The 57671-nt window shown below is 49.5% G+C and carries 48 protein-coding genes and 1 tRNA gene (1 of these 49 running past the window's edge); 19 read left to right on the top strand and 30 right to left on the bottom strand.

Features of this window, described 5'->3' with window-relative positions:
• Positions 1 to 1241: the 3' portion of a TrkH family potassium uptake protein gene (locus OUY18_RS03440; protein ID WP_268057316.1), read on the top strand. 145 nt of this gene lie to the left of the window's left edge; the window shows 1241 of its 1386 coding nt (coding positions 146-1386); its start codon lies beyond the left edge, outside the window; its stop codon occupies positions 1239 to 1241.
• A 54-nt stretch (positions 1242 to 1295) separates the two neighbouring features.
• Here the strand turns inward: OUY18_RS03440 and OUY18_RS03435 are convergent, their stop codons facing one another.
• The 8 genes from OUY18_RS03435 to OUY18_RS03400 form a co-directional block, all read right to left on the bottom strand.
• Entirely contained in the window at positions 1296 to 1961 is a 666-nt protein-coding gene (locus tag OUY18_RS03435) for a potassium channel family protein (protein WP_268057315.1), read from the bottom strand.
• Between the two features lie 16 nt (positions 1962 to 1977).
• Entirely contained in the window at positions 1978 to 2601 is a 624-nt protein-coding gene (locus OUY18_RS03430; RefSeq protein ID WP_268057314.1) for a potassium channel family protein, read from the bottom strand.
• A gap of 259 nt (positions 2602 to 2860) precedes the next feature.
• Complete coding sequence (locus OUY18_RS03425; protein ID WP_268057313.1) at positions 2861 to 4117, bottom strand: hypothetical protein; 1257 nt, start codon at positions 4115 to 4117, stop codon at positions 2861 to 2863.
• A 116-nt stretch (positions 4118 to 4233) separates the two neighbouring features.
• Positions 4234 to 4878, bottom strand: a complete 645-nt coding sequence (locus OUY18_RS03420) for a DUF6518 family protein (RefSeq protein WP_268057312.1) — start codon at positions 4876 to 4878, stop codon at positions 4234 to 4236.
• Positions 4879 to 5118: 240 nt separating this feature from the next.
• A complete protein-coding gene (locus tag OUY18_RS03415) occupies positions 5119 to 5442 on the bottom strand; it encodes a hypothetical protein (RefSeq protein ID WP_268057311.1) in 324 nt (107 codons plus the stop codon).
• Between the two features lie 403 nt (positions 5443 to 5845).
• A tRNA-Arg gene (locus OUY18_RS03410) sits at positions 5846 to 5922 on the bottom strand.
• 85 nt (positions 5923 to 6007) lie between these two features.
• Positions 6008 to 6289, bottom strand: coding sequence for a kinase to dihydroxyacetone kinase (locus OUY18_RS03405; protein WP_268057310.1), 282 nt, complete (start codon positions 6287 to 6289; stop codon positions 6008 to 6010).
• Between the two features lie 25 nt (positions 6290 to 6314).
• Positions 6315 to 6725: a DUF3842 family protein gene (locus OUY18_RS03400; protein WP_268057309.1), complete on the bottom strand. Its 411-nt coding sequence runs from the start codon at positions 6723 to 6725 to the stop codon at positions 6315 to 6317.
• Positions 6726 to 6863: 138 nt separating this feature from the next.
• Between OUY18_RS03400 and OUY18_RS03395 the strand changes: the two genes are divergently transcribed.
• The 5 genes from OUY18_RS03395 to uraA all read left to right on the top strand — a co-directional run bounded on the left by OUY18_RS03395 (position 6864) and on the right by uraA (position 11205).
• Positions 6864 to 7061, top strand: coding sequence for a hypothetical protein (locus OUY18_RS03395; RefSeq protein WP_268057308.1), 198 nt, complete (start codon positions 6864 to 6866; stop codon positions 7059 to 7061).
• Positions 7052 to 7810: an ATP-dependent sacrificial sulfur transferase LarE gene (larE, locus tag OUY18_RS03390; RefSeq protein WP_268057307.1), complete on the top strand. Its 759-nt coding sequence runs from the start codon at positions 7052 to 7054 to the stop codon at positions 7808 to 7810. Before OUY18_RS03395 ends, larE begins: the two co-directional genes overlap by 10 nt.
• 1 nt (position 7811) lies before the next feature.
• Positions 7812 to 8570: a nickel pincer cofactor biosynthesis protein LarB gene (gene larB / locus OUY18_RS03385; RefSeq protein WP_268057306.1), complete on the top strand. Its 759-nt coding sequence runs from the start codon at positions 7812 to 7814 to the stop codon at positions 8568 to 8570.
• Positions 8567 to 9778, top strand: coding sequence for a nickel pincer cofactor biosynthesis protein LarC (gene larC / locus OUY18_RS03380; protein WP_268057305.1), 1212 nt, complete (start codon positions 8567 to 8569; stop codon positions 9776 to 9778). Before larB ends, larC begins: the two co-directional genes overlap by 4 nt.
• A gap of 155 nt (positions 9779 to 9933) precedes the next feature.
• A complete protein-coding gene (uraA, locus tag OUY18_RS03375; RefSeq protein ID WP_268057304.1) occupies positions 9934 to 11205 on the top strand; it encodes a uracil permease in 1272 nt (423 codons plus the stop codon).
• 131 nt (positions 11206 to 11336) lie between these two features.
• On the opposite strand, the gene OUY18_RS03370 is transcribed toward uraA, so the two are convergent.
• The 11 genes from OUY18_RS03370 to OUY18_RS03320 form a co-directional block, all read right to left on the bottom strand.
• Complete coding sequence (locus OUY18_RS03370; protein WP_268057303.1) at positions 11337 to 12752, bottom strand: MATE family efflux transporter; 1416 nt, start codon at positions 12750 to 12752, stop codon at positions 11337 to 11339.
• Positions 12739 to 13374, bottom strand: coding sequence for a TetR/AcrR family transcriptional regulator (locus OUY18_RS03365; RefSeq protein WP_268057302.1), 636 nt, complete (start codon positions 13372 to 13374; stop codon positions 12739 to 12741). The genes OUY18_RS03370 and OUY18_RS03365 overlap by 14 nt, the downstream gene beginning before the upstream one ends.
• A gap of 231 nt (positions 13375 to 13605) precedes the next feature.
• Entirely contained in the window at positions 13606 to 15822 is a 2217-nt protein-coding gene (locus tag OUY18_RS03360) for an alpha-galactosidase (RefSeq protein ID WP_268057301.1), read from the bottom strand.
• A 157-nt stretch (positions 15823 to 15979) separates the two neighbouring features.
• The gene (locus OUY18_RS03355) at positions 15980 to 17737 is read right to left on the bottom strand and encodes a glycoside hydrolase family 35 protein (protein WP_268057300.1); all 1758 of its coding nucleotides are present in this window, start codon (positions 17735 to 17737) and stop codon (positions 15980 to 15982) included.
• A 45-nt stretch (positions 17738 to 17782) separates the two neighbouring features.
• The gene (locus OUY18_RS03350) at positions 17783 to 18619 is read right to left on the bottom strand and encodes a carbohydrate ABC transporter permease (RefSeq protein ID WP_268057299.1); all 837 of its coding nucleotides are present in this window, start codon (positions 18617 to 18619) and stop codon (positions 17783 to 17785) included.
• Entirely contained in the window at positions 18616 to 19515 is a 900-nt protein-coding gene (locus tag OUY18_RS03345; RefSeq protein ID WP_268057563.1) for a carbohydrate ABC transporter permease, read from the bottom strand. The genes OUY18_RS03350 and OUY18_RS03345 overlap by 4 nt, the downstream gene beginning before the upstream one ends.
• A 112-nt stretch (positions 19516 to 19627) precedes the next feature.
• On the bottom strand, positions 19628 to 20965 hold the full coding sequence (locus tag OUY18_RS03340; RefSeq protein ID WP_268057298.1) for an ABC transporter substrate-binding protein: 1338 nt from the start codon (positions 20963 to 20965) through the stop codon (positions 19628 to 19630).
• Between the two features lie 170 nt (positions 20966 to 21135).
• Positions 21136 to 22947 carry a sensor histidine kinase gene (locus OUY18_RS03335; RefSeq protein ID WP_268057297.1) on the bottom strand — a complete coding sequence of 604 codons (1812 nt, stop codon included), beginning with the start codon at positions 22945 to 22947 and terminating at the stop codon, positions 21136 to 21138.
• A gap of 6 nt (positions 22948 to 22953) precedes the next feature.
• Positions 22954 to 24507 carry a response regulator transcription factor gene (locus OUY18_RS03330; RefSeq protein WP_268057296.1) on the bottom strand — a complete coding sequence of 518 codons (1554 nt, stop codon included), beginning with the start codon at positions 24505 to 24507 and terminating at the stop codon, positions 22954 to 22956.
• Positions 24508 to 24853: 346 nt separating this feature from the next.
• Complete coding sequence (locus OUY18_RS03325; RefSeq protein WP_268057295.1) at positions 24854 to 26332, bottom strand: response regulator; 1479 nt, start codon at positions 26330 to 26332, stop codon at positions 24854 to 24856.
• Positions 26333 to 26485: 153 nt separating this feature from the next.
• Positions 26486 to 28231: a cache domain-containing sensor histidine kinase gene (locus tag OUY18_RS03320; RefSeq protein WP_268057294.1), complete on the bottom strand. Its 1746-nt coding sequence runs from the start codon at positions 28229 to 28231 to the stop codon at positions 26486 to 26488.
• 189 nt (positions 28232 to 28420) lie between these two features.
• Between OUY18_RS03320 and OUY18_RS03315 the strand changes: the two genes are divergently transcribed.
• The 6 genes from OUY18_RS03315 (at position 28421) to OUY18_RS03290 (ending at position 39824) form a co-directional block, all read left to right on the top strand.
• Complete coding sequence (locus tag OUY18_RS03315) at positions 28421 to 29710, top strand: ABC transporter substrate-binding protein (RefSeq protein ID WP_268057293.1); 1290 nt, start codon at positions 28421 to 28423, stop codon at positions 29708 to 29710.
• Positions 29711 to 29824: 114 nt separating this feature from the next.
• Entirely contained in the window at positions 29825 to 30703 is an 879-nt protein-coding gene (locus tag OUY18_RS03310; RefSeq protein ID WP_268057292.1) for a carbohydrate ABC transporter permease, read from the top strand.
• Complete coding sequence (locus OUY18_RS03305; RefSeq protein ID WP_268057290.1) at positions 30703 to 31521, top strand: carbohydrate ABC transporter permease; 819 nt, start codon at positions 30703 to 30705, stop codon at positions 31519 to 31521. Before OUY18_RS03310 ends, OUY18_RS03305 begins: the two co-directional genes overlap by 1 nt.
• A gap of 47 nt (positions 31522 to 31568) precedes the next feature.
• On the top strand, positions 31569 to 33746 hold the full coding sequence (locus OUY18_RS03300; RefSeq protein WP_268057289.1) for an alpha-galactosidase: 2178 nt from the start codon (positions 31569 to 31571) through the stop codon (positions 33744 to 33746).
• 1 nt (position 33747) lies between these two features.
• Positions 33748 to 34170, top strand: a complete 423-nt coding sequence (locus OUY18_RS03295; RefSeq protein WP_268057288.1) for an ureidoglycolate lyase — start codon at positions 33748 to 33750, stop codon at positions 34168 to 34170.
• A 371-nt stretch (positions 34171 to 34541) separates the two neighbouring features.
• On the top strand, positions 34542 to 39824 hold the full coding sequence (locus OUY18_RS03290; RefSeq protein ID WP_268057287.1) for a hypothetical protein: 5283 nt from the start codon (positions 34542 to 34544) through the stop codon (positions 39822 to 39824).
• A gap of 215 nt (positions 39825 to 40039) precedes the next feature.
• Here OUY18_RS03290 and OUY18_RS03285 read toward each other — a convergent pair whose 3' ends face one another.
• Together OUY18_RS03285 and rlmD are read right to left on the bottom strand one after the other, a co-directional pair.
• Entirely contained in the window at positions 40040 to 40654 is a 615-nt protein-coding gene (locus OUY18_RS03285; protein ID WP_268057286.1) for a DUF6518 family protein, read from the bottom strand.
• Between the two features lie 240 nt (positions 40655 to 40894).
• Entirely contained in the window at positions 40895 to 42271 is a 1377-nt protein-coding gene (rlmD, locus tag OUY18_RS03280; protein WP_268057285.1) for a 23S rRNA (uracil(1939)-C(5))-methyltransferase RlmD, read from the bottom strand.
• Positions 42272 to 42712: 441 nt separating this feature from the next.
• Here rlmD and OUY18_RS03275 point away from each other — a divergent pair, with 441 nt between their 5' ends.
• The 6 genes from OUY18_RS03275 to OUY18_RS03250 all read left to right on the top strand — a co-directional run bounded on the left by OUY18_RS03275 (position 42713) and on the right by OUY18_RS03250 (position 50399).
• Entirely contained in the window at positions 42713 to 44095 is a 1383-nt protein-coding gene (locus OUY18_RS03275; RefSeq protein WP_268057284.1) for a TrpB-like pyridoxal phosphate-dependent enzyme, read from the top strand.
• A gap of 387 nt (positions 44096 to 44482) precedes the next feature.
• Entirely contained in the window at positions 44483 to 45553 is a 1071-nt protein-coding gene (locus tag OUY18_RS03270; protein ID WP_268057283.1) for a hypothetical protein, read from the top strand.
• Between the two features lie 59 nt (positions 45554 to 45612).
• Complete coding sequence (locus OUY18_RS03265; protein WP_268057282.1) at positions 45613 to 46281, top strand: UDP-N-acetylglucosamine pyrophosphorylase; 669 nt, start codon at positions 45613 to 45615, stop codon at positions 46279 to 46281.
• 87 nt (positions 46282 to 46368) lie between these two features.
• Positions 46369 to 47226 carry a pyridoxamine kinase gene (locus OUY18_RS03260; RefSeq protein WP_268057281.1) on the top strand — a complete coding sequence of 286 codons (858 nt, stop codon included), beginning with the start codon at positions 46369 to 46371 and terminating at the stop codon, positions 47224 to 47226.
• Between the two features lie 117 nt (positions 47227 to 47343).
• On the top strand, positions 47344 to 49017 hold the full coding sequence (locus tag OUY18_RS03255; RefSeq protein WP_268057279.1) for an FtsW/RodA/SpoVE family cell cycle protein: 1674 nt from the start codon (positions 47344 to 47346) through the stop codon (positions 49015 to 49017).
• A complete protein-coding gene (locus OUY18_RS03250) occupies positions 49017 to 50399 on the top strand; it encodes a penicillin-binding transpeptidase domain-containing protein (protein ID WP_268057278.1) in 1383 nt (460 codons plus the stop codon). The genes OUY18_RS03255 and OUY18_RS03250 overlap by 1 nt, the downstream gene beginning before the upstream one ends.
• Before the next feature lie 84 nt (positions 50400 to 50483).
• On the opposite strand, the gene OUY18_RS03245 is transcribed toward OUY18_RS03250, so the two are convergent.
• The 4 genes from OUY18_RS03245 to OUY18_RS03230 all read right to left on the bottom strand — a co-directional run bounded on the left by OUY18_RS03245 (position 50484) and on the right by OUY18_RS03230 (position 53786).
• The gene (locus OUY18_RS03245) at positions 50484 to 51308 is read right to left on the bottom strand and encodes an FUSC family protein (protein WP_268057277.1); all 825 of its coding nucleotides are present in this window, start codon (positions 51306 to 51308) and stop codon (positions 50484 to 50486) included.
• A 3-nt stretch (positions 51309 to 51311) separates the two neighbouring features.
• Positions 51312 to 51986, bottom strand: coding sequence for an HAD family hydrolase (locus OUY18_RS03240; RefSeq protein ID WP_268057276.1), 675 nt, complete (start codon positions 51984 to 51986; stop codon positions 51312 to 51314).
• A gap of 387 nt (positions 51987 to 52373) precedes the next feature.
• Complete coding sequence (locus OUY18_RS03235; protein WP_268057275.1) at positions 52374 to 52811, bottom strand: hypothetical protein; 438 nt, start codon at positions 52809 to 52811, stop codon at positions 52374 to 52376.
• A 240-nt stretch (positions 52812 to 53051) separates the two neighbouring features.
• Positions 53052 to 53786, bottom strand: coding sequence for a M23 family metallopeptidase (locus OUY18_RS03230; RefSeq protein WP_268057274.1), 735 nt, complete (start codon positions 53784 to 53786; stop codon positions 53052 to 53054).
• A gap of 337 nt (positions 53787 to 54123) precedes the next feature.
• Between OUY18_RS03230 and lexA the strand changes: the two genes are divergently transcribed.
• The gene (gene lexA, locus OUY18_RS03225) at positions 54124 to 54711 is read left to right on the top strand and encodes a transcriptional repressor LexA (protein WP_268057273.1); all 588 of its coding nucleotides are present in this window, start codon (positions 54124 to 54126) and stop codon (positions 54709 to 54711) included.
• 54 nt (positions 54712 to 54765) lie between these two features.
• Here lexA and OUY18_RS03220 read toward each other — a convergent pair whose 3' ends face one another.
• The 5 genes from OUY18_RS03220 to OUY18_RS03200 form a co-directional block, all read right to left on the bottom strand.
• Positions 54766 to 55221 (bottom strand): GNAT family N-acetyltransferase, encoded by a 456-nt coding sequence (locus tag OUY18_RS03220; RefSeq protein WP_268057272.1) that lies wholly within the window; start codon positions 55219 to 55221, stop codon positions 54766 to 54768.
• Positions 55222 to 55295: 74 nt separating this feature from the next.
• Positions 55296 to 55877, bottom strand: a complete 582-nt coding sequence (locus OUY18_RS03215; protein ID WP_268057271.1) for a cyclase family protein — start codon at positions 55875 to 55877, stop codon at positions 55296 to 55298.
• Positions 55878 to 55891: 14 nt separating this feature from the next.
• Complete coding sequence (locus OUY18_RS03210; RefSeq protein WP_268057270.1) at positions 55892 to 56581, bottom strand: 5'-methylthioadenosine/adenosylhomocysteine nucleosidase; 690 nt, start codon at positions 56579 to 56581, stop codon at positions 55892 to 55894.
• A gap of 92 nt (positions 56582 to 56673) precedes the next feature.
• A complete protein-coding gene (locus tag OUY18_RS03205; protein ID WP_268057269.1) occupies positions 56674 to 57291 on the bottom strand; it encodes an HAD family hydrolase in 618 nt (205 codons plus the stop codon).
• 9 nt (positions 57292 to 57300) lie between these two features.
• Positions 57301 to 57671, bottom strand: a 371-nt coding sequence (locus tag OUY18_RS03200; RefSeq protein ID WP_268057268.1) for a hypothetical protein, incomplete at its 5' end; no start/stop codon positions are given.

Below are 57671 nucleotides of genomic sequence, written 5' to 3'. Positions count from 1 at the left end.
GATTTGTGGACGCGCTGTTTACAGCGACCTCGGCAACCTGTGTTACGGGGCTGGTCGCTTTCGACACCTGGACCCACTGGAATGTATTGGGCCAGGTGATCATCATCCTGCTGATCCAGATCGGCGGACTGGGCGTTATTACGTTCTCCACCGGGTTCTCGCTTTTGCTGCGCCGGAAACTCGGCCTGCGCGATCTGCAGCTTGCGACGGAGAACACGAGCGGAGATACCATAAACATCGTCCATCTGATAAAAATTATTCTGACCTTTACTTTCCTTTGCGAATCAGCCGGAGCGGTACTGATGATGTTGCGCTTTGTACCGCAGTTCGGGCTGAAAGGAATATGGATCGCTGCATTCACCTCGATTTCGGCCTTCTGCAACGCGGGATTTGATATTCTGGGGTTCGTAATGAAGGACGGCAACCTGATTCCCTACGTGAGCGACCCGCTCATTTGCCTGACGGTGGAATCGCTGATCGTAATCGGCGGAATCGGATTCATCGTGGTGGGGGATATTTATTACTCCCAGATTTTGAAACGGATACATAAAGAAAAACCGGAACATTTGAATTTCCATTCCACCATCGCTTTAGGCATGACGGCAATCCTGATCATTGTGGGCACCGTGCTGTTTTTCCTGTGCGAAAGCGACAACACCCTGAAAGGCATGGACTTCGGCACAAAGCTGAACGCCTCTCTGTTCCAGTCGATCAGCCCGCGTACCGCCGGATTCTGCACCGTCGATATCGCGAAAGAGCACGACTTTACAAAAATGATTACCGTAATCCTGATGTTTATCGGCGCTTCTCCCGCGGGAACCGGCGGCGGCATTAAAACCACCACCTTTGTGGTTCTGGTGGCGGCCGTTGTCAGCGTAATGAAGGGCAATGAAGACGCAACGATTTTAAAAAGAAGGCTGGACAAGTCTACGGTTTACCGTTCCCTCTCCATCGTTTTCAGCGCGGCGCTGCTCGTTCTGATTACCACCGGGATTATTCTGTCCGCCGATCCGGATGTCAGCGGTGTTGACGCTCTGTTTGAGGCAACCTCCGGTTTCGGCACGGTGGGGCTTTCCGCGGGCGTTACGCAGACGCTTAGCTGGATTTCCAAGCTCGCCGTTACGTTTACAATGTATGTCGGCCGCGTCGGCCCCGTTTCGCTCGGCTTGGCGCTGACGCTGCAAAAGGGACACCATTCCACCGGTTCCATCCTCCCAGAAGGCAAAGTGATTGTCGGTTAACAGTAAAAAGGCATAAGAAATCCCACCGTTTTCACGGTGGGATTTCTTTCTATACTATTCGATATTGGTTCCAAGAATCTTCATGATTTCCCTCTGGCTGTCGCCCATGCAGACAGCGACGATTTCGTCTCCGGCCCGGATTTTCGTTAAGCCGTTCGGAATCATCATGTCGTCGCCGCGCACGATGGAAACGATCAGCGACCCCTCCGGCAGCGTGATATCCTTCAGCGCCGTGCCGTTCAGCGCCGTATTTTCGGCGAGCGTAATGGCGCAGATACTGGCTTTTCCCTTATTCAGGGTTGCCAGCAGATGCATCCCGGACGCGCCCACTTCCTGCTCAATCAGATTGGTAATAATTTCGGTACTGCTCACAACGATGCCCGTCCCCAAAGTCCGGAGCGCATCCAGATTCCGCGGGTCGTTCGCCCTTGCGATGACCTTTTTCGCTTTAAATTCGATTCTGGCAAGCTGGGAAGCCACCAGATTATCCTGATCACTGCCCGTCACCGCGATAAAGCAGTCCGCGTTTCTGGTTTCGGCCGCGTCCAGAACCTCAATTTCGGTACCGTCGCCGCAGATGACCTCCGCGTCCAGTTCGTTTGCAAGGCGTACACATTTTGCCTTGTCCTTTTCAACCAGTTTAACCGTATATTTTCTTTCCAGCATACTGCCGGCTATCTGATGGCCAAGCTTTCCGCCGCCGACAATTACAATTTTCATCATTTCTCACCCTAATTCAGTCCACTACCTTGGCGAAGATCACCTGATCGCCCTCGGCAAGCGGCATTTTCCTTCCCAAATGGTAAAGCTCCATTTCGCCGTCCCCGTGCAGCACGCCGAAGACGGTTTCTCCCTTGTCCATCGGCACGGATTCCACAGAAGCGCCCTCGTGCGCTTTGTCTACGGCGCGGCAGTGGAAAGTGACCGTTGCCGTTTCAAACGAAAGGTTCTGGGGGCTTAACGGCTGCGTCAGCGCGGTAAACATCGCGTCGCCGGCCAGTTTCGTCGGGCAGACGGTTTTCAGGCCGAACCGTTTGAAGACATTTTCGCGCGCCGGGTCGGAAATGCGCGCAACGACATTTTTCACGCCGAAAAACTCGCGGACAATCTGCGATACGGTAATATTCAGATTGTCATCCGGCGTGGCAACCGCCACCGCGTCGCAATTTTTTACCCCCGCGTTTTGCAGAACCTGCATGTCCATCGGCATGCCGGTTACCGTCATACCGCTGAAATCTTCGCTTAAATTTCGGAATGCGTCCGGATTGGCATCCACTACGGCAACGTCGTGCCCGTGTTCATCCAAAATCTCCGCCAGGCGTGTGCCCAGCCTTCCGCATCCCACAACTAGAACATTCACAATATCGCTCCTTTTGTCGTATAGGAAATGGTTTTTATAATCAGAAATTATACTACTAGTGCGGAATAATGTCCATGGAATTTAGAAACATTTACGATAATACGGTCAAATCCCCGGGGAATACCGTGAATGCCTCCGGTTTCCATTGAAAGAAAAGAAAAGCGCCGTCTCCCTTCGGAGGGTTTCATCCTCCGAGGGAGACAGCGCCTGTAATCTATGTGAACGGCTACCCTGCCATAATTCATGTGCGGTTCTTTGCTTACGCAGACTCGGCTTCGCAGCGAAGGCTTTCCAGAATTCTTGCCCAGATCTTTTTTGTGTCTTCAAACTGTTGATAATGCATTTGAACGTTCGAGTCATACCGGTCTAATTCTTTCCGGATTTTCAAAAAGTCGTCTCTTCCGAAATACGCGCTGACCTTCGGGAGCGTTTCGGAAAGGGTGGAACGCATCTGCGCAATTTTCTTTTCGTACTCTTCCCTCTGTGTAATATACAGTAAGAGAGGCTTATAACGGATCCAGCCGACACAGCAGTTGTAGAACCGGTTGATTACCTTTTCGGATTCCGGAAGAATCGGCTTTAATTTGATCGGCAGTACACCGTCCATTAAGTGGTTATAGGTTGAAAATCCGTCGTGGAAGGTATAGCAGGGGATTCGCAGAACCTTGCGGTCCGTAAGGCATGTACTTAAAAACGTGTCCTCCCCCCGCGCGCCGGGCGGATTATAAAACGGGTGAACCTTCTCCGGGCTGGTCAGATTGATGCACAGGTTACTGCCGGAAATAAACTTCGTATGGTTGGCTTCCGGTACTTCTTCGGCCCTTTCCCCCGTTATAATGCCGGGGTCGGCATAGGTGATTCCCCCGTTTTTCATCAGGGAATGGATGGTGTCCCAGTTGATAATATCATTGCTCAGCGCCTCAATGAATTCTTTAAAGTCTTCTTCCTTCAGCGTATCATTAAAGGCAATCTGCGGAATGGGCGATATATAGCCGCAGTGATATCCATTGGTAACATCCGCGTTTTTTATATATTTCAAATGTGTTTTCAGCACATGCTGGCCGCCCCATACCGCGGCGGAACGCGTATTCGTCACTGCAATAGGGTACTCGTCGTCATCCAGGAAAAGAAGATAGTCCATTCCTTTTTTGAGCGCGGTATAAAGCACCGCATTGCGTTTTGCGGCATACCCGCTGCCGAAAATGAGACGCGCTTCCTTTTCGTTCATTACGTTCCTGCGAACCATTTCATCGGTTTCATTTTTAATAAATTCGGCGTCAGCGAAATAAATTTCGCTGACTAAGTCCTTTAAATCGCTCCGGATATTTGTAAAATCCGCCTTTTTTGCGTTGGCAAAATGCAGGTCATATGCAACAATCGGATGGATTTCGATGCTTTTGTTTTGGGGCAAACCATATTCTTCGCACCAGTTATAAATATAGGTTTTCAGCACTTTCTGAAAATGCTTCCGCCCCGTCGCAAAGCCAACACCTATTTTGATTTTTTTTGTATTCAAACAAAGACTCCTCTCTGCATTCACGCATTATTCTATACATTCATTATAACATATTCCGCCGATTATTGCAAAAAATCAGCAAATACAGGTGCCCGATGAATTTCGAATATAGTAATCTACAGCCATCCCCAAAACAAATGAAAAGGCGAAACGAGAAGAAACATTAGTATTCCTAAGATAACCACTTTCGCTATTTGTTTCGGGGATTGATATAAGACGAATATTGTGCCTGTCCATAAAATGAATTCTAAGATATTTCTAATATCAAAATACCAAAAGCCAAAAACAAAAGCCTGTCTGCTCATAAACATAAAAATGGAAGCCGAGATAACAATTGAAATGATCCCGTTTCCTTTTGCGTACCAACATAGAAATGCCATAAGCGGAGAAATGCAGGTCAATACAATCCATATCATCATGTAGGATTTCGGAAAAAATCCGGCTACAAACACCGTATACAGGTAATAGCTGCCCACCATCCCGGAAAAAAATAAAAAAACATTAGCGGCAGCCCTAAAAGGAGCTTTGCTGCATACAGAAATCAGCACAGCCAAGAAAATCCAAATCCCCATCCGTGAAAAGAAATTCCCTAAGTCAAGATTTTCAAGCAGCGGAGGCAAGAAATTACTGGCGGTCTCATCAAGCATCTTTGAAATCGTTCCCAATAAAATTCCCGCAAGCAGAATAAAAAATGAATAGAGTCGTTTTTTCGATATGGGTATGGATACCGGCTTCCGAATTCTATTAAGAAAGTCTAACATGGGTACCTCATATAATCTCGTATAATATAAATAATCTGTATCTAACTATATCATAAGGAATGTAAAAACAAAAGAATTAAGCTACGAGGGTTCAAGCTTTTTTAGAAAAAAGCGCTGCTCCCGGCTTGCACCGGGGGGTTCTCACCCTCCGGGCACAGAACAGCGCATAAATATGTATATCATTGCTTTATTAGAGAATACAAGCACCCGGATGAATTCCCGTTACGGCTTTTAATGGACTTATTTTGAATCAAGCTCGATCCATTTTCCATATCTCAAAATAAGTCGATTCAACTGCACAACAATGAAATCGAGTAAAACGAAAACGACAAGCGACACAAAGAACGTACTTCCTAAAAAGGGTATATGGACAAAGGACGCCACATGATAAGCAAAAACGAAAGCAATGAAATGGATAAAGATAAACAAAACCTTCCAAGGGGTGCTGAGCCGTATTCGACGGCCACAGGTATCGCAAGATAAACTACGAAAAAATGGCTGCGGCATTCTTGCCATATAACCCACAATATATCTGTGCTTACATGGTGCCTTTCCATCGCCCATTTCAAGTCCTCCCTTTAAATAATCTGTACCTAACATATCATAAGGCATGCAAAAACACAAGAATGAATCTGCGAAGGTTCCATCCTTTTTAAAAAAGCGCTGCTCCCAACCTGCACCGGGGGGGTTCTCACCCTCCGGGCATGGAACAGCGCTTAGAACATGTTAAAAGTTCGTCTGCCAAAGACGCGTGCAAAAAGAAAACGCACTCCACAAATGTGAAGTGCGCGTCCTGTGCGCGGCGACTCGCCGCTGGCCCGCCCGGAGGGATTCGAAGGTGGTGCAATCTCAGCCCGCGTTCCGCGAGTCCCTTCGGTAAATATCAGGAAGAAAGAAAAAAGCGCTGCTTCCAACCTGCACCGGGGGGTTCTCACCCTCCGAGCACGGAACAGCGCTTAAAATATTATGGCCCGCCCGGAGGGATTCGAACCCCCGGCCTTCAGAATCGGAATCTGCTGCGATATCCAGCTTCGCCACGGGCGGGTATTTAGCTTTACTATTATAGCACAATTCAGAGGGAAGTCAACACACCAATGACAGGGTACCCGGGACTTTGCGTTCCCGCACCCTATTTTCCAAAAGCTTCGCTTTGTTTTTGCATGTTTTCAATAACCACATCATAGATCGTGCCAAACTGTGAAAGGTATTTCATGACTTCCCACGGTTCATTGGTGTGAAAATGTATCCGGACAAGTTCCTCGTCACCCACAACCAGCAGGCTGTCGCCGGACGGAGCATGCTCCAAATGCTCCCGAATCGCATCAACCGGGATATTTTCGCCCTCGACCAGCATTTGCGTATCAAAAACAAATTCGATCTTTTCCGTGATTTCACACTCCTCGGATTCCAAAAAAAATTTGCCGGAAACCCATCCGTCACTGGCTGGTCAGTTTCTTCACCGTTTCAACCGCCTGCTCGATATACTTCGCCATGGGCTTGTCCTCCGCTCCGGCGATGTGCACACGGCAGGTGGAAACCGGAATCAGCACCTTCTGCGCCGCGCTTCCGGAAACGGCGCACGCCATCTTCGGGGATATTTCGCCCAGCATGCCGTTGGCCAGCAGGATTCCGATCGGCCCCGCGATGATATCGGCGTTGGAACAATTGAAAATCACCGCGTTTTCCCCGGTTGCTCCGGCGTCCGCGCCCGCTTTCAGCATTGCCGAGGTGGCAAGGGAATTGGTTCCGACCGCGATCACTTTGGCGCCGGGAATTTCTGTTTTCAGCTTCTCCACCAGACTTCGGCCCATTCCGCCGCCCTGGCCGTCGATTACAACCACTTTCACTATTGTATTCCTCCAAAATATACCGCATAAAAATTCCTTATTATCATAGCATCAAAAGGGTTGTTCGTCAACGGAAGCCCCGTGCCGCTCCAATTGACAAACCTCCTGTTCAAAGGTAAAATATTGAGATAGAAACGCATGGCAGAAGCCATGCATACCGCCAGAAGGCTCATGAACGTAAACCATCCGGTTCTGAACACCGGACAGGCTGTGGTAAATCGGGAAAACATTGCCGCGCAGAGAAACGGCAATGTGCTATGCGCCGCGGTTTGCCGACCGTCTGCATGGCTCACGTTCCGTGGGCCTTTTCGTTTTAAGGAGTTAAAATGGATCTGAAAACCTTCTTTTCACAAAATCCACGCGCCGCCCTCGCTTTTTCCGGCGGAGTGGATTCCTCCTATCTGCTGTACGCGGCCAAACATTACGGCTGTGCTGTTCACGCGTATTTCATTCATTCCGCTTTTCAGCCGCAGTTTGAACTGGACGACGCGCGGCGGCTGGCCGAGGAACTCGGCGTTCCGCTTACCGTTGCGGAAGTCGACGTGCTGAAAAGCCCGCAGGTTGCCGCCAACGACCCGCTTCGCTGTTATTACTGCAAAACAGCCCTGTTTACACAGCTTCTGGAACTTGCAAAAAAGGATGGCTGTCCCCTCTTGATGGACGGTACGAACGCTTCCGACCTTGCGGACGACCGGCCCGGGATGCGCGCGTTAAAGGAACTGGGCGTCCGCTCGCCCCTGCGCGAATGCGGCCTGACCAAGCCGGAAATCCGGCGGCTTTCCAAAGAGGCCGGGCTGTTTACGTATGACAAACCGGCTTACGCCTGTCTGGCGACGCGGATTCCCACCGGAACAAAGATTACTTCCGAACGGCTCGATCAGGTTGCGAAGGGCGAAGCGATCCTGTTTTCCATGGGGTTCACCGATTTCCGGGTACGCTATTTCCACAACGCCGCGAAAATCCAGCTTCCCGAAAGCCAGTTTCCCATGGCGCTTTTGAAGAAGGAAGAACTTACGCGGGAACTTTCCCGCTGGTTCGACGGCGTACTGCTGGACTTAACCCCCCGAGGCGGAAAGGAAGGGTAAAATGGATACGAAAAAAACGCTGGCGCTGCTTCAGGAGGTAAAGGACGGTACCCTTACCCCCGAAGAAGCGGTTTTAAAGCTCCGGATGAGTCCCTACGAGGATTTGGGCTACGCGAAGGTCGACCTGCACCGCGAACTGCGGCAGGGCGTGCCCGAGGTTATTTACGGAAGCGGGAAAACGCCGGAGCAGATTATCGGCATTGCTTCCGTTATGCGGGAAAACGGCTCGGAAAACATCCTGATTACCCGTCTTTCCCCCGAAGCCGCGAAAAAGGTGGAAAAGGAAATCCCGCTGGATTACGACGAGGTATCCCGAATCGGGATTGCGGGGCGCAGGGCGGAAGTTACTTCTTCCGGCACCATCGTCGTTGCCGCCGCCGGAACCAGCGACCTTCCCGTGGCAGAGGAAGCCGCCCGCACCGCAGAAGCGCTGGGAAACAGGGTCACCCGCCTGTACGACGTAGGCGTAGCCGGGCTTCATCGCCTGCTTTCCAATCTGGATATCATTCTGGAAGCGCGCGTCATCGTCGCCGTTGCGGGCATGGAAGGCGCGCTCGCCAGTGTGATCGGCGGCCTTGCGGACTGCCCCGTGATTGCCGTGCCGACCAGTGTTGGCTACGGGGCGAATTTCGGCGGTCTGTCCGCCCTGCTTTCCATGCTGAACTCCTGCGCGAGCGGCGTCAGCGTGGTGAATATCGACAACGGCTTCGGCGCGGGATTCCTCGCCAGCAGGATCAACCATATGGGGGATAAGAAATGAAAAAACTGTATCTTGAATGCAATATGGGCGCCGCCGGAGATATGCTGACAGCCGCTCTTCTCGAGCTTTACCCCGACCGGGAAGGCTTTTTAAAGCAGATGAACTCCCTCGGGCTGCCGGGCGTTGCGGTTCGCTGCATTCCCGCTGTGAAGTGCGGCATTTCCGGCAGTCATATGGTTGTCTCAGTAAACGGGCAGGAGGAAACCGAAGCGCCGGAACATTCCCACCATGAGAAAATGGCCGGCCACAACTATGAAAGTATAAAATCCCTGATTGCACGGCTTCCGGTTCCGGAGGAAGTCCGGGAAAACGCATCCGCGGTCTATCAGAAAATCGGGGAAGCGGAATCCCGTGTGCACGGCGTTCCGGTGGAACAAATTCATTTCCATGAAATCGGTACTTTGGACGCCGTCGCCGACGTTGTCGGCTGCTGTCTGCTGTTCCATCTGCTGGGCGCGGAGGAAATCACGGCGTCCCCGGTTCATGTAGGAAGCGGTTTTGTCCGCTGTGCGCACGGCCTGCTGCCCGTTCCGGCGCCCGCCACAGCGCGGCTTTTGACGGGCATACCCATTTACGGCGGCGATATCCGCGGCGAGCTCTGCACGCCTACCGGCGCGGCGCTTCTGCGGCATTTTGTCTCCCGTTTCGGCCCGATGCCGCCGATGCGGGTGGATAAAATCGGCTGCGGCATGGGAACGAAGGACTTCGAGGCGGCAAACTGCGTGCGCGCCTTCTGGTCGGAATCCGATGCATATTCGGACGAAATCGCGGAGCTTCGCTGCAACCTTGACGACATGACGCCGGAGGCGATCGGTTTTGCCATGAACCGGCTGCTGGAAAGCGGCGCGCTGGACGTTTTTGCAGCGCCGGTTCAGATGAAAAAAAGCCGCCCTTCGGTTCTTCTGACCTGCCTGTGCAGACCGCAATTGCAGGAGCAGCTTACGCGGCTGATGCTTCTGCACACCACAACGCTGGGCATACGGGCATCGGCCTGTTCCCGCACGATTTTAAAATCCTCCTTCCAGACGGTTCAGACGGCGTACGGCTCCATCCGTATCAAGGTCAGCCGGGGCGGCGGCATTACAAAATACAAACCGGAATATGAGGATGTAAAAGGAGCCGCCGAAGCGCATGGCGAAGCCTTCGACACGGTTTATAAAAAGGCTGTAGCCGAAGCGGAGAAAGAATCCGCCCTCTGGCCGTATTAATGTTTCTGCATTAAAACTGCATTTTCATTTATTTTCCCTCACATCTTGACATCTTTTGTTATAAAACGTATAATTAGATAGTTTGGCTTAAATTAATCATCGGTAAAGGTACCAATTGATTAACGGATTCCAAAAGAAAAGATTGAGGTGTCACCATGCAGAGAGAAATTATCCAAGTAGAAGAGAAAGTCCCTATCCTGAAGAGCATTCCGCTCAGTCTCCAACACATGTTTGCCATGTTCGGCGCGTCTGTGATCGTTCCGCTGACATTCCACATGAACCCTGCGATCGTACTGCTGATGAACGGTATCGGTACATTAATTTTTATTCTCATTACAAAAGGCAAAGCCCCTGCCTATTTAGGCTCCAGCTTTGCTTTTATTGCGCCTGTTTTACTGATCATCGGCAATAAATCCATGAATTATCAATACGCCCTGGGCGGCTTTATCGCGGCGGGCGCCGTCTTCTGTATCGTTGCCCTCATCATTCGCTTCTTCGGTATCAAATGGATCGATGTGGTGCTGCCCCCCGCCGCGATGGGCGCTGTTGTTGCACTGATCGGGCTGGAGCTTGCGGGTACTGCTGCTCAAAGCGGCGGCATTGTGGTTTCGGACACATACAAAAGTATCGATCCAAAATTCGTCGCCGTTTTCCTCGTTACTTTACTGGTTGCTGTGTTCGGCTCCGTACTGTTCCGTAAATTCTTCGCAGTTATTCCCTTACTGATCGCCATCGTTACCGGATACGTGCTGGCCTGCATTCTTCATTTGGTGGATTTCACGCCGGTTCAGCAGGCTCCCTGGTTTGCAATACCGAATTTTTCAGCACCGATTTTTGATTGGGATGCAATCCGTATTATCCTGCCGGCCTCCCTTGTGGTTATTTCCGAACATATCGGGCATCAGCTCGTAACAAGCAAGATTGTCGGGAGGGACCTCGTTAAAGACCCCGGGCTGCACAGAACACTGCTGGCCGACGGTATTTCTACGATGCTTTCCGGTTTCTGCGGTTCTGTTCCCACTACGACCTATGGAGAAAACATCGGCGTTATGGCAATTACCAGAGTGTACAGCGTACAGGTAATCGGGGGCGCTGCCATCCTGTCGATTATTATCGCTTTCATTGGAAAGCTGACCGCGTTAATTCAAACCATCCCCGGCCCCGTAATCGGCGGCGTAAGCTTCCTGCTTTACGGCATGATTGCAGCCTCCGGTATCCGGCTGCTGGTTGAAGCGAAAGTGGATTACAGCCGTTCCCGCAACCTGGCGTTAACTTCCGTTGTATTTATCACCGGCCTGAGCGGCGTCTCTGTCCCCCTTGGATCCGTCCCGCTTAGAGGCATGGCCCTTGCAACCATCGTAGGAATGATCCTGAGCCTGCTCTTCTATCTGATCGATTATTTCCACCTTGCCAACGATTACGAATAAATTCTTTGCTGTCCCTTTTATTTAAGATTCATATGCGATAAAATGCCCACGGAATGTTGGTTTTCGAACATTCCGCGGGCATTCTTTTTGCGACTGAATGGTATCTTTCATTTCTTTGCAGTTTACGGCAGTTAATTTGATTCCCGGCACCCTTTCATATTGGTATCCCCTGTTTGCACCCCCATGTTCCGGGAGGCGATACGCTTCATCGGTTTGATTAAGAAGAGGCATACAAGGATGGTCAGCACATCGGCAGCGGGTTGGGAGAGGTAGATGCCGGTTACGCCGAGAACACCCGGCAGCGTCAAAATAAAGGGGACATAAAACAGTCCCTGACGGATGAGCGACAGGAACAGCCCCATGCGCGATGAGCCGATTGTCTGGAAGGTGATGGTCATCATGTAGCAGAGGCCGAAAGCCGGGTATAGGGCTACCTGTGAGATCAGCAGCCACTTGCCGAACTCCACCACAGCCGGGTTACGGTTGAACAGCAGGATCAGCGGCTGCGCCAGTAGGATATATACGGCTGCCACCGCCACGGTCAGCAGCAGTGAACCATGCAGGGCGAAGCGGGTCGAATGGTGGAAGCGTTCTTCGTTCTTCGCGCCAAAGGCATAGGATGCCACCGGCTGATACCCCTGCATAAAGCCCATGACAACATAGCATCCGATAAGGATAAGCCGCTGCACCACACCGTAGGCTGCGATAATGAGGTCGGAATCCGGCAGCGGCTTTGCTGCGATGTTCGTCAGCGATGTAGCAACCGCAAGACAGATCTGGATGACTGCCGTTGGAATTCCGATCGACACCACATCCCACACCAGCTTGCCGGAAAGCTTAAAGTATTTCGGCTGAACCTTAATAATGGAATGCCCGCCCAGATAAAACCATAGCAGGATAACGAAGGTAACAAACTGCGAAACGGTAGTGGCGAGGGAAGCGCCTTCCACGCCCATATTAAAGCCCCACGAGAACATAAACACCGGGTCGAGCACCACGTTCAGCGCCGCACCGACGATAACGGCAATGGAAGATATCCGGACCGAGGACTCCGCACGCGCTGCACAGTTGAGGCTTTGGGCCGGAAGATTAAACAGCGCGGCGATAAACATCCAGAAAGCGTAGTCTTTCGCCTGCGGCAGTACCGCGTCGGAAGCGCCAAAGGCCCGCAAGATAGGGTCCATAAAGATGATGCCTAAAATGCACAGACCGGCACCGATCACCATCGACAGCCCAACGATGGTCGTAACGGTGCGGTTCGCGCCGTCCTTATCGTTCGCCCCAAGCTGCCGCCCCGCCAATACCGCGGCACCTGCGGCAAATATGTTTTCCACCGAGACCATAATGAGCAGCAGAGGCAGCGTCACGCCGACCGCCGCGAGAGCCGTATCGCTGTGCAGCATGCCGATATACGCTGTGTCTACGATGTTGTAGACCGCCTTTGCCAACAGCGCCAGTGTCGCCGGTATGGCAAGAGTGATGATTGCTTTCGACGGTTCGACCGTGGACAGCAGGGATTCTTTCGATGCACTTTTATCTGTTTTCATCTCTATCACCTAATACACCGTACAGCAGAATACCGAGCTGCCGGTGACACCTTTCTTCATGTTTACGGAGTGCCTGTTCGGGAGAATACGCTCCGGCCAGCGCCGCCTTGAAACACAGATTGAAATAGTCCATGTACATTCTGAAATCCTCAACCACGGCGGACACCGTAACGCCCTTGCGCAGCGTAGTGCTTTCCAGAAGGCCGGTCAATACGGAGATGTTCAGCTCATCAAACGCCTTGCGTGCTTCCGTGATATCGCCGAGCAGACTGTCGTGCGGGTTTAGCGCCGCATCGGTGAAGATGCCCAGATACAGCGGATTTTCCGCGAAGAACCGAAGCCTTGCGTCAAAATATCCGCGCAGGCGCTGTTCCACGGAACCCGCCATCCCTTTTATGGCATCCGTTATATACGAGGTCAGCTTTTCAAAGCATTCCTGTACACAAAACAGATAAATCTCATCTTTGTCCTTGAAATAGTGATAGATGATTCCTTTTGAAATATCGTTTTTTGTACAGACCGTATTCAACGAGGCTCCATCATAGCCCTTGGCGGAAAATTCCCGCAGCGAAGCCTCGAGAATTCGCTGCCTTGACTGCGCGTTTTTTTCCTCACGTTTCATATTATCACCTTACTATAAAAAATAGACCAAATGGTCTGTAAAATTTAGTATAGCACAAACAGACCACTCGGTCAATATTTTGGTCAGAATAAGGGAGGCCCCCCGCCATTGCGTTGACGAGGGGCCTCCCTATATGCTGTTATTATAAGCTTTTAAAGTACTTGCTGAATCAGCATAAGAAACATAGGACTGTTTTGCAGCAGCCACCGGATTTATATTGATAAAGAATCGCTATTGATCATCCTCTGCGAGCAGGTGAATTTGCAGGGACGGATAATCCCCATACAAATTCGGAATCCGAAGTCCGGCATTCATCAGGGCGGAACCGCTGCAATCTTTATAATAATCTTTAAATTCCAAATCATCACAAACTATTCTGTAGGATTTTGCCTCATCCAGGCCCTCTAATTTTAAAACAGGCGGGATTGCGTTTGCCCGTGCGCGCGTGACGACAATATTGACAAGCGCCTCTTTTCGGTCGGCGGATGCAAACTGCCAGGCGGAGACACACCCGTGCGGGTCGGTAAGTCGGTAATAATTTCCTCTGCCAATCAATTTATAATATTTTTTGTATTGCTTTACAAGGGAAGCGATTTCTTCTTTTTCGCCGGCATTTAGCTTTTCTAAATCGAGTTCAAAGCCAAAAGCGCCGGACATGGCAACGATCCCTCTGGTTTTTAAAGGAACCGACCTGCCCGTCTGGTGGTTTGGACATGCCGACACATGGGAACCCATAGAGCAGGCCGGATATGCGAAGGACGTCCCGTACTGGATTTCGAGCCGATCAATGGCATCTGTATTGTCGCTGCACCAAATCTGGGGCGTATAATAAAGCATCCCGGCATCGAAACGCCCGCCTCCCCCGGCACAGCCTTCGAATAAGATATTCGGAAACGCTTTTAAAAGACGTTCCAGCAGATTATACACCCCTAAAACATAGCGGTGATACACTTCTCCCTCGCGTTCCGCAGGAACGCCGGCGGACCATGCCTGCGTTAAATGGCGGTTCATATCCCATTTTACATATTCAATATTCGCCGAATGCAGCACTTCCGAAATGCTGTTAAATAGATAATCCACTACGTCAGACCGCGAAAAATCCAGCACAAATTGGGAACGCCCCCTTTGATTCGGCCTCCCGGGAATCCGCAGACACCATTCCCCATGCTTTCTGTACAATTCGCTGTTTTCAGAAACCATCTCCGGCTCAAACCAAATGCCGAGCTTCATGCCCAGCCCGTTGATTTTTCGGCAAAGGCCATCCAGACCGTTCGGCAATTTTTTTCGGTTGACAGTCCAGTCGCCGAGGCTGGTGCAGTCGTTGTTCCGGCTGCCGAACCACCCGTCATCCATTACCAGAAGCTCGATTCCCGCCTTGGAGGCTTCCTCCGCGATTCGCACCAGCTTATCTTCGTTAAAATCAAAATAGGTTGCTTCCCAGTTGTTGATCAAAACGGGACGACGCCTGTCTTTATAGCAGCCCCTGCAAAGATTGTTCCGGAAAAGCGTGTGGAACTGCCCGGAGAGCATGCCCAGCCCTTCCGGGCTATAGGATAAAACCGTTTCGGGCGCTTGGAAGCTTTCCCCCGGCGCAAGTTTCCAGCGGAATAAGTTGGGGTTTATTCCCATGGTAAAGCGGGTCTGGTCAAATTGGTCAACTTCCGCACAGGCGGCAAAATTGCCGCTGTACAGCAAAGAAATGCCGTAGCATTCCCCTTTATCCTCATCTGCGTTCGGTTCGCAGAGAATAACAAACGGATTTTGCTGGTGGCTTGACGCTCCCCGGACACTGTCAACCACCGTTTTCCCGTGCGTAAGCCTGCGGCGTTCCACACTGCGTTCCATTGCGTGCCTTCCGTAAAAGGTCATGAAATCATAATGATCGCCGTAAAAGTCCATGCAGCAGGAAAGGACGGAATCCAAAAAAACAGCATGCCGGGTCTTGTTAACAACAGAACATGAACGGGAAATTGCATTCTGGGTTTCAAAAACAGAATAAAATAAATGCACTTCAATCGGTTCCGAAGAATCCTGAAGAATAATTTCCAGCGTTTCGCAGCTGCCTTCGTTGCAGTACAGGGCCGGGAGTCCGTTCAAAGCAGGTTTTCCGCTGAAGATCCTGTGCGAAACATACCTCAGATCGCACGCGCTGGACCCGTTGGGATAGCTGACGGCAAGGCACGGCGTTCGGTAGTCACCGTTTCCTAAGGATGGGTATTCCTGAGGCAAAAAGTCAAGGGAAAAAGTACGATCGTCTTTCGCCTCGTTCGGGCAGGGGCAAAAGCCGTGGTCCCCTGTGTGAATCAGGCCGGAGGCGTCTCCGTATTCCATTTTTCGTCCGTAGTATAAATGCAGCAAATATCCAAATTGAGAGATACAGAACTGGTAAGTTGAATCCTGTGTTTGAAGCGTAAAAATTTTTTTTGAATTATCATATAAAATGGCCATAAAAAGCTCCTTATGCAAGATGATCTTTCCGTCAAACAGTTTATACAATAATTATAACAATTCCTGCAAAAAATGAAAGGATATATTTTGATGATCCCGGTATTCATTTCAGCACTATGCGCAGGTTTTTGTTTGCAAAGCTGAAAGATTATCAATTTCAACCCAGTTCCGGTTTTGCCAAAAACCGAACGTAATCCGCTGTTTTTCCTTCGGTCTCAAATAAAATCAATTCGTTTTCTCCCTGTCTCAGTAAAGGAGCGGGAACATACAAACGCTTTTGAGGGCCTTTATCCCAAAAACGGCCTAAATTGAAACCGTTCAGCAGGGCGCATCCTTTTCCCCAGCCGGACAAATCCAAAAAGGTATCGCCCCTTTTTTCAACCTGAAACGGGATACGGTAAAAGGACGGGGTACCCTGCTGATAATCTTTTCGAAAATCCAGCTTTTCAGCCATTTCAGCGTCCATCGGCAGCGGATACATTCTCCAGCCTGCATGACCGTGGCCGTTGAGCAGTACCGCGCCGTTAACTCCTTTGTGCTGATACTCCATTCTCGGGCCGTAATTCACGCGCCCCATATTCTCCGTAAGGATATCGATCTGCTCACTATGCCCGAAGCCGGAAGGCACGTCATATTCTTTCTGCAGTTCGAGGTCGTACAGCGTTAGGAAATGCTGCTGATCAAAGAAAATCTGTGCGCGGTCATTTGTGTCCAAAAGCTGTAACTTCCCAACCTGCGCCTCTTTTTTGAAATAGGAGCGGTACAACGTATACCCATAATTCTGCCCCAGTTTCTCCATGGAAAGCGGCCAGGGGCTTTCCGTCGGCAGCGCAAGATCCGGGAGGACGGAAAACAGGGAAACCCGGTCGGCAACCGCCTGCTTTCCATAGGAACATTGTTCTATTTCAGTCGAAAAGGTCATCGGATACACATTGGCATACTTGCTTATCACCTTGCGGAATTCCAAATATTTTTCTGTAATTGTACCGTCTTCGGAAAGGGGCGCGTCGTAGTCGTAAGAAGTCACGTCCGGGGAAAGGCGCCCATAATAATTGGAACCGTTCATAAAACCAAAATTTGTACCGCCGTGAAACATATAAAGGTTGACGCTTCCGTTTGCAAGGATGAAATCCAAATCTTTCGCGGAATTTTCCGCCGAAGCGGTATGATGCTTTTTGTCGCCCCACGCGTCAAACCAGCCGACCCAAAATTCCATGCACATCAGTGGGCCGGCCTTGATTTTTTTCTGCAAAACAGGCAGCTGTGTTTCCGGTTTTGACCCAAAATTCACGGTTGCTAAGGTGCCGGGCAGATTTCCGTTGTCAAGATAGTCTCCCCATGGGCCATCCGACGTTACAAGCGGTACCGTAACGCCATTCTTCTGCATTTCGGAACGCAGGGCTTCCAAATAAGCCTGTTCGTCGCCATATGCACCGTACTCATTTTCCACCTGCATCAAAAGAATCGGACCGCCGTTATCAATTTGAAGCGGAGCCAGCACTTTAAAAAGCGCCTGATAATATTCCCGCACAGCATGTAAAAAAGGAGGATAGGTACAGCGCAGGCGCATCCCGTCTTCGGCAAGCAGCCATGCGGGCAGCCCGCCCAATTCCCACTCGGCGCAGATATACGGCGACGGCCTCACAATGGCCCAAAGCCCAAGTTCCTGCGCCGTTTTTAAAAATTTTACAAAATCCAGTATTCCGTCGAATAAAAATTCGCCGGGATGCGGTTCATGCAAATTCCACGGAATATATGTTTCAACTGTATTGCATCCCATGGACCGCAGCTTTTCCAGCCGGTCACGCCAATATTCCGGCACAACCCTGAAATAATGGATGGAGCCGGAAATAATCTGAAACGGCTTTCCGTCTAAATAAAACTGATCTCGGATTTCAAAACGGCTTGTTCCCATCGTTTCCTCCTTGTTTTACGGAAGTGACTTCCTATTTCAAAATATTTATTTTACCGAACCGATCATGCCTGCGACGAACTGTTTCTGCATCATGAAGAAAAGAATCCCCGTCGGGAGCGTGGCAATCACAATTCCGGCCATAATCATTCCATAGTCCGGCGTATAGGAAGAACCCATAGCGGAAAGAATGAGCGGAACCGTGCGCTTCTGCGGGTCCTGCAGAGCCACCAACGGCCACAGGTAGTTGTTCCAGCTGCTCATAAAGGTAACAATCGCAGCCGCGGCATAAGAAGATTTCATGACCGGCACATACATATGGATAAAGATTCTCGGCTCATTCAGCCCGTCGATCCGCGCCGCTTCCAGAATATCTTTCGGGAAACTTTTTGCATTCTGGCGGAAGAAAAAGATTAAAAAGGCGGTGCATATGGACGGCATAATGACCGAAAACAGCGTGTTCAGCCCAATACCCGTCAAACCTGCTTTGCCTGCCGCGCCGAACATACGATACAGCGGAATCATCAGGGCGCAGAACGGTATCATCATGGAAAGCAGCAGAATGTTAAATACGCGGTCGCGCGCCTTGCTGCGGAAAATTTCAAAACCATAGCCGGCGACGGAGGAAATGAGCAGCGCCAGAACCGTTGTGATCAAGGCAATAATCATAGAATTGCCAACCGAAGCTCCAAAATGGAGGTCACTGTGAAACAGGCTGCTAAGGTTTTCCGCTAAGTGAGCGCCAAAAGTCAACTTCCCGGCGTTTACTTCCGCAGCGGTGTTTGTAGCGGATATGATCATCCAAAAAAACGGGAAGATTGAAACAGCGGATAAGACCGCCAAAAAAATATATTTCAGCACCGAAAGTGTTTTATTCCTTTTCATTGGTTATCTTTCCCTCCTACCTTCATTTGAATCATAGAAAGAATTACAATCAGAATTACCACAATGAACGCTACAGCGCAGGCATACCCGAAATTCGGCGTATACTTAAAGCATAGATTATAAATATACTGAGAAATCGTGACCGTCCCGTTTGCCGGGCCGCCCTGTGTAATATTCTGCACTTCATCGAAAAGCTGCAACGTACCGATGGTGGACGTTATTGTGGTAAACAGGATAATCGGTTTCAGCAGAGGGATCGTCATATGGGTGAATTTTTTTACGGCATTGGCGCCGTCAATTTCAGCCGCTTCATAGATGCTGGGTTCAATGCCCTGCATTCCTGAAAGATAAAAGACCATATTATATCCGGTCCAGCGCCAGGTAATCGAGATAATAATCAGCACTTTCGCCCAAAAAGGGTCCGTCGTCCACAAAATAGGAGACAGCCCGATATGAGCAAGCATTTGATTGAATATACCGTCATTGGAAAAGATATTCTTCATGATGAGAGAATAAGAAACTAAAGAAGTGATGCACGGCAAAAAGATGGCAATACGAAAAAATGTGCGTCCTTTTAATTTATCGTCGTTGAGAAGAACCGAAATAATCAAGGCAAGAACGATCATGATCGGGACCTGAATGATCAGATAAATAAAAGTATTGCCCAAAGCCTTTCCTACCGTCTGGTCTGTAAAAAGGCGGATATAATTTGTCAAACCGCCAAAATGCGCATTGACGCCCTTCCCTGTCTGGAAGGACATGATCAGCGCCCCGACCATCGGAATGAATACGAAGACGCTTATTAAAACGGCGCTCAGGGAGACAAAAATCCAACCCCAGCGGTTTAATTTTTTTTCTAAAGTATGATGCGTTACTTTGTCCGATGTTTTCCACATTTGATTTTTTCCCTGTCCGTCGGCTGGAAATTGGTTGCCGTTCACGCGAGAAGCCTCCTTATGTAAAGCAGCCATTGCCATTCAATGGCAATGGCTGCTATTCGAAATTTTATTAGCCGGCAGCGGAAAGAATGCCTTCGACTTCTGTCTGAGTGTTTTTCAAAGTGTCATCGATTGACGACCCTTTCACGATGCTTTGAACCGCTTCCGTCATTTTGCTTTCAATATCATATGTGGAAGTACCATAATTGACAGCGGGGATGTTTTTGGTCCAGTCATTCCAGTCCTTATAGATCGGCTGGTTGTTGAAAAAGGCATCCGGCGTATTCACGTTTTTCCCGGAAGCCGTGTCTTTATAAGTACTTACAAGGCTGATGTCCTTACACAGGCTGTCGAGTAAATCCGTGTTGGATGCAAAGGTCTTGCTCAAAAAGTCTTTCGCAGTGTCTTTTCCGGGAACCTTATCAATGACATACCAGCTTGCGCCGCCGCAGTTGCTGGAATTAACGGAACCGGAGACATTGGACATTTTTGGGAAAGGCGCCACAGCCCATTTACCGGACTGATCCGCGGCTTTTTTGATGCTGGACGCATACCAGCACCCCATTACCGCTGTTGCAGCTTTGCTGTCGTTGACAGCAGCTACACCCGCATCCCAGCCGGAAGAGGTAACGGTGATTCCTTCTGTCTGCATTTTTTTGTAAATGGCAAGTGCCTCTTTTAATGCGGCATTGTTGGCAATATCGGCTTTTCCGTCGGCATCGACATACCATTTGCCCGCCGACTGTATCATCATGCGGATAATTCCCAGGTCATTCGGGTCAACGTTAATCATTGCTTTACCGGTTTTCGCCTTAACAGCCTTGCCGATCTCAATGAACTTATCCCAAGTGAGGCTCTGCATATCCGAATCCTTGTAGCCGGCCTGTTTAATCAAATCGCTGCGGTAAAATACGCAGGCAACGCCGGAGTCAAAGGGAACGCCGTAAACTTTATTGTTCTCCGTCATGATCTTCAGTTTATAATCCATGAATTTATCGGTTTTGGTGATGTCGGAAAGATCGCTGAGTACGCCCGGATACGATTTCAGATAATTCTGGATTCTGTAATCTTCAATCAAGACAATATTCGGCATACCGTCCATGTTGCCGGATTCAAAGGCCGTATTCATTTTTGCCACGATATCGTTTTGAGCCATACTTACAACATTCACGGTAACATCCGGATTCGACTTGGCGTAAATTTCCTTTGCTTCATTTGCCGCCTTTACATTGAACGTATCATCCCATGCCCAAATCGTCAGTTTTTTCGCTGTATTGTCTGCGGATGAAGGTGCGGCCTGCGAATTCGCCGCTGCAGAAGACGTATTTGCGGTGCCGCCGCTGCAAGCGGCCATGCTTACCAGCATCGCTGCGCTGAGTAAAACTGCTGCAATGCGTTTACCTTTCATAGATAACTCCTCCTAAAAAAATTTCTTCATATGCACTTACACTTTTTCGCTTGCAAGATGATCTTAATCGTTGCAATTATCTTACCATGATTCTGCACAAACACCATAGGACTATATTGAGATGTATTGGTATCTTTTTTAGGAGATGTCATCATGCTTTTCCTGCCGATTCAGGATTTATTTTGGATATTGGTATTTTCTTCATCTGCGTTATTACCTTCCCGAATGATTGGAAGGGTTGTCATTACGGAAGTACCGTGTCCCGGTTCGCTGAAGATTTTTACCCCGTACTGTTCCCCAAACAGCAGGTGAATACGGGCGTTCACATTTCGAATACCAATTGACCGGCAATCCTCGTCCGGCTGCCCTGCAAGCAGCTCGTCCGCCTTGCTCTGCATCATGCCAACACCGTCGTCAATCAGTTCGCAGACCAGATTCTGACCGTGGCAGTCAATAAACAGGGATATTACGCCCTGCTGCCGGTTTGCAAATGCATGAAAGAAAGAGTTCTCTAAAAAAGGCTGAAGCAGCAGCTTCGGCATCAGGCAATCCGCCGCGGCCGGACTCAGAAAAACAGCAGTCTGGATCTGCTGGCCAAACCTGATTTTTTGCAAAAAGATATAATTTTTCAGATTTTCAACTTCTTCCGACGCCGGAATAAATTTTTGGCTGTCACGGATCGTGCTGCGCAGAAGCAGAGTAAACGTGTCAATGCTTTGCACCGCTTTTTCGGAATCCTTCTGCCAGATCAGCCACTTGATGGATGTCAGCGTATTATAGATAAAATGCGGATTAATTTGCATCTGAAGCGTATGGATTTCCATACGGCGTTTATCCTGCTCCAGCTGGATCAGCTGACGCACATAATCGTTGATATGATCGATCATCATGCTGAAAGCGCTGGATAACTGCCGTACTTCATAGCCGTTGTCGATAACCGCTATGTGATCCGGAAGTCCTTCCTTTGTCACTTTTTCCATCGTATGTACCAGCTTATTGATTGGCTGTATAATCTGGCGAATGAGCAGGAACAAAACAATTAAAACCACGCCGGTAATGATAGAACAAATCACCAGAATATAAATGCTCCCGTTAAATTCATTCAGCGCCCGGGCATAGTCAAAAACACTTACCGCGTACAAATTCCAACGCGGTACCGGGCATGCCAGCACAAGCACCGGTTTGTTTCGCAGCTGTGCGTATCGGCTGGTTTCTTTTTTCGCGTTCATATCCTGAATAATCCGTGCCAGGTCTTCCTCTTTCTGGCCGATTATTTCCTCGTTCGACGAAGACACGATATTCCCGGATGTATCCAGCATCATCAGATTGTTTGTGCTGTTGCTCAGGTTATCAAAAAAAGCGCGCAAGTCCTGCTGTTTCATGACAACATATGCGAAGCCGTATGGTTTTTTTGTTCCGGGGTAAGTCAGCGCCTTTATGGCAACAAAAGCACTGCTGTCCTTTGAATTTTGCGTAATTCCCTTTTTCACAAAGCGGTATAAAATGCGGTTGGGCTGTTCGCGTGCGTCCTGTGTGATTTTATCCTTCAAAAGTTCTTCCGCGGGAATGGAAAGGCTGGTTTGATTGCTGACATAACACTGACCGTTTGTGCCAACTACCGCGATGTCATAAAACGTATCCGGCTTGACGGTATTCAGTTCTTTGAGCATATCGTAAACCAAATGAAACAACTTTGGGTTTTCCGGCCCGGACTTCAAATACTGCGAAAACGCCCCGCTGTTGTTAATCGCCAATTCCACGTCGGTAATCTTGTCGTTTGCCGTTTCTATTTTGGACTTGACCATTGTAAGGATCTGTTGATTGGACTGGCTCATTGTTTCTACATACCCCTGCCTTGTCAAACGAAAGGCCGCCCCCCATGTAAAAACAGAAACAATCAGTACGCCAATTACGACAACACCCGCAATCTTCATAAACAGGCTGCCCGGGTATATCGTATGAATCCGCTTTGAAAACTTCATTTCAAATTACTCCTCTGTTTTCCCGAATTTTCTCCTGTAATCCCGTGGAGTGGTTCCGGTCAATTTCTTAAAAACCCGTGTAAAATAACTTGGGTCTGTAAAACCAACCGTCCCGCATACGTCGGAAACAGGAAGCGTCCCCTGGCGTAATAATTCCATCGCATGGTTGATTCGCTTCCGGTTTAAATATTCACTGAAACCCTCCGAATGATGGGAATGGAAATAAACGGAAAGATAGGAATAATTAAAATTAAACTGTTTCGCAAGGCTGGCCAGCGAGAGCTGATCGTTATAATGATTGTCAATATACTTCAAAATGCTTTGCATGGTGCTGTTCTGGGCATTGACCTCATACTTGCTGATAATGGTATGGAAATCCGACTGAAGGATGGAAAAAAGTTGAATAAAGTCTTCCGAATACGCGCAGGAATAAATTTTAACCAGGCAGTCCCGCTTTAAATACGATAGATTCTCTGCATTTAATCCCTGATCCTCCAAAACGGAAATCATCTGATACCATGCATTCTGCACCAGTGTTTTTAACTCCATTTCGCTAAGAGACCGTTCCGTTAAAATTGAGTTTACATAATTCTCCAACAGTTTCAACGCTTTTTCGATCTGCAGGGTTTCCAGCAGTTTCGTGTAATTCATAAGATTGAATTTGGTATCCTCTTTCGGCTTCCGGAATTCTTCCGCAGCCATAAAATGCTTCCCTTTATAATAGAAATACCAGTCCAGATTGCTGAGGAAGGGGCCGTTGTATACTTCTTTCAGAAACGAAATATCAGAAAAAATTCTGCTGGAAACATAAAAAGTGCGAGATTCCTGTTCTCCGATCTGATCCATCGCCTGACGCAGCGCACGATAAACACACTCTTTTTCCGACGGAGGAAAGTTGACGACAAGAAGGAAAACCGATTCGTTGACGATCAGATGCACATAGGTGTATTCCGCAAGCAATTTGTCTAAAATTTGAGGAAGTAATGTTTTCTGCTTTTCGATCGCCGCCGTGTCCTGCCTAAAAATTCGGGAAATATCCATTCCCACTAAAAGGAAGCCGGAATTTTGAAAAGCGGATTCCAATTGTTCCTTCGCTTCCCGTTCAGCGTAACCGGACAGCAGCTGCTCAATGGACCTTGCCAGTGATAAGTTCTGCCGGCCCTGCAAAGTCAGCCCCGGAATACGGGACGCCACTTGTTTCATTGTTTTTAATAAATTTGCCGGGTTCAAAGTCGGTTTTAAAATATAGTCGACCGCTCCGCTCTGGAACGAATCTCTTACATAATCAAAATCGCTGTAACTGCTGAGAACAACTACCTGGATTTTCGGAAATTTTGTTCTTAAACTTTTTTCCAATTCAAGGCCGTCCATAACCGGCATAACAATATCCGTCAGCACAATATGCGGCCTGAGTTTTTCCACCATGGCAATCGCATCTTTTCCATTAGAGGCTTCCCCTACGATTTCAAATCCTTCCTCATACCAGTCAATCATATTTCGGATACCTTGTCGTGTAATATATTCGTCTTCCACAATTAAGACTTTACACCAACTGTCCATATACAACTCTCCTCATAGAATACGTTCTTATTCGGTAAAATTCACAGCAGATACAAGAATCGGCTTGCAGATACCCGCGATAGAATTAACGCTGAGCCAATCAGGTGAAAATCCGAAATCTCCTGCTGAGCCGAAAGGCCGCTTATGACCGCAAATGCAAAAAATTTTGAAGCAATTCACCTATCCCGGTTTTTTTAATCTTGTTGCCCCGGTAAAATACTGCTCCCCTGTTAACATTGTATATTTCCTATCATAGCAAAATTTCGGGTAAAATCAACTTCAAAACAGAAAAACAGCAGTCAAGGTATTGCCGCCTTAGCTGCTGTTTTTGTATTTGACGCTGTTGTTATTTGCCTTCTTTGCCGCCATCTTCACCGGAATTTCTCTGATAGTTCCTGCGAAACTCAGAAGGGTAATCGCCGGTGCTTTTTTGAAAAATACTGGCAAAATGCCGCGGACTATGATACCCGACCATAATGGCAACGTCTTTGATAGAAACCTGGCTGTTTTGTATGAGGATGCGCTTTGCGTTCGCAATGCGTACATTGGTCAGGTAATCGATGAATTTTACACCGGATTTTTCGTGGAAATGCTTGCTCAGATAATTTGGTGTCAAGTCGAATTTTTCCGCAATCATGTTGATACTGATGTCGTCCATATAATTTTGCGAAATATATTCCTTGATCTGGTCGATTTTTCCCGAAGGATGTACATTGGCTTGGCGGTACATGAGCGCCTGGATTTCCAACAGCGAACTGCAAAAACTTTTTAGGTCTTTACTGGAGACCTTCGCTCCGATGACCGCACAGATGTGCTGTGATATGTAATCCAGATTAATCTTTTTTAAAGTTCCGGGGGCCATGTGCTGAAGGTCGTTTACCGCATGGCGGTAGCGTATTTGATTCACATCTTGAAAGGCCAGCAAGAGGTCGGACACCCGTTTCAAAAAAATAACAACGCTCTTTTCTTCCTCCGTTTCCGGCAGCGCAAGCGCCTTGCGGGGCGGGTACAGGAACCGAAGGTACTGGCGGTGTTCAATTTGTTCACAGCCAAGATAAAGCGAATAAAGATCCGGCTTTCGCACATAAAAGCAGGAAACCAGGCAGTCTTTGGAAAGATTGGCACAGATCTGTGAAACCCGAAGAAGAATCCAGTGAAAATTATCGCCTTCATCTTTGAAAATGGTGCGTAAAACTCCTTCTTTGGAATTGAGTATCGCGTAAAACAGCTTCTTGTGAATAAATTCGCTTCCCAGCACTTTCACGTTGGCGAGCAGATTCCGATAAGTTTTAGCATACAGTTCGGAACGGTTGGCGCAATCGATGAAGAACACAAATCCGTAATAATCGGATTTTTCCTCATATTGTTCGTTTTCCTTGGCGCCGGCTTCATCCCACAGCTGGAACAGGTCGATCAAATCCACTTGAAATTTGGAATTACGTGTTTCCTGTGTATCCGTTAAATTTTTTACAAGCCGTTTCATCAGCTCATTTAATTGCTCACAGTCAATGGGTTTCAGTATATAGTCCGACACTTGCAGGGAGATGCATTTTTTCGCGTAATTGAAATCGGAATAAGCAGTCAGTACAACAAACTGTGTGGCAGGCGACAGCTTTCGGCATTGCGCGATTGCGGAAATTCCATCCTGCCGGGGCATATTGATGTCTGCAAAGACGATTTCGGGGTGATTTTGGGCGCATTGTTCTACCATTTCCTGTCCGTTTTTTGCTTCGATAATTTTCGTGTTGCCTGAAACGATGTCCAACAGCATGCTTTTTAAAGAAAAGCGGATCAACCGGTCGTCATCTGCTATTAAAATTACCATTGCCAGACCTCCTTTTTCAGTCAATGTTAAGAGGAACCACTGATTTATTCCAAATTGTATCTGACCGGCTGATTTTTTGCCCGGCAAGAACAAAAATCATCTTAGCCATTTGCACATCCTTATGAAATCGGTGCTTCCCTAAAATCATAAATTTTATTTTTGAATTGGAAATAGAATAACGCATTGCGTACCTCTCCCCGGCGCGCTTTCTAAAACAAAGCAGGCGTGGGGATTGAACAGCTCGACCCGGTCACGAATGTTTTCCAGCCCGACCCGCGAAGAAGCAGGCTTGACGCTTCCGGGATCGAACCCCAGTCCGTCATCCTTAACAACCAGCCGCAGGCATTTTCCGGAAAGCGCGTCCGTACAGGTTTCCGCGCTGATTTCGATGTGAATGGGGTCGTCCTGCGGCTCCATTCCGTGCACGATGCAGTTTTCCACAATCGGCTGTATCAAAAGCTTGGGAATTTCCAGCTCTTCCGCTTCCGGCTGAATGCTGATGCGAAAATTCAGCCGGTCTTCGAAACGGAGCTTTTGCAGTTCCAGATAACGGGAAACAAAATCAAGTTCCTGTCCTACGGTGGAAATGCTCTCGTTTTTACAGGTGTAGCGGAACAGATGAGTCAGCTGGAGAATTGCCTTTTCCAAGGTATCGCGTTCGCCCATCCGATTCAGTGCGATAAAGCCGTTTAAAGTGTTGTACAGAAAATGCGGGTTGATCTGCGATTGCAGCGCGATGTATTCGGCGTTGCGCTGGCTGATGACCGCTTTATATTCCCGAATGATATGGTCGTTCAACTGCCGAGCCATTTCGTTGAGCGCGTCCGAAATCAGCGCCAGCTCCGTGTTGGTCTCTTTTACCGTGGATTTTGCAGAAAGGTCGCCGGTTTGTATTTTTCGAATGGTTTGCAGAATATTCGAAACGGAAGAAACCATTTTGGAAGAACCGCGGCAGTAGATGAAAAAAGAAATCAGCACGGCAAAAATCATGAGCACAAAAGCCAGTAAATAGGTTTGCGCATTTGAAATGAGAATGTCCTTTTTAGAAGAAAGATAAATCAGGCTCCAGCCGAAACGCGGGATTTTTTCACGGGTAACAAGGTAACTGTCGCCGTTGGCGCTGACGGTGTCACGATTGGAAAGCTGCGTCAGAATGGCCGGATCGATGTCCCCGGAACTGTAAATAAGATGCTCAAGGTCATCCACCAAAAGAACACGCGATTTACCGGGAATATCAACCCGGTCAATTACATTTTTCAGGGATTCCGTGGAAGCGTCAATGCGCAAAACCCCAATCTCTTTTTGGGAATCAAAGTCTTTTATCATACGGACAATGGAAAAATATTCTTTTGAATTGTATTTTCCCGGCTGCGTATGAAAGGGTGTGTATAGCGGGTTACCTCCCGCCTTCCTGGCGGACAAAAACAGGGCATCGGAAAAGTAGCCCGGCTGAGAAAGGGTTTGCAGGCCGGCTGTGTTGTGGTCCAGCTGGTAGACAAAGCTGTCCTGCTTTGACATGGGGTAAAAACCGATCCCTAAAATATGGTTGGAAGAACTGTACATCAGCTTGGTAAAAGTAAGGTTGTAAACCTCTTCCAAGCGATTCACTTCCAGAAAATCCGGCCGATTTTCCAAATAGCCGTTTTTCATATAAGTCATGCAACCTAAAACATCTTTATACAGGTACGGCGTGAAAGAGATATGCTCCAGCTCGTTGAAGCTGATTTCAATATTTTTGGACATGGACGTTAAAATATTGGAAACATGACGCCGATCCTGTAAGACAGTCTGTTGATTATAATACCAGGTAAAGATTCCGAAAATGAGAAATATGGGGAAAATAATACTGACGGTAAAGAGAAGATACAGATTTAAGCGGAAGCTTTTTTTAAGTTTCATCCTTTTTCCGTCCCTTCTGAAATGAGTAAAATCATTATAGCACATATGCTATATATTTGAAGTGCGACATTGATAAACTGTATAAAACAGTACCAAAAGTGTAGTTTTGCAGCATATGCACAGGGGAAAAAATCCATTATAATTAAAACTGGAAATTGAGCAACAAATAAAGAATCAGGAGGAGAAACCATGAAAAAAATATTGAGTGTCTTTTTAGCGGGAATACTTGCCGCCACCATGCTGGCCGGCTGCGCGCAGGGGGGCACGGCGTCTTCCCAGGCACCTTCTAAGGCGCCTTCCGATGCATCGAAGAAGGATGTAAAGCTTACCTTTATGACCAACGTCGTCGGCGAGCAGGCCAGTGCGCTGGAAAAAGTACTGAAGGATTTCGAAAAGGAAACCGGCTACACTGTCGAGTTTTCCGCTCCCGGTAAAAGCTATGAGGAACTGATGAAGACAAAGATGTCCTCCAATGAGCTGCCGGATCTGTTCACCACCCACGGCTGGTCGGTTGCCCGTTACAGTGAGTATCTGGAGCCCGTGAACGACATGCCCTTTGCCAAGGACATTTCCAGCCAGATGAAGCCGGTCATATCGGATAAGCAAGGGAAAATGTATGTGCTGCCCATGGACAGCGATATTGCGGGTATTGTGTACAACGTGGACGTTCTGAATGATGCCGGTGTGCGCGTATACGACATCAAGACCTGGGCTGATTTTGAAGCAGCCTGCGAAAAAATCAAGGCGAAGGGTGTTTCCCCCATCCACATGGGAGGAAAGGACAGCTGGACCATCGGTCAATTCGGCGACTGGGTTGCCCCATCCATTTTCGTGACGGATGAAAAGAACAACAAAAGAGCCGATCTGAAGGCCGGAAAATTCGATCCCAAAACCTGGGAGAAGGTTGCCGGACTGATGGATAAGTGGACCAAGGCCGGCTACTTCAACAAAGATGTGCTGACATCGGACTACAACAGCGATGTGGAAGCGCTTGCCAATAAGAAAGCAGCATTTGAATTCTACGGAAACTCTACCATCGTTGACGCGAGGAAAATTAACAAAGACGCAAATCTCGGCATGATGCCGATTCCGTCCAACAGCCCGGACGACAAGCCGTCCCTCATCGCCGGCGAGAGAATCGCTGTCGGCGTGTGGAAGGACAGCCCGCAAAAAGCCGCCGCTATTGAACTGCTCAACTATCTGGCAAAGCCGGAAGTCATGTCCCAGGTAGCCACCGCTTCCGGAAACCCGGCCGGTTTGAACGGTGTTGACAGCAACATCGGCGATATAAAAACATACTACGAGAAATATAAAGATGTGAAAACTTTCCCGTATTTCGACAGAGAATACCTGCCGAGCGGCATGTGGGATGTTATGTGCTCCACAGGTGCCGATATCCTTGCCGGCAAAGATAATGCCGTTGTGAACGCGGGCAAAATTATGCAGCAAAACTTCAACGATAAATTCTCTCAAAAATGATTCCATCATTTGCGCACAAAAATGAGGGTAGAATTTTCTACCCTCGTTTTTTTACAAAACAAGTACTTGCATCTTCAAGCAATCCCCGTGCGGATGGCAGAAAGGAAACGAGCTATGAGAAAAAAATTTCACTCTCAGGCCATCATTAATTTATTTTACATACCGGCTATTCTCCTGTTTTTGATTTTTGTGGTTTTTCCGCTGATCAAGGGTGTTTTTCTGTCGTTTACCAATTGGAACGGTTATTCGCAAAAATACTCCATGGTCGGGTTAGCCAACTATATTCGCTTTTTTACCGACAATAATGTTGGGACCGCGTTTATAAATACGATTATTTACGGGTTTGGAAGTACATTCCTGCAAACCGTGCTGGGGCTTTCCTTCGCGCTTTTGCTGAACCACAAATTTCGGGGCCGTTCCGTGTGCAGGGCAATCATTTATATGCCCGTTATGATTGCTCCCCTGATCATGGGATATATTATGTATTTCTTTGTTACGTACGACCGCGGCGCGATCAACGACATTTTGGCTCTGTTCGGCAAAGAGGCCGTGGACTGGATGAGCGACGGGACGCGTGCCGTCTTTATTATTATGCTCATCAACGCTTTCCAGTTTGTGGGCGTTTCCATGGTGATCTACCTGGCGGGCCTGCAAAGCATCCCGACCATGTATTACGAGGCTGCCAGCATCGACGGCGTGGGGCCCTGGCAGGGCCTGCGCTACATCACCCTGCCCATGCTGATGCCCGCCATTTCATCCGCGGTCATGATTAATCTGATTGGCGGCCTCAAACTGTTCGATGTGATCATGGCGCTCACAGGCGGCGGACCCGGTTACGCGTCCAACTCGCTTTCCACGCTGGTGCAGCGTACCTACTTCGGCAGCGAAAACGCAGGCTATGCTTCGGCTATCGGCTTGCTCACGTTCCTGTTCATCATGCTGATCAGCAACTTCTTTATAAAGAGATTTGATAAGAGAGAGGTGACCATGTGATGAAAACAGAATCTAAAAATGTATGGCGCACTCTGCTTGCTTTGTTCATTGCCGTGGTTTATCTCGCCCCTATTTACATCCTGATTTGCGTGGCGCTGAAATCACCCTCCGATGTCAGTTCCTACTGGAAATTCCCTGCACAGATAAACTGGACGAATTTTGATACTGCCATCCACGAGGGCGGAATTCTTCTGGCGCTGTCCAACAGCACTTTCATCACCGTTTGCAGCGTTTTCCTGATCGTCATCTGCGGCGCGTTTGCGGCGTATCCGCTCGCGCGGCGGCGCACCCGTTTAAATAAGGGCATCAAATCCTTTATTTTGGGGATCATGATGGTTCCGCCGCTGAGCATTCTTGTTTCCCTGTATTCCACCATGGTGCAAATCCATGGGGTGAACAGCTACTGGGGCATCATTATGGTGCTTGTTACCTTTGAGCTTCCCTTGAGCGTTTATCTTTACTCCAACTTTATTTCATCCATTCCAAGGGCGCTGGATGAGGCGGCTTCGATTGACGGCTGCGGTCCGGTGCGCACCTTTTTTGTCATTATTCTGCCGCAGTTGAAGCCGGTTACCGCCTCGGTGGTCATTCTTACGGGCATTCACTGCTGGAACGACTACCAGTTTTCCCTTTACATGCTTCAGAAACCCTCCATGAAGAGCGTATCGCTGGCGATTTCTTCGTTTTTCTCGCAGACCACAAGCAACCTGAACGCTGCCACCGCCGGTGCGCTGCTGGCGATTCTGCCGGTAATCCTCATGTTCCTCTTCCTGCAAAAATATTTTATCAAGGGCATGGTGGACAGCGCCGTAAAATAAATTTGAAATTCGCGTTTCTATAAGCGCAGTGAAAGGTTAATGTAAAGATGAATAATGAAAATTTCCATCCGGTGTGCCATGAGCCCCCGGTGGCGCATGCGCTGCACCACTGGAACGAACAAACCAAAACCCTTTCCTACGAGTACAACGGAGAGGATATTATCTCCGTCACCATTCCCGATTCACAGGACGTGGGGTTCCGCCACGGCTCGGACGGTTCCATGCAAAGCATCCAGTACATGCAGCAGATTTATATCACGGTAGAGAAGCCCATGTGGGTCACCATGACATTCCGCCTGAGCGCAGATACCGTCAATATGCGTCCGCACCGCGCCCGCTCCGGGCAGGCAATTTTGGCCCAGAACGGCCGGCGGCTTGTAAGCGGTGTAAACGGGCTGTACGACGCGGATCAGGACCTTTTGATTGATTTCAACGGCTGCCGGTGGAAATGGCAGTCCCCGCGTATCCTACAGGACGAAAGCGGGAAAAGCGTGGCTTCCATTTCTATCAGGCTGTGTGAAAAGCCGCTGTTCATCAATTTGAGGATGCACTACTATAAAAACCATTTGGGGTATTGCTACTACCGCCCGTGGGAAAGCAAGCCCAAGAAAAAGGCGGTGGCGGGCTGGTGCTCGTGGGAAGCCTACCGCAGGAATATCGATTCGGGTAAAATAGCGGAAATCAGCCGTTTTATGGCCGAAAACCTAAAGGACTACGGTTTGGAATACATACAGGTGGACGACGGCTACCAGAAAATGCCGCTCCCCTATGACCCGAAGCTTACCATGGCGGAGGGGTGGATGGCTTGCGATGAAGAAAAATTTCCGGATGGCCACGAAGGCATTGTAAAAGCAATCCGTTCGCAGGGCTTTTGCCCCGCCATCTGGACCAACGCCAATATCACCAATCCTGAATTCCCCAAGTACAACGGAGACGCAATTTTATACCACGAAGGAAAGCCTATGAAGGGCGAGTGGATCGACTACCTGTACAACTGCACGCCTCAAACGCTGGCAAAACACGTGACTCCCCTGTTTCGAAAGCTTCGGGAGCTGGGTTACGGCTATGTCAAGATCGACGCCATCCGCCACCTGCTGTTCGACGGCCTGCACGAAGCCGTGCGGCTGGGTATCATGGGCAACCGGGAGGCACAGGAAAAGTTCCGCGCGTATTTGCAGGCCACCCGGGACGGCTTGGGAAACGACGTATATTACCTGGCAAGCTGGGGCGAACTGCATGAGGCGGTGGGTCTGGTGGACGCCTGCCGCATTTGCATGGACGCGAATCCCACATGGGCCGGCGTCCGCATGCAGCTTTTTGAAACAGCCCGGTGGTTCCACACCCAGCGCATCCTGTTCCTGAATGACCCCGACCACGTTTGCGTTCGCACAAAACCGGAGTGGGCGAAAAGTGTGCTGTCGCTCATCTCCCTTTCCGGGGAGCTTTACATGCTCAGCGACACGCCGGAAGCGTATACGGAAGAAAAGCTCGAGATTATCCGCAAGACGCTGCCGCCCCTGCAAAGCCGTACGGCTGAGACCGGACCCCTGAATTTGGAATACCCTGCCTACGCGTGGACAAAGCTGCACGGGTTTGCGGTGCAGTCCCACGATTCCCCTGTAGAACCGGAGGACATCACCGCACAGGAGGTCTACAACATGGCGGGCGAATATCCCACCATGGACGACGATCATCCGTTTTCCACCCTTTGGGCATTCCACCTGCAGCAGGGCGACCAGAACTGGTGCGTGCTGGGGCGCTTTGCCACCGTTCCGCTGCGGGCCTGCGGCTTGCCGCTTGACTCGCTGGGGCTGGAGCCGGACGCGGAATATCACGCGTTTGATTTTTGGAAGCAGGAATATCTGGGTAAGGTGAGCGGCAGTCTTTCGGTACGGGAGCTGGCCGTAGGCGAGTGCCAAATCGTTGCCCTGCGCAGGGCGGAAAAAAGGCCGCAGTTTCTCGCCTCCACGCGCCATGTTTCCATGGACGCCGTCAGTGTGCAAAACGTTGCGTGGGAAGGCAGCAGCCTTATGGTGCTGCTTTCGGGCGTTCCCGGGACAGTGGAGACTTATTATTTTTCTGAGTCGGAAGGCTTCCGCCTGCAAAATGCAGATTGTACCGGAGCGGATGTCCGCTGTGAGAAGGACGGCCGGCTGCTCAAAGCGGCTGTGGCGTTCCGTGAAAAAGAAGCCCGGCTGAGATTGAATTATAAGGAGGCAAAATAAGATGGCAATCCGTTTGCAGTCTGTTTCGGCGGAAGCTTTTGCGCCGTTCGGTTCCGTTTTGGAATTTCCGCCGGATTGCAGCGATGCGTTCCACATCGTTGTGAAAGAGCCGGAGCAGCCGTGGCGGCTGGCCGTGTTCCGTTATACCAACCGCGAAATTTCCGTGATGGAAAATCACCCCGCCTCCATGGAAAGCTTTGAACCGCTGAGCGGCGTGACTGTGCTGCTGGTGGCGGAGCACAATTCGCCGGACGCGTGCAGCGCGTTTCTGCTGGATAAGCCGGTGTGCCTTGGGAAAGGGATTTGGCATCAGGTACTTTCCCTTACCCCGGAGGCACAGGTGAAAATTGCGGAAAACATGGACGTAAACTCGGAATTCCATACGCTGGCAAAGCCTGTTTTTGCCGCTTTAACGGAGGAATAAGTCGCTTTTCCGAAGGAACGAAAAGCGCCCTATGGTTACCCTTTTAACCCGAGCGGTTCTTGATGAAATAAGGACAGAGCATTTCGATAACCCCCAAAAGGTTTTATCGAATATGCTCTGTTTTTTATTTCCTCTCAGGCCCTATTACGGAACCCGGCCTTCCGTATAGAGCTATGTAGTGAAAAGAAAGAAAAACGTACTGATATCGTAGAAAAGGGTCATTAAACGAGCCGATACTTCGTGCTATCATTTATACAGTAAGTTGCGATACAATTGCTGAAATTTAGTGTAAATATACAATTTCGCAACGATTAGATCTTTCGTGTAGGTTTTGCTGACGGCTATACAAATATTTACAGGGAGGTTATGAAATGAGAAAAAAGGCAGGCTTTAAGCTGGCACAGAAAATGATGGCAGTGACTTTGGCGGCGTGTTGCATGATTTCTACAGGCAACCTCAGCGCTTTGGCGGCAAGAAGCAGGTCTTCCCCTTCAAAAACGTTTGGGGATGAGCTCGACAAGAACGTGGTAGAAGATACGCTGGAAACCCGCTATGGCAAACAGGTGGATTCCGTGGAAGCGGAAACCGGCCAAGTATTTGGCGGGGCAAGAATTGCGAGTGATGAAGATTCAACCGCATGGAGCGGCGGGGGTAAAGTTGGCAATGTTGGGAAAGAGGGCGGAGTCGAACTAACCGTCTCGGTCGACAATGCAAAAAAATATCGCGTGGAAGTACATTATATGACGGCCGTGAATCGTGATTTAGTCGTCACTGTGAACGACGGCAAACCGGTAAAGCTGGAAGGGCTAAACAGCGGTTCCTACAATGTTCCCAGTGAAGTAAGCTTTGAGGCGGAGCTGAAAAGCGGGGACAATACTCTGTCTATCGGAAACCCCGATGCCGCTGCGCCGGATGTCGACTGCGTGAATGTCTACGAAGAAGGCGAAGCACAACACGACTACCTTTTTGAAGGGAACATGGTGCAAAACCCCGGTTTTGAGCAAGGCACGGACGCATGGCGCTTTTACCAGGGCGGCAGCGCTTCCAACAACAATCATACCGGTCGGCACGCCTATTATTTAAACGACGGAGACGCGATTGTGATGCAGGAAGTTCCGGTTCCGTTCACCGGTTACTATGAGATTGCCACGTGGGTATCAACCGGAGGCCCCGGCGGAACCTTTGGTTATACACGCAAGGGCAGCAGTGAAAAGCAGGAGATCAGCCTCCCTGCAAACTCTAACTACACCCGGTACAAATTTGATGCTTTTCTGAACAAGGGCGACGTTGTGCGCACGTATGTCAAAGGCGGGAACGGCTGGGTGAACGGTGATGATTTCAGCGTAACCTACAACACCAGTAAATTTCAAAACCTGCTGGTCAACGGCAAATTCCAGTATCATTACAGCTGGATTTGCACAAACGCAGATATTGCAAACGGAAAAGCCACCCTGACGGATTCTTCCTCCAGCGTAGAGCAAAAGGTTTTCATTCCGATGACAGGCCCCTATTACGCGGAAGTTATATTGAGCGGCGCACAGGATTCCGTCGTAAGTTTTGGCGGACAGACCAAAACGGTGGATACCAACGCGGAAACGACCATACGGCTGGAAGCGGACGACCTGACCGCAGGGGATGAAACTTCCCTGAAAGTGGAGGGCAAAGCGCTTGTCAAACAGGCTATTGTAAAATTCGATTTAAGTAAGATTTCCAACACCCCGCCTTCAGCCGAAAAGGTTACTGTAAAAGGCGAACCGGTGGTGGGCAAGACCGTCACCGCCGATTATCAATTCACCGATCCGGATGAGGGGCAGTCGGAGGGTACTTCCCTGTACCGCTGGCTGATTGCCGATAAGGCCGACGGTCCCTACGCTCCCATCAAAGGGCAGACCGAAAAGGTGCTTACCATTGCCCCCGACATGAAGGATCGGTTTCTCAAGTTCGAGGTTACCCCGGTAGATCAGTACGAGGGAAAAGGTCAGCCGGTGCTCAGTGAACCGTTCGGCCCAGTCGATCTAAACCTTGTATCGGACGCTGATTTTGAGCAGGACGGCAAGGGCTGGTCCGGCATGGGCATCAGTCACGACAATGTTTACAAAGGCCTTGTGTGTGCCAAAGTAGGCAAAAGTGGAGAAATGACGCAGACGATTACTGTCCCGCAGACGGGCTGCTATGATCTGAACGCCTTTGTTTGGGACAAAGACGGAACCAAAGGCGATGGTGTGTTCGGTCTGCGCGAGGTAACGGGCAAAGTAATCAAGGAAGGTTCCATTCCGGCTCCGACGAGTGATTACGAGCAGCAGAAGATCGAAAAAGTACCTCTGGAAAAAGGACAGAAGGCTGTGCTGTATTTCAAGGCTTCTTCCGACGCAGACATCTATGTCGATGACATGTCGCTCATATTCAACCGGAATGCGGAAATTCCGGTTTATAACAATATTATTGACTTTGCGCTTGAAAACCAGTTTGCAGATACCGTTATCAACCGCGAAGAGAAGAATGTCAAAGTTACTTTTGCGTATGGCGTAGATGTTTCAAATGTGAAAGTAACGAGGATGGAATTGTCTGAGGGCGCTGCTGCAAATGTACAGGTGGGTCAGCGCCTGAATCTGACAAAACCGGCCGCAATCATGGTGAAGGACAGCACCGGCGCCAGCCATGCGTGGACCGTCACAGTGGAAATCAAGTCTAAAAGAGGCACGCTTACTTCCTCCAATCAGGATTTGCAGGATTCTTTCAACTGGGCGGCCAACAAGGTGGACCAGTTTGTAATGACCGGCAAGCAAGGTTATATTAATAAAGACGAAAACCGTCCAACCGGTACCGGGACAGACAAGTACATCCCATCTTATTGGGCGGGCTATTACGACCGTACTGCTTTTTATGGCCGTGACTTTGTGCACCAGGCCACCGGCGGCCAGATCGTCGGCCTTTACAATGAAAATTACTCTATGTTCCATACCTTTGCGAAGAACGCAACAGAAGCAAGAAAGTGGTTCACACCGTGGGCATTCAATTTTAACGGCACACCTCACACCATTGACTATAGGGATGACACTAATTTCGTGCGTGAAGTGCCGGCCCAATTCGAACTGGTGCAAAAGGCTTACGAGCAGTACCTGTGGAGCGGTGACGAACGCTATATCAATGATCCGGACATGTTCAATTTCTACACAAAAGTGATGACTGATTTTATTACGCTGCACGATACAAACCACAACGGCGTTGCCGAAGGAACCGGCGGCGGTATTTTCCAGGGCGCGTGCAGTTACAATGAGCGCGGCGGAGAGCCGATGATTGAAGCCGGTGATTCCATCGGTTCCCAGTACCAGGCCACATTGGCTTATGCAGGCATTTTGGAAGCGCGCGGCGACAAAACGGGAGCAGCTTCCTGGTACCAAAAGGCCGCCGATTTGAAAAAGTATTTCAATGAGACTTGGAGCGTTTATGACAACGATCCAAATGGTCTGTATGCGCGTGGTCTTGATAAGGATAATACAAAGAAGTACACCGGATTCGGCGGAGAAAACAGCTGGTTCATGCCCATGAAGCTCATTACCGAGCCGGGTGAACGCAATGACAAATACATTGATTATGTACTGGAAAATCTAGGTGACGGTATCGATTCTGTGAGCACCGCCCCGCATAATATCGAAGCGTATACATACATTCCGGATATGCTGTTTCCCTATAACCGTGCTAACGACGCGTGGAAGTGGATGAAATATATCACCGGTATGAAGGATAAGCCGCACGAGCGTGCCAGCCAGGGTACCAACGGCGACTATCCCGAAATTTCATTTACCTTTATCTCCCACGTTGTGGAAGGCATGATGGGCGTTTCGCCTGATGCAAAGAATGGATTTGTTTCCTCCATTCCACGCCTCCCCGACGAGGTTAAGGATGCGGCCATCAAGTATTTGCAGATAGGCGATTACGAAATCAGCCTTGCCCACGACGGCAATAGGAGGTCCACCCTAAGCAATGATTCTGCCAAGGACATGGTTTGGGAAGCCCGCTTCTACGGCAGCCATCCCTATGTGCAGGTAAACGGCAAGCCTGTTGCCGCGCAGACCAAGCTTCTGAACGGTAAAACAATCAGCTATGTGACGCTGCCGGTGAAAGCAGGCCAGAAAGTTGTTGCCGAGGCCACCGACACCCTGAATCCCATTGATAAAACAAAACTCCAGAACGCCATTCGCGCTGCAAAGGACGTCGACAAAGCAAATTATACTGCGGCCAGCGTTCAGACAATGGAAGCCGCTTTGAGTGAAGCGGAAGCCATTCTGGAAAATGCCGACGCGACAGAACAGCAGGTGGAAGATGCTGCCGAAAAGCTGAACAAGGCCGTATCGCAGCTTGTTCCGGTGGAAGCCCATCACGGTCATAAAACGACCCCAACGCCAGCCCCAACCCCGGTGAATACCGGAAACGAGGTAAAGGTTGACGCAAACAAGAAAAGCGCGACCGTGATTACAGTGCCGGATGCGGCGCCGGTTTCATCAAACGGTACAACCACCGTTACCACCACAGTCGATTCCGGCATGAACACAGGCTCGGTCAATACGATCAATATCGTGCTCCCGAACACCGAAATAAAAACAGCGGTAAAGACCGAAAATGTTGTTATGCAGGTAAGGCTTCCGGCGGCGATTGCGGAGAATTCCGACAGCAGCCAAAAGATTATCATCAATGCTGCGGCGGATGTTTTACAGACCGCGGCACAGAGCGGTAAAAAAGTTAGTATTCATGTCATGAATGCCGATACCGGAAAAGTTTCCTATACCTGTACGATTGACGGCTCGACACTCAATAAGGCCGCGATTGCACAAGACGTTAATATAGCAATGTCCGTAAAGGATTTGGCTTCGGATTTCAATATAAACAAAGCGGCACAGGGTAAGTCGGGATTCGTTCTTAGCTTCAGCCACAGCGGCTCGCTTCCCGGCCCCACAACCTTTACGATTCCAGCCGGAAACTATCCGGCCGGCACATCCCTTTATTTATACTACTACAATAAACTCGGCCTGCTTGAGCCTGTTAATCAGACTTGTACGGTTGACACGAACGGTGATGTGGCGGTTACAATTTCCCACTGCTCACAGTACGTTCTGCTGAACCAGAAGACAGCGAATACCCTTACACTCGATACGGTGAATCCGTACACCTTTGGTGTTGGAGATCAGTATATTTTCCTCGTGAAATCCACTTCAAAGACCGTACCAACGGCAACAATGGCGGATCATTCCATTGCATCCGTAAAATACCTGAAAAAGGCGGCAAACGGATATCTGTTCCAGATTACCGGATTAAAGGACGGTGCAACCTCCGTTTGCGTCACCCAGGACGGAAAGATCGGCGCATTCCAAATCAATGTAAAAGCCGCAACAATAAAATGCGACACGACCGACACGTTCCGCGTAAAGAGTGGAAAAAGCTATGTGTTTAAATTCACCGTGCAGAACGGCGCGAAAAAAACGCCAATGTTTTTTGTAGGAAATTCCGGCGCATTCCGCACAGAAATTTTAAAGAAGAACGGCAATGATTATTACTTCAAGATTACCGCAACCGGAAAGCCCGGCTCGGGAACCGGTGTTTATTCACAACTCCCGGGGCAAGCCGCCGTTCGCCAGTGTGTGGTAAACGTTGACTGATTAAAGTCATACGCTTCTAAGCATTCTTGATAAAGAATTTCTATTGCAGTGTAATCAACACCACGCGTTCACGAACGCGTGGTGTTGATTTTTATTTATTATTTGTTATCCGCATGGCATAGCAGTGTGCAGCATTCCGTATGCCTTAAACGGTCAAAATGCCGCTTGAAGCCGGTGGGGCCTTGGCGGAAGAATGTTTTCTTAAGATATCGTTTTTATGTTGTTAACTTAAAAAGAAGCTCATATGCAGCAACTCCCAATACTGTATAGGAGCAGAGTGAAATTAGTGATTTCCGTTGATAAAGGGCCTTCTTATAGATGATAAAGTACAGAGCAAGACCTAATAGAATCCTTCCTATGACCGCAGGGATCATATGCATATATTCAGATAAATGGATTAATTCGCTCAGGCCTTCCGCGAGAAAAACGGCAGGAAGAAGACTTGCACCCCAGTGATAATGCGTACTCTTTTGTCTGTAAAGATTAGCGCCAAATCCGAAAATAATGCCGGCAATTACAGCACATATAAGCCAGAGATAGAAGTAGAAGCCTCCAAAAGCAAAGGCGTGCTGATTAAAAATGGATTCTACCCAATAATAGGAAATAACGCAGACGATCAGTGTTTCAGCACAGAGTATCATTGCGGGGAGCCTTTTTTCCGCAGTCGAAGCCATGAAGAAGGCTGGAATTAACCAAATAGCACCTGAGTTTGCTAATGAGTTTAATGAATCGGGAAGGTATTTCTGTCCCATAACCGTCAATATACCGATTAACAGTCCAAGTAAGAGGGCGTATATTCCTTTAAAAACGTTTTTTGTGTTTGAATTCATGGTATCACTCCAACCCAATTTCTGTTTATATTCTTATATTTTACGACATAAAGTATATCATTAGCAATATCTATCAAATTTTCGAATTCTATCTCAATCGGCTGAGACATGCCTTATGCTACTTATTCTTCCTATTTGTATACCTTCCAGGCGCGCTCGGATACTAACATGATCAATGTCATCTTTTTTATCCCCTCAAAGGTTCCGTAGTTTGGGTTACTGCAAATTCGCCCAAATTCCTTATTTGTCAATGCTTTTCTCATGCTCAAGCAAGCAAACTGCTTCTGTATGCGCCGTGCGGGGGAACATATCCACCGGAGTCGCCTCCTGCGGGGCGTAGCCTTTTTGCGCAAAAAGCTTCAGATCGCGGGCAAGGGTGGCCGGGTCGCACGAAACATAGACTACGCGCTGCGGCGCCATTTCGGCGATGGTTTCAATCAGCGAGGCGTCGCAGCCCTTGCGCGGCGGGTCAATGACGACTACATCGGGCCGCTCGCCGCGGTTTTTCAGCATGGAAGCGGCCTTGGCGGCGTCCGCACAAAAAAATTCGGCGTTATCAATTTGGTTTTCCTGCGCGTTCTTTTTCGCATCCTCCACCGCCTGCTCCACAATTTCCACGCCGATCACCTTCGCCGCGTTCTTCGCCATGGAAAGACCGATGGTTCCGGTGCCGCAGTAAAGGTCCAAAAGGGTTTCTTTTCCCGTAAGTCCGGCATATTCACCGGCAAGCGTATAAAGCCGTTCCGCCTGGTCACGGTTGACCTGATAAAAGGACATCGGCGATATGCGAAAATGTAACCCGCACAGGGTATCCGTAATGGTATCGCTGCCCCATACGGTACGGCATTTTTTCCCCAGAATTACATTTGTCTTTTCGCGGTTTACGTTGATAATCACGCTCTTTAATCCGGGTACTTTCTCCTTTAAAATTTCAACCAGCTCCGGTTCGTGGTAAAGGCCGTTTCCGTTTACAACGACGCAGACCATCACCTCGCCGGTCGCATTCGCTTTCCGAAGATACAGGTGCCGAAGCCTGCCCTTTCCGGTTTCTTCCTCGTAAACGGCCTCGCCGCTTTGGTTCGCCCACTGCTGAAAGGCGTTCATCGCCGCGGTAAATTCTGCCGGCTGCAAAAGACATTCCTCGCAGGGGATAATCCGGTGGCTGTGGCTTGCGAAAAAGCCCATCCGGATTGCGCCGTCCGGGCCGCGCCCAATGGGAATCTGCGCCTTGTTGCGGTAATGGTCGGGGTCCTTCGCACCGACAATCGGCTGAAGAGCAATATCGCGGAATCCGCCGATGCGCTCCAGCGCGTCCCGCACCATCTGCTGCTTCGCTTTCAGCTCGGCGGAATATTCGATATGCCGGTAAACGCATCCGCCGCACTGCGCAAACTGCGCGCAGTCGAGCGCAATCCGCTCTTTCGAAGCCTCGATAATTTGATCAATCCGCCCGAAAGCGTAGGTTTTCGCGGTTTTCAGAATTTTTACACGAAGCCGGTCGCCCTTGGCCGCGAGCGGAACAAAAACCGCGATATCCTGATACCGGCCAACGCCGCTGCCCTGCGCCGTGTATCCTGTTATCTCCAAATCAATTAAGTCGTTCTTTTTTAAGTCCATATTTTTCCCTCATAAACAGATTTCCTGTCCTGTATTGTGTCATCATTTTAGCATTATACCCTTTAAAAGACAATACCGCCCCCAATTTCCGGAAAGTCGAAAATTTTCCTTGACAATTCGGATTTCCTTTCATATAATAAGGCAAACAAGAAAAAACCGATGAGTAAGAGTAGTAAACAGGCAAAGCGTTTTCCAAGAGAGCCGCAGGCGGTGGAATTGCGGCAAAACGGGGTCTGCGGAATGGACTTACGAGGGCAGGGCGAAAGGAAACGAGTAGCCGCTGACGGGAACTCCGCCCGTTACCAAGGGAGCATGCATGTTCGTGCGTGGAGAAAGCGGCGCTGTAAGCGCAATTCGGGTGGTACCGCAGGAGCAATCGCTCTTGTCCCTAATGATTTAGGGGCAAGAGCGTTTTTTTATTTTACCGAAAGGAGAATCGTTATGACAAGGATTCCGCACAGAATGATTTTAACAGAGGAGCAGATGCCGAAGCAGTGGTACAATCTTCGGGCGGATATGAAATCCCAGCCCGACCCTTTACTGAACCCCGGCACCTTCCAGCCCATCCGCACGGAGGAGCTTTACCCCATTTTCTGCAAGGAGCTGGCAAAACAGGAAACGGACGGCACCACCGCCTATTTTGATATTCCGGAGCCGATTCTGGAAGTTTACAGGGCGTACCGCCCCTCCCCGCTCAGCCGCGCTTACGCGCTGGAAAAGTATCTGAAAACGCCCGCGAAGATTTACTTTAAATTTGAAGGCGGAAACACTTCCGGGAGCCACAAGCTCAATTCCGCCGTGGCGCAGGCGTATTACGCAAAAGAGCAGGGGCTGACCGGCCTTACGACGGAAACGGGGGCCGGCCAGTGGGGAACCGCGTTGGCCGAGGCATGCTCGTACTTCGGAATGAATCTGGACGTATTCATGGTAAAGGCCTCTTACGAGCAAAAACCGTACAGAAAGACGATTATGCAGACCTTTGGGGCAAACGTAACCGCCAGCCCCAGCGACACAACGAAAGTCGGCCGCGCAATTCTCGCGGAAAATCCCGACACCACCGGAAGCCTTGGCTGCGCGATTTCGGAAGCGATCGAAAAGGCGGTAACAACCCCCGGCTGCCGCTATGTGCTGGGCTCCGTGCTGAATCAGGTTTTACTGCATCAGTCCATTATCGGGCTGGAATGCAAAAAAGCCATGGAGCTTTTGGGAGAATACCCCGACATTGTCATCGGCTGCGCCGGAGGCGGCTCCAATCTGGGCGGCCTGATTGCGCCGTTTATGCAGGATAAGCTGCTGGGCAAAGCGAATCCGTATTTCATTGCGGCGGAACCGGCTTCCTGCCCCTCGCTTACGCGCGGGCGCTACGCCTACGACTTCTGCGACACGGGCAAAGTCACCCCGCTTGCAAGGATGTATACCCTCGGCAGCGGCTTTATCCCTTCGCCGAACCATGCGGGCGGACTGCGCTATCACGGGATGTCGCCGATTCTTTCGAAGCTGTATCACGACGGTTATCTTGACGAGGCGCGCGCCGAAGAACAGACCAGGGTATTCGACGCGGCAATCCAGTTTGCCAAGCTCGAAACCATCCTCCCCGCGCCGGAAAGCGCCCACGCCATCCGCTGCGCGATGGATGAAGCGATAAAATGCAGGGAAACCGGCGAAGCGAAAACGATTCTCTTCGGGCTGACCGGCACCGGCTATTTCGACATGGCGGCTTATTCTTCCTACATGGAAAAGAAGATGACTGACTATATCCCAACCGATGAGGATTTGCAGGCCGGTTTTGATTCTCTTCCGAAAATTCCGGGTGTTCAGGAATAGAATGACGAACCGCGGGTTTTATCGGGAAAACGGGGGGTTCGCCGCTCATTCCTTCGTCAATAATAACTAAATTGCAGGAACAAAAAACTACGTTTTATACAAAAAAGAGATTGTAGAAAAAGCAATTGTTAAATCATTGACATTAGGAACCACCGGTACTATAATGTAGTCAATGAATAACAAATAGTAACCGTGATTATAAGCTTGTGACAAGGATTTGTCACGACCTTTTCAATACAACTCCTCCCCATAAAAACAAGAACCGGTTTTAACCGGTTCTTGTTTTTTCTATGCAAATTTATGAAATAATTTCACATAATGATTCCTGGGCATTAAATCCGAGTATAATGCTGATTAAGCAACGAAAAAGTCGAGGAGTGTCCAAAAATGAATCATAAGCACAAAAGCCGCCTCTTTTTATGCCTGTTGTTTTTATACATTGCGATTCTGCCCGTAACGGCCGCATTAACCGGCTTCGCTGAAAATTATCCCGAAATCGATACGATTGATTACAGCCTCTACTTATCGGGAAAGTATCAGTTCTTCCACCGGCCGGACGGCGGCTTTGCTTTGATCAGCTCCGACGGCAATTTAAAAAGCATGGCGTCCCTGCTGGACAGAGACGGGAACAGTGATTCTTCCTGCGCCACTCCGTCGCAGTACTTGAACTATGTTTATGAAAACACTTCTCTGTACGGGGATTCTCTTTATTTGATCGGGATGGAGCGGAATTCCGACAGCAACGCCGTCGTCAGCCGTCTTAACCTGAAAACCGGGAAACTGATCCATAACAGAATCCTCGGCTGCACCTTTGATTTTACACGGGATTTCCGCGCGGAGGCGGACGGGGAGTTCTCCCTTGTTATCGCGCCCATCGGGCAAGAAATTGACGACGACACAAAGGCTTCCATCTTCCATTTTGACGAAACGGTAAACAACGGGATGATTACGCCGGAGAAACCGAAACCGGAGTCCAGCGAAAGTCCCGGCTCCGCCGCGAGCGAGCCGCCGTCTTCCTCCAGCGCTTCCTCCGACCCGGCGGCCGACCTTCCCGCTTCCATCGAACCCTACCGCTTTGAAAAACCGGTGACGGTTGAAGCGCTTCAGGCCGCGCTGGATGCGAATAAAAAGGGGGAGAAAATCCGCGTTCTGTCGTCCGAAAATAAAAAAGAAATAACAAGCGGACCCGTCGGAACGGGCCGGATTATTCAGACCATTGCAAACGGAAAAACAGAAACCGTCTATATTGCGGTAATCCCCGGTGATTTGGACGGTTCCGGCACCGTTACGGATTACGACTACCGTCTTCTGTGCGATTATTTCACACAGGCCGCAGCGGGCGGCACACCCGTCCTCAGCGGCCCCTATCTGGAAGCGGCAAGCCTCAGCGGCGGAAAACAGCCGGAAACCGGAGACCTTCTGAAAATAAAAAGGCTTTCTAAACAGGTTGACGATTGACCTCGGGGGAAAATCAAAATATAATGGTAAGGAACGAAATCGATGGAGGAACATTTAAAATGTACGATAAACTTACCGTTTCAAACCTTTTTAACCTTACCCATACAGCCGCGGCCCCGCTTTTGGAAAAACGGAACTACCCCTGGGAAGCCCTGCCGGAAATCGGCGATTTTATCATCCGGCTGGGCCAGACGCTTTCCCCGGAGGAGTATGAAAAGCGCGGCGAAAACGTCTGGATTGCGAAGTCTGCGAACGTATTTGATTCCGCTTATATCAACGGCCCGGCCATCATTGGCCCGGACACCGAGGTGCGCCAGTGCGCGTTTATCCGCGGCAACGCGCTGGTCGGCGCGGGCTGTGTCGTGGGGAATTCTACGGAACTGAAAAACGTGATTCTGTTTGACGGCGTGCAGGTGCCGCATTACAACTATGTCGGCGACTCCATTCTGGGGTATAAATCCCATATGGGCGCAGGCTCCATTACCTCAAACGTGAAATCGGACAAAACGCTTGTAAAAATCAGCGCGGAGGGCGAGCATATTGAAACCGGACTGAAAAAAGTCGGCGCAATGCTCGGCGACCATGTGGAAGTCGGCTGCAATTCCGTGCTGAATCCCGGAACGGTGATCGGCAGGGACAGCATCATCTACCCGCTTTCCATGGTGCGCGGATTTGTACCCTCCCGCAGTATTTACAAGCATGCCGGGGAAATTGCCGCTAAAATCTGACTCCGTATTATTTTACGGGATTTACATTTTTCACCCCGATTTCCCATATGATTGCGTATACAATTGTATAACGTATGAGGTGATTTCATGAATACACAAAAAAGGATTGCGGCGATCCACGATCTTTCCGGTTTCGGCAAATGCTCCCTTACGGTTGCCCTGCCCATCTTATCCGCCGCGGGAATCGAGGTCTGCGCCCTCCCGACCGCTGTACTGTCCTCCCACACCGGCGGACTTTCCGGATATACCTACCGGGACCTGACCGAAGACATGCCCGGTTTCGCTAAGCAGTGGAAACAGCTCGGCCTGCGGTTTGACGCGCTTTACAGCGGATTTTTAGGCTCGAGTGAACAGATTCAGATTGTATCGGATGTATTTGATACCTTTAAAACCGAAAGCAATTTCATCATGGTCGACCCCGTTATGGCGGACGACGGCGTACTCTACAAGACGATCACCCCCGCAATGGCGGACGGGATGAAACAGCTCTGCCGCAAAGCCGACCTGATCGTGCCGAACATGACGGAAGCGGCGTACCTGCTGGACGGCGAATTCCGGGAAGGCCCCTATACCCGCGCGTATATCGAGTTCCTGCTCCGGCGGCTGAGCGACCTTGGCCCGCAGCAGGTTGTGCTTACCGGGGTATGGTTTAACCCGACCCTGATCGGGGCGGCGGGATACAACCGCAAAACCGACGAAGTCAGCTACGCTTTTTCCCAAAAGATTTCCGGGCATTACTGCGGCACGGGTGATATCTTCGCCAGCGCGCTCTTAGCCGGCCTTCTGAACCAACTGAATCTGGAAAACGCCATGCAGACCGCGGCGGATTACACCGCCGGCTGTGTCCGGCGAACCAGGGAAGCCGGTACGGACTACCGGTACGGCGTGAATTTTGAAGCGGGACTGCTCCGGTTTATGCGGGAGCTTGGGGTAACAGAAGAATAATGTCGAAGCGGAGGGGACGAATGTCCCCTCCGTTTACTTTATAAATAAATCATTGTATAATAGATAAATCAGGCAAAGGTAACCTGCCTTTGTTCAGTATTGGAAGGAGGCATTTCCTTGACGCTGAACATTCCTGGAATCCAGAACCTTCTTGATATGATCCTTTTTGCCTTCCGCGTAATTGTGCCGTTTGTATTTCTCATTATTGTATGGCGGTGCTTTGCTTCGCTCAAACGCGGCCGCAGGCGGGAAGACCCCGTCGTCATATTGGAAGATATGGTAACACATGAAACGATTCCCGTTTTATACTGGGAAAATTCGATCGGACGCAGCAAAAGCTGCGATATCGTATTAAACGACCCCACCGCGAGCCGCGACCACGCCGTCCTGATGCGGCGTGAAAGCGGATGGATTATCACCGACACCGGTTCAAAATCCGGTACCTTTGTAAGCGGTACAAAGATAAAGGGGCCGTATCAGGTGATGCCCGGAGACGTAATGGCGATGGGTTCCACCGCGCTGATGCTCAAGAGGGCAAACAACACCCCAAAGAAAAAGAAATGGATTCAGCGCCGCGCGGCGTCCCCGTTCGGCCTGCTGACATCGGTCACGTTTATTCAGATTTTTCTGGTTGTGCAGGCCTGTTTCGCGGCGGATAAATTCAGCCCTATGCCGCTGATTCCGTTCGGTGTATTGCAGGTGCTGGAATGGGGACTGTATTTTTACTCCATCAAAGGATTGGGCCGCGTCAGTTTCGAACTGGAGACCATGGCGTTTCTTTTGAGCGGGACGGGGATCCTTCTCATCGCCGGAACGGATGTGAAAAGTACCTTTACCCAGCTCGGAGCGCTCGCGGGCGGCATCATACTTTTCTGCGTCATGATTCAATTTCTGAGCGACCTTGACCGCGTGATGCGCTGGCGGCTTGCCATAGCGGTTTTTGCCATCCTGCTTTTCGCGGCAAACCTTCTGCTGGCGCGTACGCACAACGGTGCGCGCAACTGGATTAAACTTGGCTCGTTCAGCGTGCAGCCCTCCGAATTCATTAAAATCGCATTTATCTTCGTCGGCGCTTCCACGCTGGACCGTTTGCAGACCGCCCGAAACTTAACCGGATTCATCGGCTTTTCCGCCGTCTGCATGGGCGCGCTGTTTTTAATGCGCGACTTCGGTACGGCCTGCATATTCTTCGTAACCTTTTTGATTATCGCTTTCATGCGTTCCGGCAGTCTTCGGACAATCGCGCTGATTTGCTCCGTTGCGGCTTTCGGCGCTTTCCTGATTCTGAAATTCAAGCCTTATGTCGCGGACCGCATTAACGCCTGGGGGCATGTCTGGGAGCATGTAAACGACTCCGGCGGCTATCAGCAGACCCGCGTGTTAAGCTATGCCGCCAGCGGCGGTCTGTTCGGCGTCGGCATCGGAAAAGGCTGTTTAAAAAACGTATTCGCCTCAACAACCGACCTGGTTTTCGGTATGGTCTGCGAAGAACTTGGACTGGCCCTCGCGCTGCTGATCGTATTGACCATCGCGCTCCTGATGTTTTACGCCCGCTCGGACGCAACCCGCAGCCGCTCCACGTTTTACTCGATTTCCGCCTGCGCGGCGAGCGGCATGCTGCTGTTCCAAACCTGCCTGAATGTGTTCGGCGCGACCGACGTGCTGCCGCTCACCGGCGTTACCCTGCCCTTAATCAGCCTCGGCGGTTCCAGCATGATGGCGGTGTGGGGACTGCTGGCGTTTATCAAGGCCAGCGATGAGCGCACTTACGCGGCAAGGAGGAAGAGCTGATGAAAACAACCGGTACCCGTTCTTTAATCCTCTGGATACTTGGATTATGCTTTTTTGTCGGCCTCGGCTACTTTGTCTACGGCATGGTTACGAACGGCGGAACATGGGCCATGCAGCCATTCAACAAGCATTTAACCAGCGGCTCCCAGCTTTCAAACGGGGGCAAAATTCTCGACCGCAATAATGCTATTCTTGCCAAGAGCGAAAACGGCAAACGGGTCTACAACAGTGATGAAACCGTCCGCCGCGCCATGCTTCATGCGGTTGGCGACACCAAAGGCTATATTTCCACCGGCATTCAGTACAATTACCGCTCCGAGCTTTCCGGGTATAATCTGATTACCGGGCTTGCCACCCCCACCGGGAAAAGCGGCGGCAGCGATATCAAGCTGACGCTCGACAGCTCGCTGAGCAAGCTCGCCCTGGAAAAACTCGGCAGCCGCAGCGGCGCGGCCGCGGTCTATAATTACAAGACCGGCGAAATGCTCTGCATGGTGAGTTCCCCGAACTTCGACCCGCAGAATCCGCCGCAGGATCTGGATACGGACAAATCGGGAAAATACAGCGGCGTTTACCTGAACCGCGTGCTTTCTTCGTCTTACACCCCCGGTTCCATTTTCAAGCTGGTCACTTCGGCCGCCGCAATCGAGAACATTCCGAATCTGGACAGCCGAACCTGGGACTGCAAGGGAAGCATTCTTATTAACGGAAACAAAATCACCGACGTTTCTTCTTATGGAAAACTGAGTTTTAAGAATGCGCTCGCGAAATCGTCGAATGTGGCCTTTGCGCAGATTGCGGTTGAACTGGGCAACGACAAGATGAACGCCATTGCAAATGAAATGGGCTTCAACAAAAGCTTTGATCTGGACGGAATCCCCACCAGCAAAAGCGTATACAACGTAACCGGAGCCCAGCCCAACGAACTCGGCTGGTCCGGCGTGGGGCAATACACCGACCTGACGAATCCGTATCATATGCTCCTGATTATGGGCGCGATCGCCAACGAAGGCACGCCTGTAAAGCCGTATATGATCAGCAGCATCACCTCCCCGTTCGGGCTGACCACCAAAAGCGGGCATACGCAGGAAGGAAGCCGCCTGCTGAAGGCTTCGACCGCCAACAAGCTGAAAGAGTACATGCGGTACAATGTTTCCAGCTACTACGGCGATAAAATGTTCCCCGGCCTTTCCGTATGCGCGAAAACCGGAACCGCCGAAGTCGGGCAGGGCAAAAAGCCGAACGGCTGGATGGTAGGCTTCTCATCCGACCGGAACACGCCCCTTGCCTTTGCCGTTGTTGTGGAAAACGCAAACACCGGCATGACTTCCGCCGGACAGATTGCCTCCGCCCTGATGACCGCGGCGGCAAAGATAAAATAGCCTTCCGTGGAATTCGCCGCACAGAATAGAGGAAATGGCCTGAAAAGGGCTGCTGCAAATTCGTTTTGCAGCAGCCCTTTTCTTTTATTTGGTTCCGTCTTCCCGCGCGTGTTCCAGAAGCTTTTTCATACGGTCCATATGATAATGATAGACCGTATAAAGCTCCGAACCGGGCTGGGCGGTATTCTCGGTGAGTTCCATCACCTCGACCGCCTTCAGCTCGTCCAGAATCATTTTATAGGTAGAAATTTTACAGGACATCTTAAAAACTTCGTCGTCATTCCAGCGAAGGAATTTGGCCTGTGTAATATACATTTTTACATTGTAGCTCAACTTCTGGATTCCGGCTTCCACCGCGCCGGTATCAATCTGCTGAATCGCGGCGGCGTTTCCCATGGACTCGTCAACCAAACCGCAAAGCTGATCGTATGACTTTTTAATTTCCTCCGCGTAGTTGGGCGGCATGATGACCAGATTAACAATAATGGCAATAAGAATCCCGATAAAGCAGTTTACAGCGCCGGTAAGCGGGGTTCCGAGCTGAAACAAAACCGCCGCAAAAACAAAGCTGGAAAGTGTCGCGGCGCCGTTTAAGCGGAAAAAATGGCACAGATACAGCGTGAGTATAATTCCCACTCCGCACAATCCCGCATTTGCCGGGGACAGCGAAACAAAGGCGTAACCAATCACGGCGCCGATCAAAACGCCGAAGATTTTATTCCGCCCCGATTTTATGGAAGCGTCAATGGATTTTCCCATGGTCATCACTGCGGCAATTACCGTGAAAAACGGCTGATCAAGCTTTAAAAAAGTGGAAATAACAACGCAAAGCGTAACCGCAATTCCGGTTTTTACCACGCGAAAACCAAGCCTGTGGTTGGTTTTAAGAAAATTTGAAAGCCACTTCATCGATCACCTCATGCAGCTCGCAGCTATCCTATAAATTTGCTCCGGCCTTTCAATGATAAATTTTGCATGGTTCTCCTTCAATTCCTTTTCATCGCGAAAGCCCCAGAGCACTCCCACCGTATCCATTCCGGCGGCGGCTCCGGTCTTCATATCCGTATTCGTATCGCCGATATAGAGAAAATCCTTCGGCTCAATTTGAAGCTCGTCCGCAATCAGCAGGGCCCCGTCCGGCGCGGGCTTGCGCGCAACCTTCGGGCGCTGGCCGTAGCAGCAGTCAAACAGCCCCCGCCCGTAAAGCGCTTCTACAATAGCCGTTGTACAGTTGTGCGGCTTGTTCGAAAGAACAGCCATTTTTATTCCGGTGCTTTTCAGCTTCTCCGCCGTTTCGCGCATTCCGGGGTAATTGGTAACCAAAAGGGTCGGATTTTCTTCGTAAAGCGCGTCATATACCTCGCGGAGCCTGCGGACATCTTCCTCATTGTATCCGTCCGCACCGCAGACGGTATCCAGCATGTTATGCATCAGCCGGACCGCGCCGTTCCCGACCAGGTACCGGTATTTGTCCACCGGAATGGTTTCGTATCCGCACTTTTCCAGCGCGGTGTTCGCAAAATTTGCAATGGACGCAAGTGTATTCGCAAGGGTTCCGTCCAAATCGAAAATGCATGCTTTATACAAAAAATCACCTTACATTCAGAATCACACATCTTTATAATAATAAACAATTTTGTAACGATTTGCAAGCATTTTATCCTTCGCCCCACCCGCGGCCACAGGCCCCATAAATCCGTGCACGGAGATTTACAAGCGATGCGCCGATCATGCTGAGGCTGAAAATGCCGGAAAGAAAAGTGTGCATACTTTATGTGAAACTGAATTTTGCAGCCGCACTCTAACATTAAATAAACATCTTCGCGGAGCCATAGCGGCGAGAAAAGCCCATTCGTAATACCTTTCATGGAGTGCCGCTGCGCGGACTTAGGCGGCGAAAGGCGCTGCGTGAACGGCTTTTCCCTTTGAAGAAAGCGCCGGAACGAAAAGTTCCGGCGCTTGGGCTCGTATGTATTAATTCTGCATAGCAAGTTTTACTGTCTGCTGTTTTTTACCAGTAGGACAAATATTATAAATCGTTCCTTCTTTTGCAACCATAGAAACCGGTATTTTGGGCAAAAGCTTATGAATCAACTCAACAAATCCATTCACCGGCGCTTCCGGCATTCCTGTTACAATATGGACAGCACCGATTTGTTTTACAAACCCTACGGCGATCAATGCCGCGTCGTCGTTAAAATATACGGTCATTTCCGCCTGTGCGTCACGCGCCGTCTGCCGCAGATACTCGAGCTCGTCGCAGCTTGTTTCATGCCCGGCAGAAGTTGGCTGTACGCAAAGAACCTGCAGGGACGTCGAAGTTTCATCGGCAATTTTTCTGCCGGCCCGAATCAGTCTGTCGCAGTCACGCTGACCCGTAACACACACCAGGGTTGTGTTCCCGTTCTTCAATCATTAGCCTCCTTTCCATTACCATTTTCTCGACAATATTAGTATAAAGTGGTTATGGTAACAGATAGTGTATAAATCATTAACAAATTGTAAATTAAAAATTCGACATTTTTTGTATGATTCATACATTCCAATGCTATTATAACACAAATTTCGGGCTTTGACAAATTTAAAAGGCCGCGGAACCGGATTGGCTCCGCGGCCTTTACATCGCCCCTAAACGGAATTTTCGGGGGCGTATTATTTAATAACAGAGAGCGGGTCAATGTATTTTCCGGCTCTTTTCATGGAAAGATGCATATGCGAAGCATCTGCGCTTTCAAACGGCGTAATGCCGACCGTACCAATCTTCTGACCCTGTTTTAACACTTCGCCTTTACGGACAATCACGGTGCTGAGCCCGCAGTAGCTGGTCTCGATATCGCCGTGCATGATAATCACTGTGTTTCCGTAAAAATCATCCGCTACAATACTCTTAATCGTACCGTCTGCGGCCGCTTTTACGGTATCGCCCGGTTTTGCGGCAAAGTCCGCGCCCGTATGCACGCGCCAATCCTTGAACGTCTTGGAATAGACCGGATTCTGCCCGCTGAAGTTCTGGGTAACCGTTTTTTCAATCGGACTTGTAAAGGTTAATACATTCGCCTGCGTACGCCTGGCGGGTACCTTGGAGGACGGCGCCTGAGGCGCCTTTGATACTTCCTCTTTTACGGCGGGTGCCGGCTCTGATGAAATCACCGGCGCCGATGCGGAGGAATTCCCCTCAAATACTTTAATACCGCTGACCGCTTCGTTCGTATGCTGCGCCTGCTCGCTGCTGGCCGCCCCTTCGTTGGGAGCCGCATAATTCACTACGCTGTCATAAGTTGTCCACGCCGCCACGCCGATTGCAATCAGGCACACACCGAGCGCAATATAAAACCCTCTGGAGTTATTCTTTTTTGGTTTATTGTTTAGCAGATGTAAATTATCCATTCGTGCCACCTCCGATACTATTTTGACCACATATTGAGCGGTCTATTCGGAATTGGCAGTGAAATTTTGACAAAATTAAAGAAAAGAAAAAGAACCCAGTCCAAAATGATTGGGTTCTTCTTCATTAGCTTGAGGGGTATATTGAGGAGGGTAGAACATGTATCAAGTAATGGTGCGGCTCCATATCCTTGATTACAACTCTATTATATAGCAATGCACTTTTCAGTTGTTAAGTAGCTATGAATTTCTTATGAATTTTTGGTTTTTAACCATTTGTTTGATTTCTTCCAATTTTGTGCTATAATGCAGATATAAGGAATATTAAGGGGGCGCACCCATGTTGACCGAAAGCCAGCAAAAAGTTTATGATTACCTGAAAAGCAGGGCGGAGGGCGGTCTTCCGCCGACCGTGCGTGAAATATGCAAAGCCACCGGGCTGCGGTCCACTTCCAGTGTGCATGCCCATCTGAAAACGCTGGAACGCATGGGCTACATTACCCGTGACGCCCGCCTGAACCGCGCGATTCATCTTGCGGGCGAGCAGAATACCGTTCAGGTGCCCATTGTCGGCAGGGTTGCCGCCGGGCAGCCGATTCTCGCCATGGAGGAGATCGAGGGTTATATCCCCTATTCTCCCGGCGGCAGCAGGAGCGGCTCGGAATATTTTGCGCTGAATGTCCGCGGCGACAGCATGATCAACGCAGGGATTCTGGACGGCGACATTGTCATCGCGGAGAAAACCCCGACCGCGCTCGACGGTGAGATCGTGGTCGCGCTGATTGAAGAGGAAGCAACCGTAAAACGTTTCTACCGTGAAAAGGACGGAATCCGGCTTCAGGCTGAAAATCCGGCTTATCAGCCGATTTACGCGAAGGATGTTTCGATCTTAGGCAAAGTAGCCGCCGTTATCCGCTATTATAAATAAGAAGAAAGCAGAAAAGGCATGGAGTCGAAAGATTCCATGCTTGTTTTTTTAAGATTATAAATATAAAGTCATGCAATCCTCCCGCCCGGTAAAACCGCATTTCCTGTAGATATTTCTCCCCTGTTCACTTGCATACAGCCAGAGCTTTTTAATGTGATTGACTTTAGAATATTCAATAATTTCTTTGATCATTTTTGCGGCAATTCCCTGCCTTCTGTATTCGGGTAACGTATAAACATTTAAGACATATGCCTCTTTTCCGAAAAGGTTGCCATGATACGGCATTCTGGAAAACAAACACAAAGAGGCCGACGCAATCACTTTATCATCCGCAACGGAAACCCAGCAAATTAAATTCCGGTTCAGATTATCGAAAAGATATTGCCTTGTCCCTTCTTGCAGTTCTTTGCTATCGTCCATATCGTTCATTTCTCTCAATTCTTTAAATAAACGCATTCTCAAATCAACGATGAAATCCACATCGCTGAAAACCGCTTTCCGGATTTCCATAAAGATTCCTCCAAACGAATTGTTACCCTTACTTATGAGATCGCCGCAGATGGACAGGTTTGCCGTCCGTTTGACTATTCCATAATCAGTATCGCGCGCACCGGGGAGGCCTCCGCGCCGCCCAGGAGCAGAGGCAGGGCAATAAACCGATAATCCCCCGGTTCAACATTGGAAAGGTTTAGGCCCTCCAGAATCGGCACCCCGGCGCCCAAAAGCTCCCGGTGGGCCGGGTAGGTTTCGTCCTTGTCCGTTTCAATGCTGAAAGCGTCCGTACCAACCAGTAAAACGCCGGCGTCCGTCAAGGCAAACGCGCCGCTTTCCGAAAGGAACGCTTCCCCCTCGCCTTTAAACAAGATATTCTTTTTTGCATGCGGCAGGATACGGTCGATATCGGAGCCGGTAATAATCCCCCGCATCTCAATGACAGTACACTCGCCAAGAAACCGTTCCGGTGCGAACTGGCCCACCGTCTTCCCATCCTCAATAAAATGGCAGGGGGCGTCTATATGGGTTGCACCGTGACAGCCTGTGTAAAACCCTGAAAGATTGCAGACATCCCCCAGATCCATTCTGCGCAGCAGGTCGCGGCGGGGCATTGGATCACCCGGATAGACAGGAGCCGAAAACAGCTCGCGTGAAATGTCGATCACCTTCATGGTTTCCACCTCTTTTACATACTGGGAAGCACTTTCTGAATCAGCTCCGTTGTTTTATGCGCCGACGCAGCGGCAAATGCCGGAAAATCCACCTTGGCGTCTTCATTCGCATTATCGGAAATCGCGCGGATGACCACAAATTCGGTATGATTCATATAGCATACCTGCGCGATGCTGCCGCCTTCCATTTCGCAGGCGGACGCGCCGAATACACCGGCAATTTCTTTCAGCTTTTCGCCGTCGCCGATAAACTGGTCGCCCGTCGCAATAACCCCGACATGTACACCTTTTCCATATATGTTATGAGCCGTCGATACAACAAGCTCGGTCAGCCGTTTGCTTGCCGGAATGGTAACGAGATTCAGGCCGCTGATCAGGCCTTTTTCATCGCCGATTGCGGTGGTATCCATATCATGCTGCACCAGTCCATTCGAAACGACGATATCGCCGATATGGATTTCTTTTCCGATTCCGCCCGCCACGCCGACATTGATGAGCGCGTCTGTCGCATATTTCAAAATCATGGTTTGCGCGCAGACGGCGGCAGCCACCTTCCCGACTCCGCATTTTGCGACAACACAGTCCGTATTTTCAATTTTTCCCGAATGAAAAACGATTCCGCTGATTGTCTCCGCTTTCCGGTCAGACATCACCAAAATTAAATTTTCCACTTCAATATCCATTGCGCCTATTATTCCAACCATAAACATACCTCGTCCTATTATTTTATATAAAGTATAAATCATCTAACACATAAAATCAAATAAAAAAGAACACCCACGCGGATGCTCTTCTTTTATAAGTCCAAAATAGATTCCGGTTTTTTCAAGGCAGCGGTCGGATAAATGCCCTCGGACGAAAGGCAGCCCCACAAAGCAAGGCCAAAATCCACCCCGGCGCCTTTTGCGCATTTCCAGTCATAGACCGAATCTCCAATGAATAAGACGTCTTTCTTCTGCGCATCCGCAAGCTCCAAATATTTTAACATCGGTTCCGCGCTTGGTTTATGCTCCGCCGTGTCCTCCGCACATACGACTAAATCAAAAAAATCAGCGATTCCGAACGGAGCAAAACCATTCTGAAACTCCTCTTTGGTTCTGGAAGTAATAATTCCGAGCGAAACTCCCTGCGCTTGCAGTTTGGACAAAGTGGATTGAATCCCGTCAAAAAGGTTTATTGTATAAGAGTAGTCCGCTTCCCTTTCATTGCATATCCGATTGCAATAATCAATATCTTTTACATTTAATTGCTTTAAAGCGTCTTCACCGGGGATGCCAAAGGAAAACCGTAATTCCTCTAATGGATAAATCTTTCCCTCCACCTCGGAAAGTGTTTTTTGAAGCGCCAGAAGAACCGCTTTTTCACTGTCTATCAGTGTCCCGTCAATGTCAAAAACAACATGTGTATATTTCATTTTTATAACTTACCTTTTAAAAAATAATAATCCGTCAAACGATTTATGCCGACGGATAATATTATTATATGGATTCCGTCTCTTTCTGTCAAGTGTTGACCTTATTCTATAAATATGCCCGCCGGCAAATCTGGGGCATTTCGCTAAAGGAGCAATCTGTTCTGTGCCTTTTAAAAGGTAATTTTCTTCTTCCATTTGCAAAATATATTCATCCTCTACCCCCTCCCTACCAGTAGGAAGAAAAAGCGCTTGAAGCAAAATCTCTTCCGGCCCGGCAGTGCTGACGTTTTTCCATATAAGCAAAAAACACCTATTCCAATGAATAGGTGTTCTTTTGGCTCCCCAAGTTGGACTCGAACCAACGACCCTGCGGTTAACAG

Source organism: Caproiciproducens galactitolivorans (assembly GCF_026672255.1).
Lineage (GTDB): Bacteria > Bacillota > Clostridia > Oscillospirales > Acutalibacteraceae > Caproiciproducens > Caproiciproducens galactitolivorans_A.
Note: the sequence above shows the minus strand (reverse complement) of the source record. Positions and strands in the feature narration are given on the sequence as shown.

What these genes read in the sequence shown, in the direction of transcription:
- OUY18_RS03435 (WP_268057315.1), bottom strand. Translation starts at nt 1,961, where the DNA reads ATGAAAATTGTAATTGTCGGCGGCGGAAAGCTTGGCCATCAGATAGCC.
- OUY18_RS03420 (WP_268057312.1), bottom strand. Translation starts at nt 4,878, where the DNA reads ATGTTAGACTTTCTTAATAGAATTCGGAAGCCGGTATCCATACCCATA.
- OUY18_RS03415 (WP_268057311.1), bottom strand. Translation starts at nt 5,442, where the DNA reads ATGGGCGATGGAAAGGCACCATGTAAGCACAGATATATTGTGGGTTAT.
- OUY18_RS03395 (WP_268057308.1), top strand. Translation starts at nt 6,864, where the DNA reads ATGGCAGAAGCCATGCATACCGCCAGAAGGCTCATGAACGTAAACCAT.
- larE (WP_268057307.1), top strand. Translation starts at nt 7,052, where the DNA reads ATGGATCTGAAAACCTTCTTTTCACAAAATCCACGCGCCGCCCTCGCT.
- larB (WP_268057306.1), top strand. Translation starts at nt 7,812, where the DNA reads ATGGATACGAAAAAAACGCTGGCGCTGCTTCAGGAGGTAAAGGACGGT.
- larC (WP_268057305.1), top strand. Translation starts at nt 8,567, where the DNA reads ATGAAAAAACTGTATCTTGAATGCAATATGGGCGCCGCCGGAGATATG.
- uraA (WP_268057304.1), top strand. Translation starts at nt 9,934, where the DNA reads ATGCAGAGAGAAATTATCCAAGTAGAAGAGAAAGTCCCTATCCTGAAG.
- OUY18_RS03370 (WP_268057303.1), bottom strand. Translation starts at nt 12,752, where the DNA reads ATGAAAACAGATAAAAGTGCATCGAAAGAATCCCTGCTGTCCACGGTC.
- OUY18_RS03365 (WP_268057302.1), bottom strand. Translation starts at nt 13,374, where the DNA reads ATGAAACGTGAGGAAAAAAACGCGCAGTCAAGGCAGCGAATTCTCGAG.
- OUY18_RS03360 (WP_268057301.1), bottom strand. Translation starts at nt 15,822, where the DNA reads ATGGCCATTTTATATGATAATTCAAAAAAAATTTTTACGCTTCAAACA.
- OUY18_RS03355 (WP_268057300.1), bottom strand. Translation starts at nt 17,737, where the DNA reads ATGGGAACAAGCCGTTTTGAAATCCGAGATCAGTTTTATTTAGACGGA.
- OUY18_RS03350 (WP_268057299.1), bottom strand. Translation starts at nt 18,619, where the DNA reads ATGAAAAGGAATAAAACACTTTCGGTGCTGAAATATATTTTTTTGGCG.
- OUY18_RS03345 (WP_268057563.1), bottom strand. Translation starts at nt 19,515, where the DNA reads ATGTGGAAAACATCGGACAAAGTAACGCATCATACTTTAGAAAAAAAA.
- OUY18_RS03340 (WP_268057298.1), bottom strand. Translation starts at nt 20,965, where the DNA reads ATGAAAGGTAAACGCATTGCAGCAGTTTTACTCAGCGCAGCGATGCTG.
- OUY18_RS03335 (WP_268057297.1), bottom strand. Translation starts at nt 22,947, where the DNA reads ATGAAGTTTTCAAAGCGGATTCATACGATATACCCGGGCAGCCTGTTT.
- OUY18_RS03330 (WP_268057296.1), bottom strand. Translation starts at nt 24,507, where the DNA reads ATGGACAGTTGGTGTAAAGTCTTAATTGTGGAAGACGAATATATTACA.
- OUY18_RS03325 (WP_268057295.1), bottom strand. Translation starts at nt 26,332, where the DNA reads ATGGTAATTTTAATAGCAGATGACGACCGGTTGATCCGCTTTTCTTTA.
- OUY18_RS03320 (WP_268057294.1), bottom strand. Translation starts at nt 28,231, where the DNA reads ATGAAACTTAAAAAAAGCTTCCGCTTAAATCTGTATCTTCTCTTTACC.
- OUY18_RS03315 (WP_268057293.1), top strand. Translation starts at nt 28,421, where the DNA reads ATGAAAAAAATATTGAGTGTCTTTTTAGCGGGAATACTTGCCGCCACC.
- OUY18_RS03310 (WP_268057292.1), top strand. Translation starts at nt 29,825, where the DNA reads ATGAGAAAAAAATTTCACTCTCAGGCCATCATTAATTTATTTTACATA.
- OUY18_RS03305 (WP_268057290.1), top strand. Translation starts at nt 30,703, where the DNA reads ATGAAAACAGAATCTAAAAATGTATGGCGCACTCTGCTTGCTTTGTTC.
- OUY18_RS03300 (WP_268057289.1), top strand. Translation starts at nt 31,569, where the DNA reads ATGAATAATGAAAATTTCCATCCGGTGTGCCATGAGCCCCCGGTGGCG.
- OUY18_RS03295 (WP_268057288.1), top strand. Translation starts at nt 33,748, where the DNA reads ATGGCAATCCGTTTGCAGTCTGTTTCGGCGGAAGCTTTTGCGCCGTTC.
- OUY18_RS03290 (WP_268057287.1), top strand. Translation starts at nt 34,542, where the DNA reads ATGAGAAAAAAGGCAGGCTTTAAGCTGGCACAGAAAATGATGGCAGTG.
- OUY18_RS03285 (WP_268057286.1), bottom strand. Translation starts at nt 40,654, where the DNA reads ATGAATTCAAACACAAAAAACGTTTTTAAAGGAATATACGCCCTCTTA.
- rlmD (WP_268057285.1), bottom strand. Translation starts at nt 42,271, where the DNA reads ATGGACTTAAAAAAGAACGACTTAATTGATTTGGAGATAACAGGATAC.
- OUY18_RS03275 (WP_268057284.1), top strand. Translation starts at nt 42,713, where the DNA reads ATGACAAGGATTCCGCACAGAATGATTTTAACAGAGGAGCAGATGCCG.
- OUY18_RS03270 (WP_268057283.1), top strand. Translation starts at nt 44,483, where the DNA reads ATGAATCATAAGCACAAAAGCCGCCTCTTTTTATGCCTGTTGTTTTTA.
- OUY18_RS03265 (WP_268057282.1), top strand. Translation starts at nt 45,613, where the DNA reads ATGTACGATAAACTTACCGTTTCAAACCTTTTTAACCTTACCCATACA.
- OUY18_RS03260 (WP_268057281.1), top strand. Translation starts at nt 46,369, where the DNA reads ATGAATACACAAAAAAGGATTGCGGCGATCCACGATCTTTCCGGTTTC.
- OUY18_RS03250 (WP_268057278.1), top strand. Translation starts at nt 49,017, where the DNA reads ATGAAAACAACCGGTACCCGTTCTTTAATCCTCTGGATACTTGGATTA.
- OUY18_RS03245 (WP_268057277.1), bottom strand. Translation starts at nt 51,308, where the DNA reads ATGAAGTGGCTTTCAAATTTTCTTAAAACCAACCACAGGCTTGGTTTT.
- OUY18_RS03230 (WP_268057274.1), bottom strand. Translation starts at nt 53,786, where the DNA reads ATGGATAATTTACATCTGCTAAACAATAAACCAAAAAAGAATAACTCC.
- lexA (WP_268057273.1), top strand. Translation starts at nt 54,124, where the DNA reads ATGTTGACCGAAAGCCAGCAAAAAGTTTATGATTACCTGAAAAGCAGG.
- OUY18_RS03220 (WP_268057272.1), bottom strand. Translation starts at nt 55,221, where the DNA reads ATGGAAATCCGGAAAGCGGTTTTCAGCGATGTGGATTTCATCGTTGAT.
- OUY18_RS03215 (WP_268057271.1), bottom strand. Translation starts at nt 55,877, where the DNA reads ATGAAGGTGATCGACATTTCACGCGAGCTGTTTTCGGCTCCTGTCTAT.
- OUY18_RS03210 (WP_268057270.1), bottom strand. Translation starts at nt 56,581, where the DNA reads ATGGTTGGAATAATAGGCGCAATGGATATTGAAGTGGAAAATTTAATT.
- OUY18_RS03205 (WP_268057269.1), bottom strand. Translation starts at nt 57,291, where the DNA reads ATGAAATATACACATGTTGTTTTTGACATTGACGGGACACTGATAGAC.